Raw genomic sequence first — 56,775 nt, forward strand, 5'->3', positions numbered from 1 at the left:
CTTTTCGGGGTCAGATCAACAGTAGAGTATTTTTCTACTGTTTTCACTAATCATCACCGAATTTTTGTTAAAAATACGAAAAAAGTGGTGTGAATTGATCCACACCACTTTATCTCAATTAAGAAAGATCATTCAACAACAAACTGTGCGTATCATCTAAAGCCAGATTCATATAACGTTCATACTGTTTCAGAATATCAACGATTAACTCATCTTTACTCATATATTGCACATCATAGCCCTCTCTACCATCATTAAAAAAAGTGATCGGTTCATAAATATTATGCTGTTCAATATGCGGTAAACTGTCATCCTCAATCAATAGATTGGATAATGAACGCTTTTCGCTGGCAACACCATATAAAAAGTTATGAATGTTGTCATTTTTAATCACTAATGCAATACGTAATTGTGAATATGACTTGATTTTCACATTTAAACCATAATTTTTTAATTCAGACTCCACTTCGGTAAATGCCGGAATAACAATTTTATCAAAAAAGGATTTAATATCAGCACGTTGTGGTTGACTCATTATTTTATTTAAGCGGTCTCGCCAGTTTTTACCACTCCAAACTGAACTGCCGTGTGCAAATTTTTTCGAGAAATACTGGCTGTCCACCATCAATCCTCGCCATAATCCTAAGCAAAGGAATAGCATAATTAAAGTAAATGGCAATGCAATAATTAATGTCATTGTCTGTAATGCTGCCAAACCACCTGAACGAAGTAATGCAATAGCTAACGACGCCAACAACACTGCCCAGAACACGCTTTGCCATGCTGGTGCTTTATCTTTCCCTTGTGAAGCAATATTATTAATCACATAAATACCTGAATCTGCCGAAGTGATAAAGAACAATGCAATAATCAGCATTGCAATTAATGAAGCAATTATCGAACCAGGTAGCTGTTCAAAAAAAGCAAACAAAAGCGCTTCGGTATTATCACTCAATGCAGAAAGTGCACCTTGCGACTGCTGATCTGCCCAAATTGCAGTATCACCAAAAATAGTCATCCATAATGCATTAAACAAAGACGGAACAAATAACACTCCTAAAATAAACTCTCGAATTGAACGTCCCTTAGAAATTTTGGCAATAAATAGCCCAACAAAAGGTGCCCAAGAAACCCACCACGCCCAATACAACACTGTCCAACCATTAAACCACGATTTTTTCTCTGGCTTATTAGCAAAAGTTCTAAAACTTAACTCAATGAAATTACTAAGATAATTCCCTATATTTTCTGAAAAATTGCTGAACAGATAAATCGTTGGTCCGGCAATTAACACGAAAATCATTAATAAAATTGCCATCCCTAAGTTAATCTCGCTTAAACGTCGCACACCTTTTGCTACACCAGTGATAGCTGAAATTGCTGCCAATGTCATCACTACAATAATAATTACAGAAAGGGTAGTTAAGCTGCGATCATCCATCCATCCAACTGCGTGTAATCCAGCATCAAGCTGCATTGCTCCATATCCCAATGTTGTTGTCACCCCGAAAACTGTACTACATAGTGCAATAATATCAATCAAATGCCCCCAAAAACCGGACACTCGATGTTTCAGTATAGGATAAAATCCGGAGCGGATTGTTAATGGCAATTTATAACGAAAACTAAAATAAGCCAACGTTAAGCCAATTACTGCATAAATTGCCCAAGCATGAATTCCCCAGTGGAAAAAGGACAGTAACAGTGCATTTTCCACTTTTTCCGTATGTGAGGCATTTTCAGTTAATGGCGCAACATAGTGCGAAATCGGTTCGGCTACACCAAAATACATCAAACCGATCCCCATTCCGGCAGCAAATAACATTGCCATCCAAGATATAAAGGGATATTCAGGTTCTTCATTTTCAGTGCCTAATTTTATATCTCCTAAACTACTGGCACAAAGCAATAATAAAAACAGAATAAATATTGAAACAGCAACGACATAAAACCAGCTAAAGTTATCAAAAATATTATTTTTTATATCATTCAGCAACTTTTGTGTCGTTTCTGGCACAATAATTCCTAATCCAGTCACTAACAAAATAAATAATAGACTAGGTAAAAAAATTGGTGCTTTAAATGTACTCGTTGACTTTAAATAATGCAGTAAACGCAAAATAAATTCTCCTCATTGATTGTATGATCAGCAATATTGCTAACATTTGATGAGCGAATTCCAATAAACAATTTGAAATTCTAAAAAGATAGAAAATAGTAGAAAATTCAACTACTTTTATTAGATAGAAATATCAAAATTCCCAATAAAATATGCTTAAAGCTCAAAAATACTAACTTATTATGCTAAAAAAATCAAATTTATGGTTTTTAATGCTATTTAAAAAATAAAAATAGCATTAAAAACTAACCTATATTATGGTTTATAACCTATGTCTTCTTGAGATGGATTTGATGCTGCTTCTCTAGCTAACACATCGCAACGCTCATTTTCCGGATGACCGGCATGTCCTTTTACCCATTGCCATTCGATTTGATGTGGTGCAATAGCTTGATCCAATGCAATCCATAAATCTTGATTTTTAACCGGCTGTTTTTGTGCGGTTTTCCACTGATTTTTTTTCCATTTCTGGATCCATTCCGTAATGCCTTTACGCAAATATTGACTATCGCTATAAAGTGTTACGGCACAGGGTTCTTTCAATAAATTCAAGGCGGTAATCGCAGCCAACAGCTCCATTCTATTATTCGTTGTCAGTTTATACCCTTGCGACACTTCTTTCTGGTGTCGTTTATAGCGTAACACAATCCCAATTCCCCCAGCTCCGGGATTTCCTAGACAAGAACCGTCTGTAAAAATGTCGATTTTTTTTAGCATATTAAAACAAGTGTTGTTAAAATGAAGCCCAATTATAGAGAGTTAATCTGAAAAAGAAAAATCACTATGCAAATGGATGAAAACAGAATTGTAGTACTCGATACCGAAACTACTGGAATGAGCGGAACCAGCGAACCGCAAATCGGTCATCGTATTATTGAAATCGGTGCAGTTGAGCTAATTAATAGACGTTATACTGGGCGTAATTTTCACGTTTACCTGCAACCAGATCAACAGGTCGATCCAGAAGCGGTTGCTGTTCACGGAATTACTGACGAATTTTTAGCGGATAAACCTCGTTTTAAAGAGATCGCACAAGAATTTATTGATTTTATTAAAGGTGCTGAACTGGTCATTCATAATGCTCCGTTCGACGTGGCATTTATGAATCAAGAATTTGCATTGCAAGGACAAACGTTAACTACGAATGATCTGTGCAAGGTAACTGATTCACTAAAAGTCGCACGCCAACTTTATCCCGGAAAGAAAAACTCCTTAGATGCATTATGTAGTCGTTTAGGAATTGATAACAGTAAGCGTACTCTGCACGGAGCTTTACTGGATGCTGAAATTCTGGCAGATGTCTATTTAGCAATGACTGGTGGCCAAGGTAGTTTACAATTGGATACTGAACTGGTTGTAGCAACTCAACAACAAGAAGTTCAACAACAAATCCAATATAGAAACACACCACGAAAATTATTTGTGCTAAAACCTTCCACAGAAGAAATTCAAGCACACCAAGAATATATTGCATTAATTAATAAAAAAAGTGGTGATCAATGCCTTTGGCAACAAAATTTGGAGCAAGATCCACATAAACTGAATTAACCACAATCTTACTCTGCGCTTGCATTCTATGCAGGCGCTGATTACAATTCACCCCTTTGTATTTATACCCTTTGTGGTATAACCTGACCTGAGATCAGAAAGAGAATTAAAAAATGACAAAAACTTATGCAAAACCTGAGCTGCTCTCTCCTGCCGGCTCATTAAAAAATATGCGTTACGCCTTTGCTTATGGTGCTGATGCAGTTTATGCAGGGCAACCTCGTTACAGTTTACGTGTTCGCAACAACGAATTTAACCACGCTAATCTAAAAATCGGTATTGATGAAGCTCACGCCTTAGGCAAAAAATTCTATGTTGTTGTCAATATCGCACCGCATAACTCAAAATTAAAAACGTTTATTAAAGATCTAACCCCTGTGATTGAAATGCAACCGGATGCATTAATTATGTCCGATCCCGGTTTGATTATGATGGTTCGTGAGCATTTTCCACATATGCCAATTCATCTTTCGGTGCAAGCTAATGCCGTTAACTGGGCCAGTGTAAAATTTTGGCATCAAATGGGGTTAACGCGCGTTATCCTTTCGCGTGAACTTTCTCTTGATGAAATTGCCGAAATTCGCAAGCAAGTACCAGATATCGAAATCGAGGTTTTTGTACACGGCGCACTTTGTATGGCTTATTCCGGTCGCTGTTTACTTTCTGGATATATCAATAAAAGAGATCCGAACCAAGGCACCTGCACCAATGCTTGCCGTTGGGAATACCAAGTAAAAGAGGGGCAAGAAGATGAAATCGGTAATATTGTCGATCCTAATAAAGTTATTCCAATAAAAAATGTTGCACCAACATTAGGTGAAGGTGCAACAACCGATAAAGTTTTTCTATTAACTGAAAGTAAACGTCCAGACGAACAGATGCAAGCATTTGAAGACGAACACGGCACTTATATTATGAATTCTAAAGATTTACGTGCTGTGCAACACGTTGAAACATTAACGCAGATGGGCGTACATTCTTTAAAAATTGAAGGAAGAACAAAATCTTTCTATTATTGCGCTAGAACCGCTCAGGTTTATCGTAAAGCAATTGACGATGCAGCTGCCGGAAAGCCTTTTGACGAAAGCCTAATAACAACCCTAGAATCATTAGCTCACCGTGGTTACACCGAAGGTTTCTTACGTCGTCATACTCACGATGAATATCAAAATTATGACTATGGCTACTCTGTTTCCTATCAACAACAGTTCGTTGGTGAATTTACCGGTGTTCATAAAAATGGAATGGCAGAAATTGCTGTGAAAAATAAATTCCTACTCGGAGATGAAGTTGAAATGATGACACCGAAAGGGAACATTGTTTTCACTATTAATCAGATGTTTAACCGCAAAGGTGAATCGGTTGAAGCGGCTTTAGGAGACGGACATTATATATTTATTCCCATACCAGCAGATATCTGTTTAGATTATGCATTATTGATGCGAAATTTAACTAATACAAATACAAGAGATCCACACGGCGAGAAAAAAAGTTAAAAAAGTTAAAAAAATATTAAAAATGTTATTGCAATATAAAATGTAACGCTATATAATCTTGTCCGTACCCTAAAATATGACTCCAAATGTTTGCCCCTTTATTTTTCCCGAATAAAGGGGATTTTTTTATTTGTAGTATTTCTATTTTTAAATCATATAGATATAGAAAAGCAATGCCATTTTTTACAGTATAATTACTGTATGATTGTACAGTATTGAATACTATAATATTGTCTGTTTAATGATCCAAAATGATCACTAAAGAAATGAATTGCACCAAAAAATTTCTTTAAATGTTACAAGATTTAACGAATTTAACATGAAAAATAACTAAATTGAGCTTGTTTGACTCTATCAATTTTTATTGAACTTTTTATAACGCTAAAGAACGCCATTATGTAAATTGATGCTTGGTTCTGCCTATCTGAAATCAATATTTTTTAGCCGTATTTGATCAATAGCTTTTTCTATAACGAAAGTATTAAATATCGATATCGAAAATAAAGACACCATTTTGGCTATTTTTTATCAAAAAAACTTTAATTTTTAAAAAAATATTGTAAAAAATTCAAAAGAGTGTATAATAACGCACATCTGACGCGGGGTGGAGCAGCTTGGTAGCTCGTCGGGCTCATAACCCGAAGGTCGTTGGTTCAAATCCAGCCCCCGCAACCAATCCCAATTTTTCCTCAAAAATTTTATAGTAATTTTTTAATCTTTCTTGTAGAGATATGTATAAATTTCTCTTTTTTGAGACTACATTTCATCTATTTCGATCGTACTAATTTCATATATTGCCTTATTTGAAAAAGAGTTTAACATTCCATCATCTGCAATACCTACTCTCACAGATGCTGCTATTTTACAAAAGCGTTTGTTAAGTCGTAGTCCTCTAGCTCTACAAAAAGCAGATATTGAAAAAATATATCAAGCCTCCTTTAATGGTGAAAAATTATGCTAATAAGAAGTACAGTAGGGGAAAACCTACTGTACTTGCCATTTGGTTAATTTACTCCTCTCCCCCAACAAAAACTCAATCACTGCTTTTACTCGTTTTAATTGTTGATGTTTAGGAAAATAATAGAGATAAAAAGCAGGAAATGATCGCCAATAAGGTTCTAATATCGGAATTAATTCCTGTTGTAGGTTTAACTGTTGATAACGTAAGTCAAAGATTCTGCCAATTCCCATTCCTTGTATAATTGCATCCATCATTATTTCAGTGTCATTAAAAATTAATTGTGATTCAAGTGCAATTTGCCGTTCTTCACCATCTATACTTAGTGTTAATGGGTTTAAACGATTATGCGTCATAAACCGATGTCCGATAAATCGGTGATTTTTGATATCCGCTATGGATTGAGGCACACCATATTTTTGCGCATATTCTTTGCTGAAAAATAAACCTTCCCGCATTGGTGTCGTAAGTTGATGGGCAATCATTCCCTCCTCAATGCTATGTCCGAATCGTATGCCTAAATCGAAATGGTGATCCACAATATCAACCATCGCATTATTAATAGACAATTCAAGTTGAATATTGGGATATTTCCGACAAAATTGTGCATAGATCGGCTGGATAGCAATATAAAAAGCAACTTGCGGTAATGTAATTTTTACTGTTCCTGATGGTGGATTAGCGGCATTACTCAAACTTTCAAAAGCATCTTCAATCACATAAACAGCATCTTTCGTTTGTTTAATCAATTTTTCACCAGCTTCTGTTAATACTAATTTTCTTGTAGTACGTAAAATAAGCGGAAATCCCATTTCTTGCTCTAAGGATTGCAATGATTTACTCACTGCCGCTGCACTAATTTCTAACTTTTTAGCAGCAGCTGAAATACTGCCACTTTGCACAATAGTGTGTAAAAATAGAAGTTGTTGATAATAATTTTTCTGCATATTTTAAACTAATAGTTAAAAGTATTTTAAAGAATACTAGACTACTCTTTAATAAAATAGCTGTCTATAATAAAGTTGTTTTTTAAATAACAGACAGATTAAGGAGTTAATATGAAAATTGCTGTAATTGGAGCAACTGGATTAATTGGTAAAGCGGTAACTGCTGAATTAGTTGCTCGTGGTCATCAAGTAATAGGAATTTCTCGTCACGCCGATTCACTACCGAAAGCGGATAACTTTACCGCTATACAATTAGATGTCAATTCCACACAATTAGCTGAGCAACTTATTAATGTTGATGCGGTGATCAGTGCTTTCAACGGCGGTTGGGAAAATCCGAATTTAGTCGCTGATTATAACAAAGGAATGCAATCTATTTTGCAAGCAGCACAACAAGCAGCTGTGCCTTATTTATTAATTGTTGGCGGTGCTGGCTGTCTTTATGTGTCATCTGAGTTGCAACTTATTGATACTAAAGAGTTTCCTAAAGCTATCTATCCTATTGCCAATGCTATTGGTCAATTATTGATTCAATTAAAACAAAATAAACAATTGAACTGGGCATTTGTATCACCAGCGGCAATGTTTGCCGTCAATCCGGTCAAATTTGAGGCGACAGGGCATTATCGTATCGGTGGAAATCACGTTCTGTTGGATAAAAATGGGCAACCTGCTGATATTAGTCTGCCTGATTTAGCAGCAGCGCTTGCAGATGATGCAGAACAAAAAGCGCATTTACATCAACATTTCACCGTTGCTGAATAAACTGAAAATCTATTTATAACGAAAAGCCGCTCAAAAGAGCGGCTTTAACGTTTAACTATCGAGTAAATACTTAATTTAATACTCTTCTGGATTGTGTATAGGTTCTTAACCAATAATCTTCATTCAAAGAACTAATAGTAACGCCCTGACTTGTACTGGAATGGATAAAAAGATCATCGCCTAAATAAATTCCAACGTGACGATTTTTTCTAAAGAAAACTAAATCACCTTGTTTTAATTGACCTTTTTGAATTTTATAACCTAAAGATTTTTGTTCTGAAGTGCTTCTTGGTAAGCTAATATGAAACTTTTCTGCAAATGCCGTTTGTACAAACGCAGAACAATCAATACCATCTTTTCCTGTTCCCCCAAGTTTATAACGAACACCAATCCATTCCTGATAGAAATTATTTAATTTTTTATTGATGATAACGCGTTCTTTCGCGTTGGTTTTGAGGATTAAAGCTTGGATAGGATCATCGTCTTCGGAAAATGTAGAAGCTGACTGCGTGCCGGGATGACTACTACACGCAGCTAACAGTAAAAAACAGACTGATACCAGAATTCGATAAAACATAACTCAAAAATAAGTAAAAATAATCAAAACTCAAAAATTGGCATCAATCCTACCGAAAAACAACACGTATGACCAGTTATTTTTAATAGAAAAGGCTGTTTTTGTGAAAAGCTTCAAATTTTCTGGCTATTTTTTAACGTTTTTCTAACGAACGCAGCCAAGAAATTTCATCTTTCCAGATTTCCGGATGAATGGTTTCCAGTATAAGCGGAATATTATCAAAACGTTGATCAGGCATAATATATTCAAAAACAGCAGTGCCAATTGTGCCTGACTGCAAACTGTCGTGACGATCCACTCGGCTTCCTAAAGGCGTTTTTGAACCATTTAAATGCATCCCTCGCAAATATTGAAAACCGACAACCTCCGAAAATTGTTGGAACGTCTTTTCACACGCATCTAGCGTTGATAAATCATATCCCGCAGAAAAAGTATGACAAGTATCCAAGCAAACCCCAACCCGATTTTTATCTTCCACATTTTCAATAATGGTAGCCAAATGTTCAAAACGCCAGCCTAAATTTGAACCTTGACCGGCAGTATTTTCAATTACGGCAACAACATTCGGTACAGTTTCAACAGCAATATTAATTGATTCTGCAATACGTTTTAGACAATCTTGTTCATCAATTTGTTGCAGATAGCTTCCTGGATGAAAATTTAATAGAGTTAAACCTAGCTGATTACAACGTTGCATTTCATCAATAAAGGCTGTTCTTGATTTTGCTAAGCCTTCTGCTGTTGGATGACCTAAATTAATCAAATAACTATCGTGAGGTAAAATTTGTGCTGACGAAAAGTGATATTTTTCACACCATTGCTTAAATTTATTGATATTTTCTTGTTTTAATGGTGCAACTTTCCATTGCCGCTGATTTTTTGTAAATAACGCAAAAGCATTTGCACCGATTTCAACCGCGCGTAATACCGCATTTTCAACGCCTCCCGATGCACTGACGTGCGCTCCGATATATTTCATTTAAACTCCTAAATTCATTATCTTTCCGCAGGAATTATAGTAAACTTACGCCCTTTATACAGTTTTAATTCATAATTTCTCTAATAGTTAGGACAAATATGGACGAACAGGTCGAAATTAATCATTTTTCTATTTTATGCCGTTTATTCGGTAATTTTTTTCAACGTCAACCGCAAGATCCGATTCTTGCGCCGGCATTGCAATGGTTACAACAAGGAGGCGTTAAAACCATTTGGGATTTAGCCGCTGATCCACAAACCGACACGGCACTGACGCAATTAACATCAGGTTGGACACTAGAACAATTAAGCCAAGATTATCAACATTTGCAACAATCTGTCGATTTTAAACTCTCTGCTTACGGTGTTGATGTTGAACAATTTAAAGCATTTCGGCAAGAACGTGCAATGCCTGACGTTGCTGACAGTGATCATATTGCATTGCCATTATTGACAGCTGCTTGGATTGAGGATCAAATTGGTTCGCTTGAGGCACAGCAACAACTGTTCCAAACTTTTTTATTGCCAACTATCGGGCGTTTTCTTGGACAGATTGAAGCTCACGCACAAACCGCATTTTATCGCAGTCTGGCACAATTATGCCGCGATTTATTGGCAGCTATGGCAGATGAGATTGAAGAAGAGGAACAATAATCTAAAAAAACAGTGTACGAATTATTTCGCACACTGTTTTTCATATCTACTTGAAATTAATGCTGTTTTTTCACAGAAAATTTACCAACAATAATTGTCAATAACAACATTAACAATACCGGGATTAACCAAGTCAAACCTTCTTGATAAAACGGTAAATAGCTTAACAATTTTTCTACGCCTTGTGGCAACAAGCCCATATTTTTCAAGCTATCACACAAACTGAACAGTGTTGTTAGTGCGATAGTGGCATTATAACTCCAGCTCACTACCGGCAGTTTTTTCCGCACAATCTGTAATACCACTAGCATAATTGCTACCGGATAAATCAATAATAGTGCCGGAATTGTTACTCGCAATAGTGTGTCCAGACCGGTTTCAGAAATAATAATGGTCGCGATCGTGAACAACACCACAAAAAACGGATAATTTAAACGTGGATGAAAACGAGAAAAATAATCTGCGCAAGCACTGGTTACACCAACCAATGTGGTTAAATTGGCTAACATCACAATGCCGCTCATAATCCACAAGCCGGTGGCACCGAATAACTCATTGATATAACGTGAGAAAATTTGTCCGCCATTGGTAGAGGTTGATGCCACCATATCTCCGGTTGCGCCTAGGTAGAATAAACAGAGATATAAACCGCTCAATAACACCACCGAAGTGACACCGGCTGCTAATGTATAACGCACAATGGTTCTTCCGTTCGTTACATTATTGACAGCAAACGCACGAGCAACAATACCACCGAACGCCATTGCGGAAAGCACGTCCATTGTTTGATAACCGCCAATCATACCGGTAACTAAAGCTGAACCTTCGGCATAATTACTGGAAGGTGCAATAATTTCCGATAAAGGATCGGACACGACACCAATACCGACAATAATCAATAACACCAATAAAATCGGTGCCATAAATTTACCGATGGTCGAAATCATTGTACTGCGCCCAAGCATAAAACTCATTCCGATAATATTAAACACTAATGCGAATAAAATATGAGAATGCTCACCGTTATAAATATTTAAAGGCTGCCACGCCATTTCATAAGCAACATTCGTCACACGAGGCATCGCAAATGTTGAACCAATGATTAGATAGAGAATTGACCAGAATACAACACCTACCCACGGTGGCAGATCAGTGGATAATGCCTCACCGCGCCCACGCACCGTTACCACAATCAAGGTAATAAACGGCATAAAAACGCCGGTTAAAATAAAACCTAACGCAGCCCACAACCAACTTGAACCGGCATGATAACCCTCCATCGGTGGAAAGATAATATTCCCTGCACCCAAAAACAGCGAAAAAATCATCATACCCAGAATTAAAATATCTTTTTTAGATAACATATACTTTCCCTTAGGTATTAATTTTAAAGCAGGAAGTTTATACGGATTGGATGGCAAATTGAAGTAAAAAATATAATTTTATGGATTTTTATGCTGATAAATTAGATGGAATCTAATATTTTTAGCAAATCCTACTGGATTTTTTAAAAGAAAATACGGTATTACCCTAAAGCAATACCGCATTTATTGGACGTTTATTGATACATTTTTTCAATCAAAGCGTGATAACGTTGCAAAATCACTTTACGACGCAGTTTTAGCGTTGGGGTAATCTCGCCCAATTCAATCGAAAAGGCTTTTGGCAATAACGTAAATTTTTTAATTTTTTCAAATCCCTGCAACTCTTTTTGCAGTTCATTAATCCGTTTTTCAAACATTTCAACAATCGCAGTATTTTTAATCAAATCTAACCGATTTTGATACTGAATGTTGAGTTTTTTAGCATACTCTTCCAAGGTATCGAAACAAGGCACCACCAAAGCGGACACATATTTTCTGGCATCGGCAATCACGGCAATCTGTTCAATTAATTTATCTTGCAACAATTTGCCCTCCACTGCTTGGGGAGCAATATATTTTCCAGTTGAAGTTTTCATTAAATCTTTTATGCGATCGGTCATAAACAAATTACCTTCAGCATCAACATAACCAGCATCACCTGTTTTTAAGAAGCCATCTTCGGTAAAACATTTTGCGGTTTCTTCCGGATTTTTAAAATACCCTTTCATTACACCCCCGCCTTTCACCAAAATTTCATTTTCATCACCAATTTTTACTGTTGTGCCTGGCATAATTTGTCCAATTGAATTTGATTCAAAGCCAAAATCAGGCCAACAAGAAACCGTTGCTGTAGTTTCTGTCATTCCGTAACCCAATTTAATATTAACGCCAATGCAGTGAAAAAATAGACCGATTTCAGGTTCTAATTTTGCCCCACCACAAGGCATCATTCGGATATGCCCACCAAGCACCCTTTGCAATTTACTGAATACTAAGCGATCTGCAAGCTGATATAATGGCTTTAACCAAAACGGAAACGGTTGTTGTTTCTGCTGATAGCGCAATGCCAATTTGCCAATCCGCAACGCATTATAAAAAATCTGTTGGCGTAACCACGATGCCTGTTTCACTTTATCAAAGACCGTTGCATAAATTTTTTCATAAAAACGAGGTACTGCACACATTAGTGTCGGTTTCACTATGGACAGCGCTTCTCTTATTTTATGTGGATCATCCAGATAAACATTCACCGCACCTTGCGACAACACATAAGCCACCCACGCACGTTCAAAAATATGAGATAACGGTAAAAAAGATAAAGAAATATCACTACCATCAATTTTCATTAATGTTTGTTGATGGGTGGTCAATTGATGTGCCAAATTATTGTAATCTAACATTACACCTTTCGGTTCACCAGTTGTACCTGAAGTATAAATCAAGGTAAAAAGATCTTTCATTGATTTCTGTGTCAATCTTTGCACTAATTGCTCACGTGATTCATCGCTAGCAGTTGCAATAAAATCTTGCCAGCTAATCCCCATTTCCACATCACGTAAATCAAGTGGTTGTATGGCAATAATTTTTTCTAATTTTGGGCAATACGGTGCAATAGAAAGTGCTACATCATACTCTTTTTGATTCCCAACAAACAGCACTTTCATTTCGGAATGATTAATGATGAATTTCGTTTGAATTTCATTATTGGTTGCAAAAATCGGCACAGTTACTGCTCTAATCTGCAAAATTGCAATATCTGCGATTGTCCATTGTGGCATATTTTGAGCAAAAATACCGATTTTATCCTGAACACCTATACCTAATGTCAATAATGCTCGGGAGAGCTGTTCACTTTGCTGGTGAAAACTTTGCCACGAAATATCTTGTAATTTATGTTGATGATCGAAATAGCGTAATGCTGTACGTTGAGAAAGTTTTTCACTTTGTTGACGAATTATATCGACAAAATGGGAAAGCGTTTGAGTATAATTTTGCATTATAAAAATAACCTTCTTTATTTCAGCTAACAACTGTTCGCAAATATACTCATTCTATTAAAAAAAATCCAGTGATTTTATCTCTATAAATACAATCGCCCACTGTTTTTAGCAGTGGGCGATATTTTTTGTGATCTAGCTCACACCTATACCTTAAAACAAGCGACTAAATGCTGTTTGTCTCCTAACAATCTTGGTTTAGTTAAGGTACATTCCGTATCTGCTATCGGGCAACGAGTACGGAAAACACAACCTGAAGGTGGATTAATAGGTGAAGGCAAATCACCTTCCAACAACTGAATTTGCTTATCTTTTTCCAAATCTGGATCAGGAATTGGCACCGCTGACATTAATGCTTTAGTGTATGGATGTTTGGTTTGATGATAAACACGATCATAGGTTCCCAACTCCACCGCATTGCCTAAATACATTACTAACACACGATCTGAGATATGCTTTACCACCGCCAAATCGTGAGCAATAAAAATAAGTGATAACCCCATCTCTTTTTGTAGTGACTTCAACAAATTCACTACTTGTGCCTGAATGGATACATCAAGTGCCGATACCGGCTCATCACAGATGATCAATTTTGGCTCAATAATTAATGCCCTTGCAATACCAATACGTTGACATTGCCCACCAGAGAATTCGTGTGGATAGCGATTAATTAAATTTGGTAATAATCCCACCTTAAGCATCATTGCTTGTACACGGGATTTCACTTCTTCTGCTGATAATTCAGGAAAATAAATTTTTAACGGCTCTGCAATAATATTGCCAATAGTCATTCGAGGATTCAATGATGCTAATGGATCTTGGAAAATCATCTGAATATCTTTGCGAGTGGCGTGCCATTCTTTTTCAGATTGACTACTCAGATCTGTTCCTAGCCATAAGATATTACCGCCAGCGGATTTTACCAAACCGATAATTGCTCTTGCTAATGTCGATTTTCCACAGCCTGATTCCCCTACTACACCTAATGTTTCACCTTCATACAATTTAAATGAAACGTGATTAACTGCATGTAATGTCTGTTTTTTCTTAAAAAAGAAACCTTCACTGCTCTGTACTTGGAAATGCACACTCAGATCTCTAACTTCCAACAATAAATTACTCATTATGCTTTTCCTCTTAATATCATTTCCTGAGCATTAACAAAACAGGCACGCAAACGATTATTACCAAACGCTGTCAATTGTGGAGTGTTGCTACATTGTTCACTAGCAAATTGACAGCGTGGAGAAAATGGACAACCAGTTGGCAGATGTAATAAATTCGGAGGATTTCCCGGAATAGTAGTTAACTGCTCTTCTTCAGTATCCAAGCGTGGCACAGCATTAATAAGCCCGATAGAATAAGGATGTGTCGGCTGATAAAAAATCTCTTTTGCTGTACCATATTCCATTGTTCTACCAGCATACATTACTAATACTTGATCGCAACTCCCTGCTACTACGCCTAAATCGTGAGTAATCATAATAATTGCGGTATTAAACTCTCGTTTTAAATCATTCAATAAAGTCATAATCTGTGCTTGAACAGTCACATCGAGTGCTGTCGTCGGTTCATCCGCAATCAATAATTTCGGACGGCATAACAATGCCATCGCAATCATAACACGCTGACGCATCCCACCAGAAAATTCGTGTGGATACATATTCATACGTTTTCTAGCTTCTGGCATTTTCACCGCATCCAGCATCTTCACTGATTCATCAAAAGCCTGTTTCCGATCATATCCTTTATGTAAAATCAGCACTTCCATTAACTGTTCACCAATTTTCATATAAGGATTTAATGAAGTCATTGGATCTTGAAAGATCATTGCAATTTGTTCTGCACGCAAACGATTTAATTGCGACTCAGACAATCCTAAAATCTCTTCACCATTAAATCGCGCAGAACCAGCAGTATAACCGTTATCCGCTAATAATCCCATCAAAGCAAATGCCGTTTGCGATTTGCCTGAACCGGATTCACCGACAATGCCTAAGGTTTCACCGGCATTTAAAGTAAAAGTTAAATTATTCACTGCGGTAACATCGCCATCCGGCGTTTTAAATGTTACACGCAAATCTTGAACATCAAGGAGAGGTTGTTTTTCAATTGTCATATTTTTCTCGCCTTATCGATCTTTAGGATCAAGCGCATCACGCAAGCCATCACCAATAAAATTAAAACAAAACAGCGTAATTACTAAAAAAATGGCTGGGAAAATTAATAACCAAGGCGCTGCCTCCATTGATTTAGAACCATCATTTAACAATGCCCCCCAACTACTCAACGGCTCTTGTGTTCCCAATCCTAAGAAACTTAAGAACGATTCGAATAAAATCATTCCCGGCACCAATAAAGAAGCATAAACTACAACAACGCCCAAAACATTTGGCACAATATGTCGCCACACAATCTGCCGAGAAGACACACCGCAAACAATAGCTGCTTCAATAAATTCTTTACGTTTCAAACTAAGCGTCTGACCGCGCACAATACGAGCCATATCAAGCCAAGATACCATCCCAATGGCCACGAAGATCAACAAAATATTCTGACCAAAGAAAGTGACTAACAAAATCACAAAGAACATAAACGGAAATGAATAAAGAATCTCCAAAATACGCATCAACACCGCATCGGTTTTACCACCAATATAACCGGCAGTTGCGCCGTAAAGCGTGCCAACTAACACAGCAATAAACGCACCGGCGATCCCGACCAATAAAGAAATACGTCCACCAATAGCCAAACGTACCAATAGATCACGACCAGAAGAGTCTGTACCAAAATAGTGCATAGATTCAAAATCCGGCGGATTTGTCATCATTGCCCAATCCGTATCCTCATAACTGAACGGCATCAACATTGGAGCAAAAATCACAAATAGCATAATGAAGAATAGAATGATTAGACTCGCTACTGCGGCTTTATTACGAAAAAAGCGGCGACGTGCGTCTTGCCACAAACTACGACCATCGACTGTTTCCAACTGTTCGCCTAATTTTTCCATTAACGCTTGGTTTTCTTTTGTTTTTAACATTTTTACAACTCCATTAATAGCGAATTTTCGGATCAATCACAGCATATAAAATATCCACAATCGCATTAAAAACAATAGTCAATGTACCAACTAAAATCGTTAAACTTAATACCAACGAATAATCACGATTTAATGCGCCATTTACAAAAAGCTGCCCGATTCCCGGCAATACAAAAATACTTTCAATCACCATAGAACCAGTAATAATACCGACAAATGCTGGCCCCATATAAGAAATCACTGGTAATAACGCCGGACGCAATGCGTGTTTCAATACAATACGACTCATTGGCAAACCTTTTGCTTTTGCAGTACGAATAAAATTTGAATGCAATACTTCAATCATTGAACTACGCATAATACGTGCAATACTGGCAATATAAGACAAAGATAACGCTACCATCGGCATCAACATATAAATAAATTGCCCATTATTCCAACCACCGGATGGAAGCAGTTTCAAGGTAATTGAGAAAATTAGCACTAATAACGGTGCGACAACAAAACTCGGCACAACTACCCCTGTCATCGCAAATGTCATTATCAAATAATCCAGCCACTTATTCTGCTTCAATGCTGCGATCACTCCAGCAGAAATACCAAATACTAAAGCTAAAATAAAAGCAGAAAAACCTAATTTGAGTGAAACAGGAAACGCCTGCGCTACTAATTGATTCACAGTATAATCTTTATATTTAAATGACGGCCCAAAATCACCGTGAGCCAAATTTTTTAAATAAAGACCATATTGCACCATTAACGGTTCATTGAGATGATATTTTGCTTCAATATTTGCGATAACTTCCGGCGGATAATTTTTTTCACTGGAAAAAGGGCTGCCAGGGGCAAGACGCATCATAAAGAAAGAAACAGTAATAAGGACAAACAGCGTAGGAATCGCCTCTAAAATTCGGCGAAAAATTAATTTAAGCATACACAAATCCCACAATAAAATGGCGAAAAGCCAACTACAAAACCCCGTTCCATCGATAAATGGAACGGGCAATATAAAAATTAATGTTTAATAATATAAACGTCTTTCAAATAGTAATTTTGCCCTGGATGTGCATCAGCAAAGCCTTTCACCCAAGGTTTGATTAAGCGTGGTTGGACGTAATGATAAACTGGCACCATTGCAGTATCTGCATCTAATTGCGCTTCTGCTTTGGCATATACATCTGCTCGTTCTTCATCAGTTTGTGTTTTAAAAGCAGAAGCGATCAAATCATCATACGCCTTGCTTTTATAGAAAGCTGTATTATTTGCACTGTTTGAAAGATAATAATTCAAGAATGTACTTGCTTCATTATAATCCGCACACCAACCTGCTCTTGCCATTTGGTAATTACCCTGATGACGTGAATCAAGATATGTTTTCCATTCCTGATTTTCTAAATTGATATTTACGATACCTTGCAAATTTTTCTTCCAAATAGATTGTGCCGCAATGGCTAATTTTTTGTGATTATCAGAAGTGTTGTAAAGCAAATTGAAAGTCAATGGATGAGATTTGTCATAACCTGCTTCTTTAAGTAATTTGATTGCTTCTTGATTACGTTTGTTTTGATCCCAGCTCGCCCATTCTGGATTTTTCATTTTTTCTGCCCCATTAATAAATGGCGGCGTAAAAATATATGCTGGAGTTTGCCCCTGCTGTAAAATTTTATCAGTAATAATATTTCTATCTAACGCCAACGATAATGCTCTACGAACTTTATCATTATCAAACGGTGCTTTTGCAGTATTGACTTCATAAAGATAAGTACAAAGTAATGGTGAAATATGTAATTCATCCGGCAACTCTTTCTTTAATTTAGCAAATAATTCAATTGGAATTTCTTTACCGGTCATATCTTCATCACCTGCACGATAACGAGAAATATCTGTTGCAGATGATTCAATTGGTAATAACGTTATTTTTGTCAAAACAGTATTTGCATTATCCCAATAATGTGGATTACGCTCTAGCACTGCTTTTTCATTAACCACTTGTGATTTCAAAACAAAAGCACCGTTGCCTACTAAATTTTCTGGCGCTGTCCATTTTTCTCCAAATTTTTCCACTACTTTCGGATTCACAGGTGACAATACATAATGTTCAACCAATTTATCTACATAAGGAACGGATTCTGTTAAATGCAACACTAACGTATGATCATCTTTCGCTTCTACTCCTAGATCAGTTAACGGAGCCTTACCTGCAATCACTTTTTCCGCATTTGCCAATTTTAAGAAATCCAAATAACTGGAATATGGTGATGCAGTTTTAGGATCAGCCAAACGTTGCCACGCATAAACAAAATCACCGGCTACGACCGGATCACCATTAGACCATTTTGCTTCCGGACGAAGATGAAATGTCCATGTTTTAAAATCTGCACTATGTTCCCAAGAAGTAGCTACTCCAGGAATAATATGACCTTTTGCATCAGAAATAACCAAGGTTTCATAAAGTTGACGTGAATAATTCCCTTCAACATCACCTTCCATTTTCTGTGGATCTAACGTTGCCGGATTAGCACTAATATTCCAAACCAATTCTTGTTTATCTGCCAGTTGAGTACCTGCTGGCACATTTGCCGCTATTACACTTGTTGTTACACCAAATCCAAGTGCTACCATCAGTAATGATTTTTTAAATGAATTCTGCATCTTAATACTCCTTACTTATTAATCATTCTTCTATTTTTTATAGAATTACTGTCATTAATAAATTAATTACCATCATTTGTAAATAACACGCTTATATTTTACTTGATTATTCAGCATTTTTTTGATTTTAACGCTAGCTTCAACATATATTTTGTACAAAATCTTAAAATATACACCTTTCTTAGCGTTGATTTAAATTAAGAAGCTTTATATGCATAATCTAATCTCCTTTAGTCAATGCTCTTCTACCGAATGTAGAATCATCTCATTGTTAACACAAATTAAACATTATTAAAACAAAACACTCACCTAAAAAGTCATAAATTCTCTCTTTTTTTTAAAAATGTGATCCATATTAGCTTTTGTCAGATAGAAAGTGCTAAGCTATAACACAATAGTTGTTCTTTATAGAAACGGAGTGAAACCTATGACAAATCACGCAAATAGCCATATTGATTTTGAAAATACTGTAGCGGATGTAATCCGTTTAACTCAATACAGTCACGGTGCTGGTTGTGGCTGCAAAATTTCACCTAAAGTTTTAGAGACAATCCTTCATACCGAAGCAGAGAAATTTATTGATCCACATCTTTTGGTAGGTAATGAAAGCAAAGATGATGCCGCAGTTTATGATATTGGCAATGGAATGGGCATTATCAGCACCACCGACTTTTTTATGCCGATTGTGGATGATCCTTTCACTTTCGGACGTATTGCCGCCACTAATGCCATCAGCGATATTTTCGCAATGGGAGGCAAACCGATTATGGCAATCGCTATTTTAGGCTTTCCAATTAAGCTATTACCGCCAGAAATTGCCAGACGCATTGTTGAAGGGGGGCGCCAAGCCTGTAAAGAAGCCGGCATTGCACTTGCCGGTGGACATTCTATTGACTCGCCTGAACCAATTTTCGGTTTAGCGGTAACCGGTATTATTCCAATCGATAAAGTGAAGAAAAACAATTCCGCTAAAGCCGGATGTGAGCTTTTTTTGACCAAACCATTGGGCATCGGCGTACTTACTACTGCAGAGAAAAAAGGAAAATTAAAAGCAGAACATCGCGGTTTAGCCGCAGAAGTAATGTGTAGAATGAATAAAATCGGAGCAAAATTCTCAGAGCTGGAAGGTGTAACCGCAATGACAGATGTAACCGGTTTCGGACTGCTCGGACATTTAATCGAAATCTGTGAAGGTTCCGGTGTTGCTGCCGAGGTGAATGTATCACAACTCAAAACTCTGGACGGTGTTTATGATTATATTGAGAAAGGTTGCATTCCTGGTGGAACAGAACGAAACTTTGATAGTTACGGTCATAAAGTTAGCCCAATCAATGAAACTCAGAAGGCTGTGCTATGTGATCCACAAACTTCAGGTGGATTACTGGTCGCAGTGACTCCTGAAGCAAAATCAGCATTATTTGATATTGCTATACAAGAGAATATCTCTTTGATTCCTGTTGGAAAACTGTTAGAAAAAAATGATAATTCACAAATTTTTGTAACTGTTAAAGAGTAATTCAATCTTCTCTTTTAAAATATTTTGAAAAGTAAGCCGGCAAAATAAACCGGCTTACTTTTTCTGATTTCGTTATGACTTAACGTATTCTATTCAACATACCCGAAAACGTTTTTTTATGCTAGAATCTTCAACCGTTTTTATTCAATGAATTGGAGAGAATATGAAAGTTTTAGAAGGTCAAATAGCCTCACCAAATGCGAAAATCGCCGTGGTTATCGCACGTTTTAATAGTTTTATTAACGATAGCTTATTGGAAGGTGCATTAGATGCGTTAACTCGCGTTGGTCAAGTAAAAGATGAAAATATCACTGTAGTAAAAGCACCCGGTGCTTATGAATTGCCGTTAGTTGCTCGTCGTTTGGCCGCAAGCAAAAAATTTGATGCGATTGTTGCTTTAGGTACAGTTATTCGTGGCGGCACTGCACACTTTGAATACGTTGCTGGGGAAGCAAGTAGCGGTTTAGGACAAGTTGCTATGCAAGCTGAAATCCCTGTTGCTTTCGGTGTTTTGACCACTGAAAATATCGAGCAAGCAATTGAACGTGCCGGTACGAAAGCAGGAAACAAAGGGGCTGAAGCTGCTTTGGTAGCTTTGGAAATGGTTAATTTATTAGCACAGATTTCCGAATAATGAAAACTGAAAAAAAACCAAGTAAACGTCGTCGTGCTCGTGAATGTACTGTTCAAGCACTTTATTCCTGGTTTATATCGAAAAACAGCCCGGAAAGCATTGAGTTGGATTTAATTACCAATGATGAAACCAAAGGTGCGGATCTCACTTATTTTCGCAAACTTTTTAATGGTACTGTCAACAATCTCGATAATCTAGAACAAGAATATGAGCCTTTTTTAGATCGTAAAATTGAGGAATTAGGGACAATCGAACGCGCTATTTTAGACTGTGCGACATTTGAACTTAAATATATTGATGATATTCCTTACAAAGTGGTCATCAATGAAGCTATTGAAGTTACAAAAACATTCGGTGCGGCAGATAGCCATAAATATGTTAATAGTATTTTGGATAAATTAGCACCAAAGTTTGGAATAAAATAATCAATGTCAATTTTCCCTTGTGTTCTCCACAAGGGATTTTTTTCTGAAAGGATTTCTTTATGCCTCACAATGGCGAATTTGATATTATTCGACGTTATTTTTCTGCTTCTACTCGTCAGCCTCGACGCGATGTACTGTTATCCGTTGGTGATGATTGTGCTATCACTGAAATTAAACCTAATCGCCGTTTAGCACTGACTACCGATACTCTGGTTGAAGGAACCCATTTTCTACCATCTATCTCAGCAGCCGATCTCGCTTATAAAGCAGTAGCTGTCAATTTAAGTGATTTAGCGGCAATGGGTGCAGAACCTGCGTGGATTAGTTTGGCATTGACTCTACCCAAAATTGATGAGCAGTGGCTAGGTGAGTTCAGTCAAAGCTTGTTTCAAATTCTTGATCACTATAATGTTGATTTAATTGGTGGCGATACCACTAAAGGAACACTCTCTTTAACTATCACCGCACACGGCTTAGTGGCGAAAGATAAAATATTATGTCGACACACTGCCAAACCCGGTGATTGGATTTACGTTTCGGGTACACTCGGCGATAGTGCCGCCGGTTTGCAGCTGTTATTACAACAGTCAAAAATTGAAAATGATGATCAACGCTACTTATTACAACGCCATCTACGCCCAACTCCTCGTGTTCTGATGGGAATGGAATTGGCTGGTATCGCAAATGCTGCGATTGATCTCTCTGATGGATTAATTTCCGATCTACAACATATTCTAGAACGAAGCAAATGTGGAGCTGTTATTGAATTAGATAAACTTCCTCTTTCCAATCCTTTATTAAATCAATTTTCATTAGAACAGGCACAAAAATTTGCACTTGCCGGTGGTGAAGATTATGAGCTTTGTTTCACAGTTACAGAAGCAATGCGAGCAAAAATGGAACACACTTTACGTTATCTCGATGTAGAATATCACTGCATTGGTCAAATTCGTGCCAATCAACAGTTACAATTTACCCAACATTCTCAACCAGTAGAGGTTACAGTGACTCATGGCTTTGATCACTTCAAATAAAACTAATCACGATGCACTCCAAAGAATCAAATTAACAAATCCGATTCACCTATTGGCGCTTGGTTTCGGTTCTGGGCTAATCTTTCCAGCTCCTGGCACTTGGGGTTCATTGGTTGGGCTATTAATAGGATGGTTACTTCTACAATGGATAGCTATTCCTTTCTTTGTTATTTTTACCTTGAGTGCTTTTTTTATCGGCTGTTATTTATGTGAAAAAACAGCGCACGATATGAAAGTGCACGATCACAGTTCTATCGTATGGGATGAAATTGTCGCCATCTGGCTGGTACTCACCGCTTTGCCAAATCACGCTTGGCAATGGTGCTTAACTGCTTTTGTGCTATTCCGTTTCTTTGATATTATCAAGCCTTATCCAATTCGCTATTTTGACCGCAAACTGCAAACCGGCTTCGGTATTATGTTTGATGATCTACTGGCGGCATTGTATGCAATTATTGTTATTTTCTTAATCAGATCACTGATCTAAAGGACTGCACTATGTTATGGAATATTATGATTGTACATTTATTGGGCTTGATGAGTCCCGGTCCGGATTTCTTCTATGTCAGCAAAACCGCTGCCGGTAATTCGAGCCGTAATGCATTTTGTGCAGTCATCGGCATTACGATGGGTGTAGCGTTTTGGGCAACTTCTGCTTTGCTGGGCTTAGCCATTCTGTTTGCTACCAGTCCGTTATGGCACGGCATTGTGGTCTTGTTGGGCGGAAGTTACCTTGCTTATATCGGTTATAAAATGCTGAATGTTCGTAACAATGTGGTGTTTGAAAATGATAAAAAAGCACAACAACTACAAACAACCTCAATTAAGCAGGAAATTCTGAAAGGATTGCTGGTCAATCTTTCCAACGCAAAAGTAGTGATCTATTTTAGTAGCGTATTATCGATTTACCTTGCTAATGTCAATGGCATTGAGCATATCATTCTAGTATTAACCGCTATCTTAATAGAAACATTTCTCTATTTTTCTATTATTGCCTTGTTGTTTTCTCGACCGGCGGCAAAACGTTTTTACAGCAAATACAGTCGTTGGTTGGATAATGGTGCCGGTGTAGTTTTTATCGCTTTTGGACTTTATCTCACTTACGCCGGCATCGGTTATTTATTTCAATAATTCCTGCAAGTTTTTCTTCATTGCGTGGATTTGTAACTCATAAAGTGCTTTACTCTCCTGCTCATCTATCATATACATAATGGTTTGTGACAAGGTCATTTTCATCTTACGAGAATAACGAGAAAGACGTAACCAGACTGCATAATCCAGATCAATTGATTTCTTTTTAGTACTCTGTTTTTCTGCATTAAAGAAACGTTTCCGTTTAGCACGAATCGCCTGATCCAATTTCACAACTAAATCAGGTGACATATGTTCACTAATCCACTGTTGAACCTCTTCGGTTTGATGCTGTAACCGCACTAACTGCTGAATTTTATCTTCAGCCAAGCTTTTCTCAAGATAACGTGTAATATTGACACCTTCACGAGCCTTACGCATTAAATAAAGCCATTTCCAATGCGTTTCTTGATTTTCCAATTTCTGGTAGCGCATAAAACCTCACATTTTTATTATAAAACAATAATTTAAAATGAAATCACTGTTTAATTGGTGACAAGGTAACTGTCAAATTATAGGATTTTTTATTTACTTTTACTACTGAATAAACACTAATCCAAGCCAATTAATTTATCACGCAAAATGCCCAACCACTCTCTTAAAACTAAACCGGATTGATAAAAACTAACTGGTTGCGGGATAAATTTTAATAATCCACTACCAGAAGCTCGCTGACTCAAGGTCGGTGCTGGAAGTACTTCAAACCCTTGACGTTGGAATGCAGCAACAGCACGGCGCATATGCCATTCATTCGTGACCAGAATCACACGATGAATTTGCTTACCTTGCTCGGTTTGAGCAAACAATTTACGCAGATAAATCGCATTTTGTTCCGTAGTATTAGATTTAATATCTAACCAAGTCGGCTCTATTTGGAAGAACCGTTGTAATTCACTACCCATCACTTTTGCTTCATTATCAACCCCACCACTAATCGCTATCGGTAAACCTGTCATTTGATGCAAATAAACCGCAAAACGCATTCTTTCCAATGGTAAGGCCGCCGTAGTCGAATAAGACTCTGGATAGTCGCTATAGCGCAATCCGCCACCAAGCACTACTATCGCCTGTCCTTGATGATAAAGTTCAATATTCGGTTTATCCAACGCAATCGTCTTGATCAAAAAATTGGAAAAGAAAGGCGTACTAATGAAATAGGCAAATAATAATGCCACTGCCAGCAATGATTTTGCAGTACGTTGAAAACGGGTAAAAAGAAGAATCAACGCGACTAAGCCTAATAAAATCAAATTAAAAGGTGGCAAAATTGCCGCTTCCACCACCTTTTTTAAAATGACCTCAAACATCTTGCTGTTCCTGTCGCTTTGCCTGTTGTCGCAATTGCTCTGCTACCAAACGGATAGCTTCACCGCTATTTACACCTTGTTGCATTAATTGCTGAATTTTTTCAACCGCCTGTTGCTGTTGTTCGTGTGTTAAATTAAGCATATCCAACATCATTTTTCCTGCTTTAAAAAAAGAGATTTTTTCCTTGATGTAACAGTTTCGCCACAATATGGGCAATACTTTCTTCTGCTTGCTTACCTAATTTTTGTACTAGCGATTTTTTTGTACTATATTTAATTGCTAACACATCTTTTTCTTCGATTGCTGCCAAAATGAGATCATCACTAGTTTTTACTTCATCAATTAATGCCAAATCCAATGCCTGTTGCCCGAACCAATGCTCACCGGTCGCCACCTTATCAATTTCCACTTGAGGGCGATGTTGCACAACAAATTGTTTAAATAAATCGTGAGTTTCCTGTAACTCTTGCTGGAATTTCTGCTTTCCTTTTTCAGTATTCTCACCCAATATCGTAACAGTTCGTTTATATTCTCCCGCTGTCATCACATCAACATCAACATCGTGTTTTTTCAATAAACGATGAATATTTGGTACTTGAGCAACAACCCCAATAGAACCAATAATTGCAAAAGGTGCCGCTACAATTTTATCCGCCACACACGCCATCATATAACCGCCACTAGCAGCAACTTTATCCACAGCAATAGTTAAAGGGATATTTTTATTACGTAATCGCTGTAATTGTGAAGCCGCAAAGCCGTAACCGTGAACAACTCCACCGGGGCTTTCCAAACGTAATAACACTTCATCTTTTTCAGGTCTAGCAACAGCTAACACTGCATTAATCTCCTCTCTCAATGAATTAGCAGCATTAGCCTGAATATCCCCTTTAAAATCAACAACATAAATACAAGATTTCTGCTGTTGCAACCATTGTTGTTCATCCTGTTCACTACTATTTTTCTCAGCTTCTTTTGCTATTTTTTTCGCCTGTTTCGCTTTTACTTTGTCCTGTTTTTTACGATTTTTTGCTAACTGTTTTATCTGCTGTTCTTGCAATCTACATTCTTTTAACAACTGCTGTTGCTGTTGGTATTGTTCGTTTAAATGCGTGATCTGCAATTCTCCTTTACTATGGTTTTTCTGTTTCATTGTAACAATAATGCCAAAAACAACGGCAATCACTGCCACCAAAGTAATCAATTCTAAAATGAACACACTATAATTCGTTAAAATATCCGTCCACATATTTGCTCCTTTTTTCATTTTCGGACGCTGTTAAAAGCGGTTTATCATACTTGATTTTCTCTATTTATTCATCAATATCTCTGTTTTCTATGCTCCTCCTTTCTTATATTTTTCTTTTTAATATGAATTTAATTCATATTTATTCTGAAAATTATGAGATTGACTCAAAAATAAAATCTTTCTATTTTAACGTCTAGACGGCTAAACAAGAAAAGGAGTACAAATTATGAGCTATGCCAAAGAGATTGATGTTTTAAATAGAAGTATTGCAGATTTAAATGGTGATATTAATGTTTCTTTTGAGTTTTTCCCGCCCAAAAATGAAAAAATGGAAACCTTATTATGGGATTCAATCCAACGCTTAAAATCCTTAAAACCTAAATTCGTTTCTGTCACTTACGGTGCAAATTCCGGAGAACGGGAACGCACACATAGCGTAGTTAAAGCCATTAAACAACAAACAGGCATTGAAGCCGCCCCACACCTAACCGGTATTGATGCCTCTCCGGAGCAGCTAAAAGCGATAGCCAAAGATTATTGGGATAGCGGTATTCGCAATATTGTGGCATTACGTGGTGACGAGCCACCCGGATACGATAAAAAACCATTTTATGCCAAAGATTTAGTTAAACTACTCAAAGAAGTGGCTGATTTTGATATTTCAGTCGCTGCCTATCCGGAAGTGCATCCGGAAGCTAAATCGGCGCAAGCGGATCTGATTTTTTTGAAACAGAAAGTGGAAGCCGGTGCCAGTCGTGCGATTACACAATTTTTTTTCGATATTGACAGTTATCTTCGTTTTCGTGACCGTTGTGTTACTGTTGGCATAGATGTGGAAATTGTACCGGGAATTTTGCCAGTTTCTAATTTCGTACAATTACAAAAAATGGCAAAAGTCACCAACGTTAAAATTCCAAGCTGGATGTTTAAACTTTATGACGGTTTAGAAAAAGACCAAACGACGCGCAATTTAATCGGTGCCAGCATTGCCATTGATATGGTAAAAATTCTGTCTAAAGAAGGCGTGAAAGATTTCCATTTTTATACATTAAATCGTTCGGAATTAACTTATGCTATTTGCCACACATTGGGCATTAGACCCAGTTTAGTAGCATAATTAAGAAGGGGGTAACAATGTTACCCCTTCCTTTTCTTATTAGTTATGACAGAATGAGTTTTAAATAATCACACTCTCTTTTAAAGACACAGTCAAATTGAAGACTAAATGTTCTTTATGGCTATCTTTGCTGTCCGCACAGAAATAGCCTTCCCGCTCAAATTGATAGGCTTTTTCTGGTTCAGCAGCTATTAAATTCTGCTCTACAAAACCGTGTTTTACGACCAATGAATTAGGGTTAAAGACTTGATAAATATCCTCTGCTGCACTCGGATTAGAAATAGTAAACAAACGATCATACAAGCGAAATTCCGCCGGATGATTTTTTGTAGCGGAAACCCAATGGATCACGCCCTTAACTTTACGCCCTTCCGGATTTTTACCCAATGTTTCAGGATCATAACTACAATAAACAGTAACGATATTACCTTCCTCATCTTTTTCTACTCGTTCCGCTTTAATCACATAAGCATTGCGCAAACGCACCTCTTTCCCTAATACAAGGCGTTTATACTGTTTATTGGCCTCTTCTCTGAAATCTGCCTGATCGATATAAATTTCTTTAGTCAGCGCAATCGTTCTTGTGCCTAGCTCCTCACGATTCGGATGATTCGGCACAGTTAATAACTCTTCGCCCTCAAAATTTTCAATCACCACACGTAACGGATTAATCACCGCCATCGCACGAGGAGCATTCACATTAAGATCTTCACGAATACAAGCCTCTAATGCACTGTATTCAACCACATTATCTTGTTTAGTCACACCAATACGGCGGCAAAATTCACGAATAGACTCTGGGGTATAGCCACGACGACGTAAACCGGAAATTGTTGGCATACGCGGATCATTCCAACCGTCAACAATTTCTTCATTAACCAACTGCAACAGTTTACGTTTTGAGGTCAATGTGCCTTCTAAATTTAAACGCGAAAATTCATACTGATGCGGCAATGGACGCTCAATCGAAATATTTTCCAACACCCAATCATATAAACGGCGATTATCTTGGAATTCCAAGGTACAAAGTGAATGAGTGATACGTTCAATCGCATCGGAAATGCAATGGGTAAAATCATACATCGGATAAATGCACCATTTATCACCGGTTTGATGGTGGTGGGCAAATTTAATACGATATAAAACCGGATCACGCATTACCATAAATGGCGAAGCCATATCAATTTTCGCACGTAGCGAAGCTGTTCCTTCCGCAAATTCACCATTTTTCATCTTTTCAAATAATGCTAAATTTTCTTCTACGGAACGATCGCGATAAGGGCTGTTTTTACCCGGCTCGGTCAGAGTGCCGCGATATTCACGCATTTGTTCCGGTGTAAGCTCATCCACATATGCCAAGCCTTTTTTAATCAACTCAATCGCATAACCATAAAGCTGATCAAAATAATCAGACGCATAGCGTGGTTTACCCTCCCATTTAAAACCAAGCCATTCAACATCACGTTTAATTGAATCAACATAGCTCACGTCTTCTTTCACGGGATTGGTATCATCGAAACGTAAGTTACAAAGACCGTGATAATCTTCTGCAATGCCAAAATTAAGGCAGATTGATTTTGCGTGCCCGATGTGCAAATAACCATTCGGTTCCGGTGGGAAACGGGTATGAACGGATTGATGTTTTCCTTGCGCTAAATCTTCATCAATAATGTGACGAATAAAATTGGTTGGTTTTATCTCTGTCGTTTCTGAATGACTCATAATTTCCTCAGGTTGAATGTTCTGCAAAATAATCTTTGCATTTTACACGCTTTAACGCATAACACCAAATTGAAGCGGTGAATACACTAATTTTAAGCTAACTTTTCATTTCTATATTTACGCCCGATTCAGCAAAGTGAATTATTTTTCCCCCTTGTCTTTTTAAGCGAAAAGGCATTACAACAAGTAAAAAATAATATTTGTTTAGCGGATTATCTTTCTATAAAATGAATGAATGTTCATTTAGTGATAGAAAATCCTTGTTTGTTTAAAGGATCAAATATATGACGTTTACGAAAAAGCGTATTTTAGGCATTACCGTTGCACTGATTATTTTAGCAGCGCTCTATTATTTCAATCTGCAATCTCAACCAAAGACAACCTATCTGACAGAAACAGCTAAATACAGCGATATTCAACAAACCGTTGTAGCAACAGGGACTGTTCGCAGTTCCAATCGGGTGGAAGTGGGTGCGCGCGTGTCCGGCAAAGTGGAAAAGATTTTAGTTAAACTTGGGCAAAAAGTGAAAAAAGGTGAATTAATCGCCGAACTGGATTCAATTACACAGGAAAACACACTAAACAGTGCGCAAGCTCAATTAGCGGCTTATAAGGCACAATTAGTGGCGGCACAGACAGCTTATCGAGTTGCTAATTCCAATTTTCAAAGGATTGTTAAACTTTATAAACGTAAAGCCAGTTCTCTAGATGATTATGAAAACGCACAAAATAATTTAGATAGTGCGAAAGCGAATGTTGAACAGATTCAGGCGCAAATTAAACAATCAGAAATTGAAGTTAATACAGCAACAACCAATCTGAATTACACTAAGATCACTTCTCCAATTGATGGCATTGTTATATCTATTCCAGTTTCTGTCGGGCAAACCGTTAATGCTAATCAAACTACTCCGACCATTATTCAGGTTGCGGATCTAGATACAATGTTGATTAAACCTGAAATTTCAGAAGGAGATATTACTAAAATTAAACCTGGTATGAAGGTGCAATTTACCACGCTTGCTGAGCCTGATGAAATTTATCAGGCAAAAATAGATTCCGTTGATCCGGCGATGACTACGCTAACTGATAATGAATATAGCGAATCTGTCAGCGATACTAACGCTATCTATTACTATGCCAATATGTTAGTGCCTAATCCTGAACATAAACTACAAATTGGAATGACTACACAAAATACTATTATCACTGCACAAAAACAGCACGTTTTAGTCGTGCCAACCTTGGCTATTCAAAGAAAAAATGGTCAAAGCAGTGTGCAAATTTTAGATGGCGATAATGTCATAGAAAAAATTGTCCAAATTGGTCTGCACGATGAAATTAATACAGAAATTCTCTCCGGATTGAATGAGGGCGACAAGGTTATTATTTCACAGTCCTCTGCTAATGAAGCAGCTAGCGTCAAAGTAAGAACACCACGAATGATGTAGAGGTTTTTATGCAACACATTATTGAAATTAAAAACCTCAATAAATTCTTCGGCGAAGGTGAAAACCGAGTTCATATTTTGAAAAATATCAATCTTGAAATTGAACAAGGCGATTTTATTGCTATCATTGGTGCTTCCGGTTCAGGAAAATCCACATTAATGAACATTATCGGCTGTTTAGATACTGCCACCAGCGGTTCTTATCAAATCACCGGAAAAGAAACAGCAAAATTGTCAACAGACCAACTCTCTGAATTACGTCAGCAACGTTTCGGCTTCATTTTTCAGCGTTACAATCTGCTCTCCACCTTGAGCGCACAGGAGAATGTGGCGCTGCCTGCGGTATATACAGGGATGGCAAAAGCGCAGCGCTTACAACGTGCCGCACAGCTATTAGAAAAATTAGGATTAGGCAATAAAATTGATAATAAACCCAACCAGCTTTCCGGCGGACAGCAACAACGTGTCAGTATTGCCAGAGCATTAATGAACGGCGGCGATATTATTTTGGCTGACGAACCGACCGGCGCCTTGGACTCAAAAAGCGGCGAAACGGTGATGCAGATTCTGCAACAACTGCATCAAGAAGGACACACCATTATTTTGGTCACGCACGATAAACATATTGCCCAATTTGCTAATCGTATTATTGAAATTAAAGATGGCGAAATTATTCAGGATCATCGCCAATCGTTGCAAATCACTGTGCGTGAAATTACGCAAACTACCACAAATCGAGGTTGGCAATTTTATCGCGATCAATTTTTTGAAGCATTAAATATGTCAATCAATGCGATTGTTGCACATAAACTACGTTCACTGCTCACTATGTTGGGCATTATCATCGGTATTACTTCTGTTGTCTGTGTAGTTGCACTCGGTAACGGCTCACAACAAAAAGTATTGCAAAATATCAACTCGCTCGGTACCAATACAATGGATATTTATAACGGCACCGGTTTTGGTGATCGGAGAGCGGAAAGTATGCAGAATCTTACCGTCAATGACAGTGAAGCTCTGATGCGTCAACCTTATATTGAAAGCGTTACGCCAAACAGTTCTGTTAGTGGTACACTCACTTATCGAAACAATGCTTTTACCGCTCAAGTGCGTGGTGTCAGCGAACAATATTTTAATGTTAAAGGAATACAGACCATTACAGGGTATCTTTTCAATGCTGAACAAGTCAAACAAAATCAATCCGTAGCTGTGATTGATCAAAATACGCAAAAACGCATTTTTCAGGATCGCAATCCGCTCGGGCAAATTATTATGATCAATAAAAAACCGTTAAAAGTGATTGGCATTGTCGATATTCAAAATGTGATGGGCGTTAATCGAGAAAGTCTAAATATTTGGATTCCTTATACTACTGCAATGAACAAAATTTCAGGTGAGAAAAAAATTAGCTCCATTACAGTCAAAGTCAATCAAGGCATCAGCACTGCCGCAGCAGAAAAAAATGTCACGGCACTGTTGTTAAGTCGTCACGGTAAAAAAGACTTTTTTATTTTAAATACCGACTCCATCAAACAGACCATTGAAAGCACCACCAATACAATGAAATTGTTAATCTCCTCAATTGCGTTGATTTCATTAATTGTCGGTGGCATCGGTGTGATGAATATTATGTTGGTTTCTGTTACCGAACGCACGAAAGAGATTGGCGTCAGAATGGCAATCGGCGCCAAACAACAGAATATCCTACAACAATTTTTAATCGAAGCCGTTTTAGTCTGTTTGGTCGGTGGGATTATCGGGATTATTTTATCCGGTTTAATCGGCTTTTTATTTAATCGTTTTATGAGCGAGTTTACGATGCTTTTTTCCACTTTTTCGATTGTTGTAGCAGTCCTTTGTTCAACATTAATCGGTATCATATTCGGTTATATACCAGCAAAAAATGCTGCAAAATTAAACCCAATTACAGCATTATCTCAAGACTAAATCGCTTATAGCTTGAGATAATTTCAGAGGTGATTACTGGTCGAAAATGCTATGAATTGCTATAATTTTTTACAACGTTTTAGACATAAGGATAACTATGAAAACATTTAATAAAATCACTATTGCACTACTGCTTTCAACCGCATTGGTCGGCTGTGCCAATTTAGATGATTCTTTGAAAGCCAGTGAACAAAATTTCCAACAATATATTGATGCAACCTCACAATTTAACGTGAATGAAGAGTGGTGGAAACTATACAATGATCCGCAACTGAATCAATTAGTTGATACTGCATTAAAAAATAATTTGGATTTAGCAAAAAGTGCCATTGCCGTTAATATTGCTCTTTATAAAGCCAATTTACTTGGCGCTGATCTAGTGCCAACATTCAGCGGCGGTAGTGAATCTCAAGCAAGAAAAGATATTAAAAGCGGAGGAAATTCCGTTATTACTCATACTGGCAATTTAAATATTAGCTATACGCTTGATCTATGGCGTAAATTGGCTGATTCCGCCGATGCTGCGGAATGGGAACATAAAGCAACCGTTGAAGATCTTGCTGCCGCTCGTCTTGCTTTAATTAATAGTGTGATTAACACCTATTACAGTTTGGCGTATTTAAATGATGCAATTAAAGCAACAGAAGATTCTGTACGTTATTACAACGAAATTGATAATGTAGTACAGAATAAACAGCGTTATGGTGTTATTGACGGCTTAAGCAGTGCACAAGCCAAACAAGCAGTGTTGATGGCTCGCAACACTTTATTAGAACTACAAGCCCAACAAAAAACTGCACAGCAAACAATGCATAATCTGCTCAACTTAAAACCAACCGATCCATTACATATTCAGTTGCCAGATCTGCTTTCAGTGAAATTGCCGGGCGTAAATCTAAATGTGCCTGTTTCTGTCATTGCTAACCGTCCGGATGTACGTGCAGCAGAATATCGTTTACAAAGCGCATTTAAAGATGCTAAAGCAATGCAAAAAAGCTGGTTCCCACAAATTTCACTTGCTGGTTCATTACAAGTGCAAGGCAATAAAGTCAGCAATGCTACTGATACTCAATATGGTGTCGGTACATTAGGCATCACACTGCCGTTCCTCTCTTGGCAAACCGTAAAATGGAACGTCAAAATTTCAGAAGCAAATTATGAAGTAGCACGTTTAGGCTTTGAACAAAGTATCACCAACGCACTGAATGAGATTGATGCACTATATTTTACATACCAACAATCCCAACGTAGTTATAACAACTTACAGGATAAATATAACTACGATAAACGTATCAGCCAATATTACCGTGATCGCTACAATGCCGGCGTTTCCGAGTTGAAAGATTGGCTAACTGCAGCCAATACCGAAAAATCCTCGCAAATTTCTATTTTGAATCAAAAATATCAGTTAATTCAAAATGAAACTGCGGTATATCAAGCAATGGCTGGTTACTATATGAAAAAATAGTGATGTACATTAAAATCAAATAAACAAAAAGATACACTGTGGATTTATCAGTGTATCTTTTTTATTGTACGACTAGATAAATATGTTTATTCAACAATTGGTACAATTTTTGTTGCGTGTGAACCTTTATCACCGTGAACCGCTTCAAACTGTACTTTTTGCCCAGCTTTTAACGAACGATATCCGTCCATTTCTATCACAGAATAGTGAGCAAAAATATCACCCTCGTGACCTTCAACAGAAATAAAACCGAACCCCTTTGCATTGTTAAACCACTTAACTACACCGATTTCCATAATAACCTCGAATAATGGATTTTGACTTAATTAAAATATACAACGGCAGGATCGCCCTGTACTGATTACATATTTATCCAACTTTATTCATAAATCAAATACATAATCTTCAAAATTAGCGGAAGATCACATAAATTTAGCAAATTTGTTCAAAAAGAGACTAATCACTATTAATTAGTCTCTTAATTTCGGGTTTTCTGAAAGGAAATGATTCACTATAATCATCAACTATTACATCCATTTTAGTAACTAATTCATAATATGAACGATTTTTCCTTTTTTATTTATGACTATGAAAGTTTCGGCGTAGACCCTGCCAGAGATCGACCGGCGCAATTTGCCGGCATTCGCACCGATAAAGATTTCAATATTATCGGCGAACCGATTGTTTTATATTGCAAACAGACCAACGATTATCTGCCGCACCCGGCGGCAGTAGCACTCACCGGCATTACACCGCAACTCTGTAATCAACAAGGCATTAGCGAACCTGAATTCGCTGCTAAAATTTTAGAAGAGTTTAGTCAGCCGAACACCTGCATTATGGGATACAACAATATTCGTTTCGATGATGAAATGACGCGTTACACTTTTTACCGTAATTTCATTGATCCTTATGCATATAGTTATAGTCAAGGCAATTCTCGTTGGGATTTGCTAGACGTAATTCGTGCCACCTATGCACTTCGCCCTGAAGGCATTAATTGGGTCTATGATGATGAAGGAATGCCGAGTTTCCGCTTGGAATTATTAACGAAAGCCAACAATATAGAACATAGTCACGCCCACGATGCAATGTCCGATGTTTATGCCACCATTGAAATGGCAAAACTGATTAAGCAGCAACAACCAAAACTGTTTGATTACTTTTTTACCCATAGATCAAAAAAGGAAATCGAGGAACTCATCGATTATGTCAATATGACGCCTTTAGTTCACGTTTCCGGAATGTTGGGCAATTATCGTAGTAATATCAGCTGGATGGTGCCATTGGCTCCACACCCGACCAATAAAAATGCGGTGATTTTTTGTGATTTGGCAGCGGATATTGATGATCTGCTTACCTTGAGCGTTGAAGAATTAAAGCAGAATCTTTATACCAAAAAAGCAGAGTTGGAATTACAAGGCAAAAAATCAGTGCCATTAAAATTAGTGCATTGCAATAAATGTCCAATCTTAGCGCCGGCAAAAACATTGCGTCCGCAAGATGCTGAACGGGTAGGTATCGATCGACAACAATGTTTAACTAATCTGGCTAAACTGCAAGCAATGCCGGAAATCCGCGAAAAAGTTCATCAAATATTTTTAGAAGAGTACGACAATGATTATGATGATGTGGAAACCGCACTGTACAAAGGTTTTTTCTCATATTCAGATAAAAATAATTTGGCTATTTTACGCACATTATCGCCGGAACAGCTGGCAAATCACAGTTTAACCTTTCAAGATAAACGCATTCCTGAATTGTTATTCCGCTATCGCGCCAGACATTTCTATAAGACCTTATCTCGTGCCGAACAGATCAAATGGCAAAAATATTGTCACGCTAAATTGGATGCAAGCAGTGCCGAATTTATTGCTGAATTTGAAATGCTTTCCGCACAATATGCCAATGATGAAAGCAAGCTGCTGTTATTGCAAAATTTATATGAATATAGCCTAAAACTGTCGGATTAATGCTCACAACGCTTCCGATCTATACAAAAAAATCTGCACCTTAATCAGTTGGCTGTCAGTGCCAGCTTTTTAAGATGCAGATCCTAAATCCACTGTGGATTTATCGTTATTTTTTCGCCAGTTTGGCAATTTCGATAATTACTTTCGTTGCCTGCAGCATTTCATTTAAACTTGCCAACTCGTGTTTGCTATGAAAATTATATCCTCCGGTAAACAAATTCGGGCAAGCAATGCCGTTTTCAGACAACCAGGCACCATCCGTACCGCCACGAATCACTTTATGTTTCGGTGTAATGCCACAATTTCTCATTGCGGTGTCAGCCATCTCAACACTTTGTGGCACTTTCGCCACCATACTCTGCATATTATGGTAACTATCAGTAATCTCAATCTGCATTCGATCAGACAACTGATACTGCTCAATAAAATGTTGAACCTGTTTTTGCAATAACCGCTTACGTTCCGCAAAACCTTGTGCGCTAAAATCACGAATTAAATATTTCATCTCACAATATTCAATATCGCCATTAATCGTATCCAAATGGAAGAACCCTTGTCGCCCATCAGTTTTTTCCGGCACTTCGTTCTCAGGTAACTGTTGGTGAAAACGACATGCCAATGATAGCGCATTAATTAATTTATCTTTGGCAGAACCTAAATGTATTGACTCACCTTTTATGCTGATGATTGCTGTTGCTGCATTAAAATTCTCATATTCCAACTCACCTATTCCGCCACCATCAACCGTATAAGCCCAATCACAGTCAAAACGTGAAATAGGAAAGTGCTGCATCCCAACACCAATTTCTTCATCGGGTGTGAAAGCAACCCGAATATTAACTCTAGGCAAACGATAGCTGATGATCATCGATAACGCCGTCATAATTTCCGCAATTCCGGCTTTATTATCCGCACCCAATAAAGTTGTACCATCAGTAACAATTAAAGTATGCCCTACTAATTTTTGCAAAAAAGGAAAATGTACCGGGCTGATAAATTCTTCACCCAAACCTAATGCAATATCACCGCCCCGATATTCATTAATCACTTCCGGTTTAATATCTTTGCCTTTAGTGCCGGGATAAGTATCCAAATGGGAAATAAAACCGATCGTGGTACGATTATTCGGAATATTGGAAGGCAACAATGCAGTAACGATGCCGGCAGGTGACATTTCCACTTGAGCCAAGCCCAAACCTTTCAACTCTTCCATTAAGTATTGAGCCAGCAACCATTGTCCTCGACTGCTCGGTGAATGTTTAACTCCCTCTTTGGATTGGGTATCAAAACTGACATAATGCAAAAAGCGATCCAACAATCCTTGGCGTAATTTTTCTTCTGAGTACATCTTAGCCCCCGTATTTCTAAAAAATCATCGAAAATTCAGGCGTAAAATGCTATCACATCCGTAGCTTCGCCATATGATGTAAATCAACAACATTTACGAATTAATCAATCTATTTACAGGAAAACTTTTAATTTTTTAAAAATTTTTAGCTTATAGGCTTTCAATTATGAGTTGATCACTATATCATTGCCAATTTCTTATAGATGTAATTCTCGTGGGTATTGAATAGTTTTTTGACTTAGGAGGAAAAACAAAGATAGTGGAAAATTCAGTTCAACAACAAAAGCCGATTATTGAGCTTCAATCACTCACTAAATCCTATGATGGTAAAACAATCATTAAAGATATTAACCTCACCATCAATAATGGTGAATTCCTAACAATTTTAGGTCCTTCCGGTTGTGGTAAAACCACAATTTTACGTTTAATTGCCGGTTTCGAAGAGGCGAATAGCGGTCGCATAATCCTTGATGGTAAAGACATTACCGATATTCCTGCGGAGCAGCGCAACATCAATACCGTATTCCAAAGCTACGCATTATTTCCACATATGACAATTTTTGAAAATGTGGCGTTTGGCCTACGTATGCAAAAAGTGCCAAACGAAGAAATTAAACCACGTGTTCTTGAAGCACTAAAAATGGTGCAATTAGCTGATTTTGCCGATCGTAAACCAGCTCAACTCTCCGGTGGTCAACAACAACGTGTTGCGATCGCACGTGCGGTAGTAAATAAACCGAAAGTATTATTGTTGGATGAGTCACTTTCTGCTTTGGATTACAAACTGCGTCAACAAATGCAGAATGAATTAAAAGCGCTACAACGTAAACTTGGCATTACCTTTATTTTCGTTACACACGATCAGGAAGAAGCATTAACAATGTCGGATCGTATCATCGTGTTACGTCAAGGTAATATCGAGCAAGACGGCACACCACGAGAAATTTACGAAGAGCCGAAAAATTTATTTGTGGCAAAATTTATTGGTGAAATCAATATTTTTGATGCCACCGTACTGCAACGCATTGATGAAAAACGAGTACAAGCCAACGTTGAAGGCCGTATCTGTGAAATTTATGTTACTCGCCCCGTTTCAGTCGGACAAAAATTAAAAGTATTGCTTCGTCCGGAAGATATTCGCATCGAAGAGGTACACGATAAGCAATCGCACGAAGGGTTAATCGGTTATGTACGCGAACGTAACTATAAAGGGATGACGTTAGAGTCAACCGTTGAACTTGAAGGCGGTAATCGTGTATTGGTCAGCGAATTTTTCAATGAAGATGATCCGGATGTCGATCATTCTCTCAATCAGAAAGTCGCTATAACTTGGGTTGAAAGCTGGGAAGTGGTACTTGATGATGAAGATGACAACGCGTAAATTTCAAACTTTTACTGTCACTATTATCTTTGCGTGGCTAATCTTTTTTGTATTAATACCGAATCTGTTGGTGTTGATCACAAGTTTTTTAACTCGTGACAGCAGTAATTTGGTTGAATTTACCTTTTCTTTAGACAGTTATAAACGCTTAATTGAACCGCTCTATGCGCAGGTGTTGTGGAACTCGCTCTATATGTCCGGTGTTGCCACTATCATTTGTTTATTAATCGGCTATCCTTTTGCCTTTATGATTGCCAAAATGAAGCCGGTATTTCGTCCGATTATGCTGTTTTTAGTGATTTTGCCCTTCTGGACAAACTCACTCATCCGTATTTATGGGATGAAAATTTTCCTTGGCGTTAAAGGGGTTTTAAATAATACACTGCTTTGGCTCGGTATTATTGATACCCCAATCCGTATTTTAAATACGGAAGTCGCCGTTATTATCGGTTTGGTCTATATTTTATTGCCGTTTATGATTCTGCCTTTGTACTCCTCTATTGAGAAGTTGGATTATCGTTTACTGGAAGCGGCAAAAGATTTAGGTGCCAACGCATTCCAACGTTTTATTAAAATCATCCTACCGTTAACAATGCCGGGCATTATTGCCGGTTGTCTGTTAGTGCTGTTACCGGCGATGGGAATGTTCTATGTTGCCGACCTTCTCGGTGGTGCGAAAGTGTTGCTTGTCGGTAATGTCATTAAGAGCGAATTCTTAATCTCACGTAACTGGCCGTTCGGTTCATCAATCAGTATTGCATTAACCATTCTTATGGCATTGTTATTGTTCGTCTATTACCGTGCAGGTAAATTATTTAACAAGAAATCGGAGTTGGAATAATGAAACGTTCATTGCGGAATATTTTCTTATTTTTGGTTTATGCTTATTTGTATATTCCAATCATTATTTTAGTGGTCAATTCCTTCAATTTAGATCGTTATGGCCTAACTTGGAAAGGTTTCAGTTTAAATTGGTATGAACGTTTAGCCAATAATAATACTCTATTGGATGCAGCATTCCACTCAGTCACCATCGCCTTTTTCGCTGCGACCGGTGCAACATTGGTAGGTTTATTAACCGCAATTGCACTTTATCGCTACCAATTCAAAGGTAAAAAATTTGTCGGTGGGATGTTGTTCATTGTTATGATGTCACCAGATATTGTTATGGCAGTGTCACTTTTAGCCCTCTTTATGCTGGTCGGTATTTCGTTAGGATTTTGGTCATTATTATTTGCCCATATCACTTTCTGCCTACCTTACGTGGTGGTTGCCGTTTTCTCCCGTTTAAAAGGGTTTGATATAAAAATGCTGGAAGCGGCACGTGATTTAGGCGCAAGTGAAATGACCATTTTGCGTAAAATTATTGTGCCTTTAGCGTTGCCTGCGATCGTTTCAAGTTGGTTGCTCAGTTTTACCATTTCACTTGACGATGTTGTGGTTTCATCTTTCGTCACAGGCGTTAGCTATGAAGTGCTGCCGTTACGCATTTTCTCATTGGTTAAAACCGGTGTCACTCCGGAAGTGAACGCATTGGCGACCATTATGATTATCGTATCTTTGACCTTAGTAGTACTAAGTCAAATTATTTCAAGAAAAAGTAAGACATAATTTATTACTGATTAATTACTTATCTTCAAAATAAACTCCCATAAATTGAACTACAACTTATGGGAGTTTAATATTTTGGATAAAGGTAACAAGCAATATCAAGGATATTATCATCATTCAAATATTTTTATGAAAATCACTTTAATTTATATTGCATCATCAAGCATTTGTAGAGTGTATCGTTACTAGGTTTATTCGCTGGGCTGCACGGCATACATCGCCAGTGTGCCTTTTTCGTTGGCAATGGAGGTGTCGATATTGTGCTTGCCCACTTGGTTAAATTCGGCGTGCTACCCTTGTGCGATACCCAGTTCAAAGAAGTTCATCACGGGGGCTGCCTGCACATTGAGGCTGTCGGCAAGGGCGAGGGTGGTTAGGATTTTTTTCATTGTTGTTCCTATATTTGTTGTGGTTGTGGGTGTTTTGTTTAATAACTATCAATATGTAACGCCGTAGGATTGTTGTTTACTTTCAACATCATACGGCATTACTTTGCTGTGGGGATTGAGCGATTTAGTGGGCTGCCATGTGTGAAAATGCGTTCAAAATCACCACGCCCACGAGAATAAACGCAATGCCGAGCAGCCCCATTGCGTCTGCTTTTGTGCCGAAAAACAGCATACTCACGATGGCGGTCAGCACCAAGCCCACGCCTGCCCATACCGCATAAGCTGTGCCAAGTGGCAAGGTTTTGAGGGCGAGGCTGAGAAAATAAAACGCCAAGCCAAAGCCGACCACCACGCCAGCTGAGGGCAATAATTTGCTAAAGCCCTCGCTTAATTTCAACATTGTTGAACCAAACACTTCCGACACAATCGCCAAAGCCAGCCATAACCACGCCATTTTTTACCTCTTATATTTTCTGAAAAGCGGTATTATAGCCTTTTTGCATTTGCTATTATAGACTTGTTTTTTCAGCGAATTTGTATGCAAAGTCATTCATATTGAACGAAATATCTTTATTAAAAAACGCGTATTTTTCTGACCGCACTTTATTTAATGCCGTCTGAAAAAATTAGGTGAACGCACTCACCTGATTAAGCTAAAACGATTGCTTACCGAGGCTATGTAGCCGACCAAATAGTAAATTCGCTGATGTTGGTGTCATTAAAATAGGGGAAAATCCCCTTTATTAATTAAATACAACGGGCTGTGGTTACTTTAATATGGCTAATACACGTTCAACGTGTTCTGACGTTCGAGCATCAACTTTTTCTATTTCTTGTCCTGTGTGAGCAAGATAGCCTATACCATAAGTGCATACGTTGGGCAATTTTACCATTTGAGCTGAATAGACCATTACATCATAAGGAAAAAGAAATTCATCAATGGTACGTTTAGTATAGCCATTTGGTTGATAAATGCTTTCATCGCCTGCGGTGTTTACGGAAAGAAATAGTTTTTTGCCTTTACGTTTTCCACCAAAATAGCTCTCATCTAGTTCTATTTCTCCATCAAAGATTTCGTTAGCTTGCCAAATGGTAGCGGATTGCTTTTCTAACTTTTCTATAAAACAATGCTGCTGAACGAGCTGCTACTTCTAACACAAAAAACTCAAGAAGCTTTTTCTGTATAGATTTCTTTAATTTACAATGAGTTATCTTCATTTTTGTAGGTTAGCATACTAGCTAATCTACGTCAGCCCCTTATTTAAACTTGTTAAGCCTAGTTTCTTTGCTTGACTGATAGCTACATCTTTTCGTTGTTCTGGCTCTAAATATTCAAAATGTAATTTAAAGTCAAAACGGCATAAAGCAGCAAGATCGAGATTATCTATTAAATTCGTTGAAACAATGAGTAAACCTTCAAATTTTTTAATTTGAGTCAGCATTTCATTTACTTGGCTATGTTCTCAACTATATTATCCGCTTTTTTGAGTAAATAAAAAGTTTCGATTTCGTCAAAAATCAACACCATATTATTCTCTTTCGCCTATTGAGATAAGCCTTGCCAAGCGAGCATTTGATTAAACATTGTTAATGCTTTATCTGCAAAATCTGCCGCATTCTCTGTAGCAACACATTGATTATATTTAAAGTACGGTTTATACAGCAGGTGATAAATCAGAATTTTGAGCAAAATATTGAATATAATCAGCAGAACGTTTATCTCCTACTAGCTATGTAATCAGTTATTCTTTATGTTTACTCGGTAACATCGGTATTCCAATACACTATATCAAAACGGCGTAAATAGGCATTATCAATGCAAGTCACTGAGTTAGATATCCAAATCATTGGAATGGTATTATTTTCTAAAAAGTCATTGACCCAGGCTTTATATTCTTGAGCAACAGAATGGTCAATTAAGGAGCTTGAGAAAACATCTTCCACTTCATCAAAAATAATAATGGCTTTTTTTCCTGCCAGCAATTTTTGTGCTAAACGGCAGTTTTCTAAACGTGTTTTACCACTTAACATACCACTATCTTCATCTTAGCTTACCATTGTATAAGCGGGTAGATTTAATGTTTCAGCTAATAGCACTGCAAATTCGGTTTTACCCGTTCCTGGCACACCATAAAGCAACATATTTACCCCTCTTTTCTTGCGTTTTATGGCAAATTCAAGGTAATTTAGCATCATTTCACTATTTTTAGTGATATAATCATAATGGCTAAGTTTTAATGTAGAAGGTAATGTGGCAAGGTCATTCGCTTGATTAAGAATTCTTCAATAATGGGTAAAATGACAAATCGCCAAAATCTAAAGCCTCTCTCCAACCTAAGTAATCGTGAAGTTGCTCAGAATAACGATGGGATCCAATCAAACCATAACTCATTAATTTGCTTCGCTTTGTGAGTGCCAATGTTACCTCTTTCTGAGAATGATTGATCAAGTTTGCTAAAATTGACGCAGCCTAGCTTAAATCGACATTAGACAGATATTCCAGCAAATCACGCAAATTTCGTTCTGTCCGTAAATGAAATGCAAATTTCATAATCATTTTTTCACAAGCAGTTAATTCAAGAAGTTCTGTACGTTTAGCTAAATTACATCTGTTTCCGTTTCTTGTGGCAAGCCAAGAGCATATGCCACATCGTCATCATCATAACCATTATTACGAAAAAATTCTGAAACGAATTTATACCCAAACATCGTTTTTAGCATAATTTTTTCAGAATAAAGCGAAAAGGTTGCAGGGTTTAATTGATATTTACTCATAAAACATTCCTTGTAGTGATTTCACACGAAAAATTATATTTATAAGTGAGACAATTAGTGTCGCAAAAAACATCTATATTTTAAATATATATCAACTTTTAACCTTCCTAAAACCAGATAAAAGAGATTTTTAGTTATGCAACCACTTACATTTAGCAGATAAAAACGATTATTCATCTAATAACCGCTTCCAAATTTCAACTGTTTCAGGTTTCGGTGTACCTTTCTCCATTCCCAATTGAATAGCAATATGTTGCAATTGTTTTGCAAGTTCTGGCTGTCCACATAAATTAAGGCTTACGATAATACGAGAGATTTTTTTGTCCTCGTGTCCAATATCCCTAATCCAATAATGTCGATTTTTTACTTCTTCGCTAATTTTGAGTTCACCGTTTTCCAAATATAATCCCCAATAACCGATAATATGTTTAAAGGTTGTGAAAAACTTCTCTTGAATATTGGGATCATTGCGGAAAAACGCCGTATCCTGTGGCTGAAATGCGGGTGCGAGATTATTCCATTTTGATGGTTTTTCTACGGGAAACAACCACGCAATCCAAAAATAGCCTTGATTTAATATAATTTTTTCAAGATTCCACGTTTCTTCTAAGCTCAGATTAAACTGACTTGTTTTTCGTTTGCCTTGATAAAATTCAATAATAGGGTGCTGATTCATAATAAATACCTATAATATTATTATTTAATCCACTTATCATTTTCGAACATTTCAACATCTTATTGCATCCGAACCCCTGATTTCGCAGGGGTTTCCACTTTAGCTAATACTATTATTTATTTTCTTCAGGATTTAAAATTTTTCCCATATCTTCATTATGTTTTTTAATTTCTTCACTACCCCAAGTATCATAAGAAAGCATTAGTGCTTGCTTAGGGCTAATACATTTTAAACTTCCACTTTCATACCGCTTTCTTTTTTCCGATGGAACTTCATCATTTAATGATGAATTTTGATAATGTGAAATCAGACATAGATTACCAAGGCTATTTAAAAGGCGATTTTTATTCTCTTCAGTTTCATTCCTAGGAAGTAAACTATCCCTTTTACTTTGAGCTAAATAATGTTCAATAGAGTTGCGAGATAATGAAAATACAAAATCACTTTTTTTCAAAAATTTATTATCCTTACCAAGATTATCCCAATCTTTCCATAACAGATAATCTACATAGTTAAAGATATAATGTGGTATAGCCAGTCCACCTTTCTTCAATAATTCCTGTCTATTATCATCTTTATAATATTCATAAGCCAATTGCTCTAGAATCTCTATATATTTATTAGAACTTAAACCATATGTATTTTTTAATTCATCAGATTGATTTAGTTTTTCTAAAACATCAAACAACCAGTTTTTATAGATCTTTTGTCTAAATGAAGTATGAAACATTGACAATAGCTGTACTATTTGAGTATGATTCTCAGGTAAGTCATCTGTACCATCATTATTGGGATCTTCGAAAGTAGTTCCAAAGGTATTCACTTCATTAAAGGAATCATTTTTATATCTTTTTATACCATTTAAAATCCAACGGTCTTCTTCCTCTTTTGATTTTATAATATATCTATCAAAGATGAGCCTAATTCTTAGTAAGCAAACTATAAACTCCTTTATCTTCTCTGGAGTGCTGTCTATTAAAGAAAATCTTTTAGGGTTATTAAACTCACTAAGAAGATATTTATCATTTAATGGAATATCTTTTTTAGAAAAGATTCTATATGCAACCATTAAAAAATTTGGAAAATCAATAATAGATTTAAAATTTCCATCTTCATAATTGCTTTTATCTTGATTAGATTTATTATTGTCAGTATTTTTCAATAAATTTAAAACGCTCTCATTATTGGATTCACCATTAGTATTTTGAATTTCATTCAAGGTGCTTTTCATTGAATCGAAACTTTCTGGTATTTTATTTACTAGCTCACCAAAAAATGCGTCTGAAGTTCTTATATTTTTATTATTATCCTTTGAATAAGGAAATCGTTTAATCGCATATACAGACATATCTGAGCAGGCATCCCAAATTAAGGCAAATAGTTTTTTATCCTCATTAAGGAGTTTCTCCATTAATCTAGCTTTTAATACTTCATGCTTCTCTAACTGCTCACCTCGATTATTCATAATCTCAAAATAGTGATTAAGATCTGTATCCTCTGGCACTTCAGTTCTTAAAATCACCACTTTATCTAGTAAAAAATCAAAAAACTCAAAATTATCTTCCTTATTTTTTGCCCTAAAAATATCTAAGATAAATTTATACCCTATTTCTATACTATTTCCATATTCATTATTTTTGCCTAAATTATTTAGGCTTTGATTTGATTCATCACGATACTCAAAATTCAAATTAATATTTGAATCCTTATTTAAAACATTTGGATCATTATTAAAATAACTTAATAACAATTTCAATGTTGTTAGCCGTTGCTGCCCATCAATAACCTCATAACTATCCTTTCGTTTTGCAACGACTAAGCTACCAATATAATAATTATTTTCCTTATTTTTTGATTGTGCTTCTGAAATATCTTCAATCAACAATTCAATTTCATCTCTTCCCCAAGCATAATTACGTTGGTAAATTGGAATAATGTATTTATCACCATTGCATAACTCACTTACTGTTAATGTTTTCACTTGATTATTTTCCATTTTATTCCCCCAAATCAAATTTAAGTAATGTGAATAAACCTGTATGATTATTTAAATCAAATTTTTGTTCATATTTATCAATAATAAATTCTAAAAACTCACTTGGATTATCTACTCTTATAAGATGAGAAAATAGGCTATTCTCACTATATACTTGATTTTCTATTGTTCGATAAAAAACTCTTCCTTGCATTAAACGAATGCGATAACACCATCTAAAACATTTCTCTATTGCTTTAACGAGATGCTTTTGACCAAATTTATCATAGTAAAGCATCACTAGACATTGAAATAAGTTTTTAATATACCTATCGCCTACGCGATTAGCACCAGGATAGCTATTAATAAAATGTAATAATCCATATTCTTTCAAAGAGTTTAATCGTTCACCTTCTTGCAAAGAATCTAATTTCTCTTTAAAAATTTTAAGATCATTTAAAAATCCAGTCTTTTTATCAAATAAAAATATATAGTTTTGTCTATAATGTTCAATATATCTGAAAAACAATTCGCCATTAATCATAGGTTGGGTGGATTGAAAATTCAACTGACTGAATCGGGGATCTATTTTCGTAGGAAACTCCTGATATAGCTTATATAAATTAAAATTCGCTAACTGCTGATTAATATAAGGATAATTATCACCAATATTAGCCCCTTTAAAGGTATCTAATTCTTTGTTGGTAAAAGATTCAGCCTGTTGATACTTATACCAGCGACGTAATCGAAACAGTGTCTTACTAATAACGTGTTCTAAATCAGCAACCTCTGAATCTACTGCCTTTTCCCAATTTTCTACACATTGATAAACGGTTTGCTTATCTGCATCTAGCTCTCTTAAATGATATGCCTTAAGTAAATCATAGGGTGCAAGGGATTTACCTCTTGCATTTTGAGCATCAAAAAACTGGAATGCTTCATCAATATTTTCTAATTCAATATAAACCAATTCACATATATCTAAAATATAGTTGGAAAATGCCTTCTTATCTTTTACTCTATCTTGAATAAACTGCTCGGTTGCATTTTTATTTTTTATTAAGTTATCAGCACTAATGCTATGAGGAAGTTTTTCATTTAATAATGGTAAGGAATAGCCTGATAATGGTAAGGAATAGCCTGATAATGGTGAGGAGCTATCTTTATTCAATAAATATAAAATTAATGACAAACTAATTAACCGTTGTTGTCCATCTACAATATTAGATTTATTTTCAGTTTTATCTTCATGTATAACTATCGCTCCAACTCGATAAACTTTTTTATCTTCTTCAAAATTAGAATAAAGATCATTTAACAGTTGGACAATGTTTTTTTCCGTCCATTTATAGGGTCTCTGATAGTTTGGAATAGATAATTTCATATCCTTCACTATTTCTTTAATTTTTTTTATTTTTGCAATTTCTTTAGTCATTCTATTTTCCTGCTTTCTAAAATTTGAAATACAACATATTGTAACAAAATTTCATCAGATTTAATCTGCTTGCAATAACTCATCAATCGCTCTCAACGCCTCTAATCCTCCCATTTTCAAGCTCAAAAAGTGCATTTTTGGCACACCTGCATCAATCGGGTTAATACGAATTAAACCACCTTTTTTCTGCTTGGCGATACGTTCGGAAAAATGGCGAACTGTCGGTACGGCTTTTCCTGCACCGATTTCAATGACTATTGGACGCTGGGCTTTACCTAGCCATTCATTAAGTCGTATATGTTTAGCAAGTTGATAGTTTTCACAATAAGTATAGTCATTAAACATCATTACATTTTGCCGTGCTAAGCCTCCGCAATTGGGGCAAGTTGGTGCTTCACTCACGACCATACATTGTTCGTCATCCGTAATAGGCTTGTAGCCATAAGACCACCAAGATTGGTTTTGACAATTATTCATACATTGCAAGCGATCTAACGTGCCGTGGCACTCGTAAATTCGACTTTCATTAAACCCTGCTTTACGAAAATGCCCGTCCACATTACTGGTAAATACAAAATAACCATATTGCTTATTTTCTGCCCAGCGTTTTAAAATGGTATAACCTTCGTGAGGTTCGGCTTGACGATATTGATTTAAGCGATGAGCAAAAAACCATTTAGCAAGTTCAGGACGTTGTTCATAGGCAAGTGGTGTTGCAATATCTATAAATTGCAAATTAAATTTTTTAAGGGGGGGGGGGGGGTAAGCATTCCAAAATCCTCCAACACTTCTAAAATCTGGCAGACCACTATCAACAGACATTCCAGCCCCTGCAGTAATTAGAATGCCATCAGCTTGGCGGATAAGTTCAACCGCATAATTTAGATCGTTATTCATCGCTTCCTCCTTTGTTTTTTATCATTTTAGCTAGAGAAGCGACAAATTATGTCGTTAAATTATAAAAATTCGCACAAAATGACAGAAAAATCATCATAAGTGCGGTACTTTTTTACTATTTTTCTGCAAGTTTGAAAACGTTCAATGCTATTAGGATATTTTTGCCAAATTTGTTTAACCTGTATCGGCGTAATGTAATTGTGTAAACCATCTGAGCAAAGTAATATGCTTTCGCCTTTTGCTAGTTGAAATGTTGCAATATGAATACGGAAATCTGCCTCATCAAAATTAGCACTAATACAATCAGATAAACCTTGATACATTGCCGCATATTCCGTTTGCTCATCAGCCAAACCTTGAGCCTGCATTTCAGCAAGAATAGTATGATCAAAACTGAGTTGTTGCCACTCGCCATTTATCGTGATTTTATAGGCTCGGCTATCGCCTGTATTGACTATTTTACCACTTCCATCTGCATATAATTCACAGCCAACAAAGGTACTACTTGTTCCAAAATAAGATTGTGCATATCGTTCACTTAACTTATTTTGAATATCCCTTAGCCAAGCTGAACTAAGCGATTGGCATTGACTTAATTGTTCCATTAAAAATCGGCTAGCGAGTTGAGGTTTTGGGCTATTAGAAACGCCATCGGCGATGCCAAAAATTACGCTATCCTCATATAAAATAACATTTTCAGCATTTTTTAGCTTCCATTGGTAAACGTTCACCCCATTGAATAAGGCATCTTGGTTGTGTTTTTTATCATTACCAGCTTGCTGGCAGAATGTAAGTTGAAATGGCATAAAGTTCTCCTAATTGGCTATTTGCAAGGAGTTTTATTCAAATTATATAGCGTGTAAACTATGTTAATGGCTCTCGCTCAATATCCCAAATATCTTCTCCAAATTTTAAAAGCCACCACTCCAGCATATCATTTTCAGGCAGGGTTGCACGAAAACGGTAATGTTTATCGCTTTCTTCTAAAATTTGTTGATCGTAAGAAAGAGGTGTTTCCGTTAAATGAAATCCTGCCCATTTTGCAATAGAAAAAGTCAAGCGAATTTTGCGAACATTTTGATAACTTGTAAAACCTAAATATCCCTCATCTTGATAAACCTGTAAGTTGAAATCTTTCGGTCGTTCAAAGCTAAATGTAGAAATGTCTGCTTTACAAATACGATGCATTGCCAACATTCGAGTATCAGAAAATCCATCAAAACGACAAATGAGGTAAATGCTCGCACCTTGCTGTGCAATTGCCAAAGGCATAACAGTTGCAAAGTATCGTTTACCACTTGAATTTTGATATTCAATCTTTAATAGCTTGTTCTGATACAAAGCCTGGCTAACAGCCGAAAAAATATCATCTTCTATTTTGGCAGGAATTAACGGTAAACTTGCCGGTGTGATGCAAACTTTATCAAGCCATTGATGTGTAGGCTTCTCTTTGTCATTTGGGTAAGTACCTGAAACCATTCTATCAGCTTGCTCGAAAAAAGGTTTCATTGAGGACATAATATTTGCAGGTAACAGATATTTAAGTTGTTTTTCTGCAAGTTTGAGTAATAGTGATTGTTGCTCATTTAAAACGGGTAGCGCAAATCCAGCTGAACGCTCTTTCCAATAATAGGTATAAGGCTTGCTATCGTTGTTACATTCTAAATCGTCAAAATGTAAGCAAAGTGCTTGTAGCGTTCTCTGAATACTACGTAAATCACGATTAAAGCCTAAATCTTTCAGTTTTTCGTGAATCGTTTTCGCCTCTATGCTCGCTGGCAGCCTAGGAATAATCCTTAAAATTTCTAGTTGCAAGAACGTAGCATCAATATCTTTTGATCGAGTTGTCATAATTTTCCACAATTCCCTCTAGCTTCAATTATAAAATTATAGCAAAAGCAAGTGAATAAAGTGCGGTGAAAAATGACCGCACTTTTTTCCTTGCTTCCACATCACGACTGTTTTAATCTAACGCTTGAAAAAACATCATCTTAACAACATCATAACAAAAGGAGTTTAATATGGGACACATCTCAACACTTCATTACACAGGCGATTTACACAACGATATGGTGCATTTGCAAAGTGGCGATAAAATTTCCACTGATGCCCCTGTGGATAATAATGGCAAGGGTGAAGCATTTTCGCCAACAGATTTGCTCGCTGTTTCCCTCGCTACTTGTGCAATGACAATTATGGGTATTAAGGCGAAAGCGTTGGATCTTGATTTACGCGGTACTCGAGTTGAAATTGAAAAAGAAATGGCATTAAATCCTCGTCGGGTGGCTCGCGTTAGCTTGGATTTTTATTTATCCCAAGAGCTAGATGAAAACAGTCGCCGTGTTTTAGAAGAAGCTGCACACACCTGCCCTGTGGCAAAAAGTTTAAGTGCAGAATTAATGCAAGAGTTCCGTTTTCATTACCTCTAAAACATCTTGTTTGTGAAAAAATACGGTTAGTTTAGACGTATTTTTTTGCTTATTTTAACTTTTCTTTATACAGAAGAAATAAAAATAAGGACAGGTCTAAGCTTGTCCTTATTGATAAATAAAGTTGAAGAAATCTTAATGCCTAATTTCGCTTTTTGCATATAGCGTTTTCTCTTCGCAAAAATCGATAAAACGACTAATGCTATATAAACGGCCAATATGCTACCCGTTTGTTAAGCCGAAGCTTAACTTGCCGTCAGCGATCATAACTAGCCCAATTTCACCAAAGCATCACCGATTAAATAGGTAAATGTACTTTTCAAGCTCTCAACAATAGCAACGCTTTAGCCTACCTTGCCAGAGTAACTAAATAATTTGTTCCTGCAAGCCTTCGGCGTTGATCCATCTTGGGCTAAAGGCGGTAACTTGATAATCCGCTAAACCGTTATGGTAAAACACATCTTCTGACAAAATCGCTTGCAAGGTCTCTTCGCTGCTCACTTGGGCGAGGATTAAGCCGCCTTTGTGGTTATCGTAAGGTCCAAACAGCAAGAAGTTGCCCTCCTCGGTGTATTGTTTCAGCCACGCACGGTGTCCGTCTAATAAAGCGTTCACCGCATCGCTGGGTGCTAATAAAATTTGTACTAAAAACATACCGCACTTCCTTATTTTTGCAACTGTGCCGCTAAACGCTCGGCGTGTGCCACCGCTTTGGCTTGCACTTCAGCGATTTGCTCAGGCGTGCTGACGTTGGGAATGGTCATCATTCCGTTGGAATACACAGGCGGTTGCCATTCCATTTGGCACAAAAAGGCAAGCTGTTGAAACGCAGGCAAAAATTGTTCAACAGTATGACGCATCGCCCCCTCTGGCTGATATTGCTCCGCCGCCGCGCCCGTGGTGAACGACATCACCAGCTTTTTGCCTTTCACTTTATCGCCAGTCGAACCATGTGCGAAGCCATACACAAACACCTCGTCCACCCATTTTTTCAACAAGGCAGGGTAACTGTACCAATAAAACGGGAATTGCAACACAATGGTATCCGCTTGCATTAAACGGTTTTGCTCCGCCGCCACATCAATACGGAAATCAGGATATTGGCTATCCAAATGCACAAATTCTGCCGTTGGCAAAAGGGTTTTTAACTGGTTCAAAATGGTTTGATTTGCCACCGATTGGGTTAAATTGGGGTGGCTGGAGATGATGAGAATAGACATTGTTTTTTCCTTTATTTAAAGGAATAGGTTGCACAGTATAGACAAGAATAATTGCATTGAATAGACTAATAATAACTAAAACAGAATTAGGGGAAATCGAAGAATGAACAGCACCACCTACCACCAACTACAAATTTTCCACGCCATTGCCCAAGAGGGGAGTATTAATGCGGCGGCGAGGAAACTGGGAATTACCAGCCCTTCCGTAAGCCAAGCCTTGAAGCTGTTGGAGCAATCAATGGATATGCCGTTGTTTTGGCGTAGCACAAGGCGGGTTCAGCTCACGGAGGCTGGAGCGAGGTTGCTCACACAAACCGAGCCGTTAATGCGGGAATTGGATAGCCGTTTGGAACAGTTTCTTGGCGAGGAACACGCGCCATCGGGTTTGGTGCGGATTACCCTTTCCCGCTTTGCTTACCGATTGATTTTGCAAGATCATTTGGCGGAGTTTCATCGCCGTTATCCGCATATTTGCTTGGACATTTCCGTGTATGACGGCACGGTGGATTTGGTGGCACAAGGCTTTGATTTAGGCATTCGCTTTGGCGACAAAATCGATGAAAATATGGTGGCACGCCAGCTTCTGCCTGCCTTTCAAGAGGGGCTATATGTTTCAGACGGCTATCTGAAACAATACGGTATGCCGAGCCGTGAAAATCTGCACCAACACCGTTTAATCGGCTACCGTTTCATCACCACAGGACAAATTTTGCCCTTGATTTTGGAACGAAACGGCGAAAGCCAAAGCATCGAAATGCCCACGCCGATGATTTGTAACGACATCGACACCATCGCAGACGGCGTGCGTGCGGGCTTAGGCATTGGGCGTTTATTCACCCCGATTTATCAACAACTAACCGATAAAGCTGACTTTATCCCCGTGTTGCAAGACTATTGGCGAACCTATCCGCCTGTGTATGTGTATTACCCACAAGCCAGCCAAAAAATAAAGCGTGTGGCGGCGGTGATTAACTTTTTACTGGAAAAATTTCTATAAGAAAAAACCTGTGATCGCTCACAGGTTTCTGTTATTGACTTCAATTAGGCAAAAACTTGCTCTGAACATTTCACTTGTTGCATTCTGTTGAATAAAGAAACCAGCAATAGTGTAATCGCCAGAATAATAGCACCGACCCACGCAGTATCCAATAATCCGAGCTTCGCCACTACTTGACCACCAATACCTGAACCAATAGTAATACCCAAATTAAAGGCGGCAATGTTCAAACCAGAAGCTACATCCACTGACTGTGGAGCATCAATTTTTGCCTGTTCGACCACTAATAATTGCAGTGGTGAGACATTAGCAAAACTGGTTAAACCCAATAATATTGTACTAATTAACACCACCCACGCACTTTGTGCGGTGAAATAAAAAGAGAACAACACCAACATTTGTACACTAAAAATATATTTTAGCGAACGAACCGTACCCAGCTTATCTGCCAATTTACCACCCAATGTATTGCCCAGTGCAACTGCAATACCGTAACCAACCAAAATCAAACTGACATCATTGCCGTTAAAACCAGCTAATTGTTGTAACATCGGTGATAAAAAAGTGAATAGCACGAAAGTTCCACCGTAACCTAATGCGGTCATCGCATAAACCAGCAGTAACTGAGGTGAACGAATCACATCCAATTGTTGGATCAATTTCACTGGTTTAGGTTGCTGTAAATTTTTCGGCACAAATAATAATGCACCGATAAAGGCGATCACCCCCAAAGACATCACCGCTAAAAAGGTAGTTTGCCAACCGAAATGTTGCCCGATATAGGCATCCAATGGCACACCGGTTACCAACGCCACAGTAAGTCCAGTAAACATCATTGCAATTGCAGCAGCAGCTTTCTCTTTTATCACTAATTGTGTCGCAATGGTTGAGCCAATTGAGAAAAATACACCGTGTGCCAACCCCGTCACAATTCTTGCACCAATCAGTGTAGAAAAATTGGTTGCCTGCCACGCCAATAGATTTCCCACCACGAAAATGGCCATTAAAAACAGAAGTACATTACGACGTTGCCAACGTGCTGTCATTGCAGTGAGCAAAGGCGCACTAATGGCAACGGACAACGCATACAAACTAACTAATAAGCCGGCAGACGGTACGCTGATAGCTAAACTTTGTGCAATGGTCGGCACTAATCCAACAATCACAAATTCGGTTGTTCCGATAGCAAAAGCCCCAATCATTAGGGCAAATAAAGCAACTGGCATTAAATTCCTCTCTTAATTTAAAAACGATTGTGTTATGTATTGAATGAAAGAGCAGAAATTCCACGCTTTCACAGGCAAAAGCAAATATTAATCGTCCCACTCAGCAGCTAAGCCTTCAGGGCTAACTTCACGACTGCCGCGGTCTAATGCATTGATCATTTCAATTTCTTGATCGCTGAGTTTGAGTTCTAACGCTTTTAAGTTGGAAATTAAATTTTCTCGTTTGGTTGAAGACGGAATCACCGCAAAACCGCGCGCCAATGCCCACGCTAACGCCACTTGTGCAGTAGTCGCATTATGTGCTTGTGCAATTTGTGTTAAAACCGGATCGTTCAACACTTTGCCATAAGCTAACGTCATATAAGAGGTGATTTTTATGCCTTGCTCTTGCAAAAAGCTCACCAATTTCGGATTTTGCAGATAAGGGCTTAACTCAATTTGATTGGTGGCAATATTTTCCTTGCCGACAACCGCCATCGCCTTCTTAGTCAATTCAATATTAAAATTAGAAATCCCGATTTGACGCGTTAATCCTGCTTTTTTCGCCTCAAGCAGCGCATTCATATATTCCGGCAACGCTACATCATTATTCGGTGCCGGCCAGTGAATCAAGGTTAAATCCACCACATCAGTACGCAATTTTCGCAAACTCTCTTTTAGGCTATCTTCCAATTTATTGGCACTGTAATTATCTACCCAGATTTTTGTAGTTAAAAAGAATTGATCACGATTTACACCACTTTCTGCAATTGCCTGCCCAATTTCCGCCTCATTACCATAAATTTGTGCAGTATCAATTGCACGATAACCAACATCCAACGCATTTTTCACCGAATCAATCACGACCTGACCTTGTAAACGGAAAGTCCCTACCCCGAAATTTGGAATTGTCATTTTTTTTCTCCTTCATCTTAATGGTTTAATTTCTGTTTCGTTGATGGCGCGCATTATAGGGAAGTGATTACTTTAGAAAAATAGGGGAATTTGCAAATAATATTTGCAAATTTTGCAAAAATAATCTTGTATTCACTCAATCATTCAGATAATCTCAACCGCACTGTCCCTTTCACTCGGAACAATGAATGTGAAACTAAATCTTGAAGCACTAAATATTTTTGTACAAATTGTGGAAAAGAAGTCGATCAGCGCCGCAGCACAAAGTCTGAACTTGCCGGTGTCTGCCGTGAGTCGTAGCCTGTCAAAACTGGAAAGCGATTTAGAAACGACACTGCTGCTCCGGTGATGCGGCACGTTTTGATTCCGGCGATGGCAGAATTTTTACAACGCTATTCTCGAATTCAATTAGAACTGAACAGCAATGACAGCCTGATCGATTTATTGGAAGAACGCACTGATGTGGCAATTCGGGTCGGAGAATTACAAGATTCCTCAATGCACGCTCGGTTGCTTGGTAAAAGTGCCATCCGTATTTTGGCGACACCGCAATATTTGGCAAAACAAGGGAAAATTGATAGCGTACATCAGTTATTGCAACATCGCCTGTTGGGGTTCAGCCAACCGGCGCACCTTAACCAATGGCCATTGTTAGACAATTCTGGTCATTTACTCACGATTACGCCTAGCGTGATCGCTTCCAGTGGAGAAAGTTTATTGGCACTGGCGCTTAATCACGTCGGCGTGGTCTGTTTATCCGATATGATGACTGAACAAGCACGAAAAAATGGCGAACTAGTAGAAATTTTGCCAGATCTGCGACAAAAAATCTTACAACCAATTTATGCCGTTTATTATCGTCATCACCAACTTACCGCTCGAATCGCTCTATTGATCGATTTTTTAAGTGAATATTTGCCGCAACAACCGTGGTGTGAAAAGTAAGAAGAAAAGATACAAATTTCCAAGTTGGTAAGGCTTTTAACAATGATCTAGACAAAAAGCTAGATCTTTGATCTAACAACCGTATCAATATAAAAGAAGATACCTGAATGTTAAAATCCTTTTCCCCAGTATGGGCTTAAGATGGTAAGCCTTGAGCAACTTGTTCCAAAAGAGCAGCTTGCATTCAGAATTAGGCAAGATTCTAATTACTTAGGCATTTTGACTAAAAAAGCAACACGCGTAGCCATCCGCCCCCTTCAATGCGTGAAAATTACGCAAAAAAAACATAAGCTTGGATACAATGCTGGACTTCATTTCTGTCTTTGACTATAATCTTTGCCGTCTTACCCACTGCCCCCATAGCTCAGTCGGTCAGAGCAGTCGACTCATAATCGATTGGTCACAGGTTCAAGTCCTGTTGGGGGCACCAATTTAGCGCTATGCTTTCCATTGTTTCCAATGAATTAACTATTAAAACTAAATAATAAAATTCTACTTGTTCTAT

General features: G+C 37.4%; 55 protein-coding genes, 2 tRNA genes and 2 pseudogenes. 24 read left to right on the forward strand and 35 right to left on the reverse strand.

The window, feature by feature from the left end; genetic code table 11:
- Positions 1-118: 118 nt before the first annotated feature.
- Positions 119-2,119 carry a BCCT family transporter gene (locus tag QV04_RS07000; RefSeq protein ID WP_065230970.1) on the reverse strand — a complete coding sequence of 667 codons (2,001 nt, stop codon included), beginning with the start codon at positions 2,117-2,119 and terminating at the stop codon, positions 119-121.
- A gap of 255 nt (positions 2,120-2,374) precedes the next feature.
- The gene (rnhA, locus tag QV04_RS07005) at positions 2,375-2,836 is read right to left on the reverse strand and encodes a ribonuclease HI (RefSeq protein WP_039170818.1); all 462 of its coding nucleotides are present in this window, start codon (positions 2,834-2,836) and stop codon (positions 2,375-2,377) included.
- 66 nt (positions 2,837-2,902) lie between these two features.
- Between rnhA and dnaQ the strand changes: the two genes are divergently transcribed.
- The 3 genes from dnaQ to QV04_RS07020 all read left to right on the forward strand — a co-directional run bounded on the left by dnaQ (position 2,903) and on the right by QV04_RS07020 (position 5,838).
- On the forward strand, positions 2,903-3,667 hold the full coding sequence (gene dnaQ / locus QV04_RS07010; RefSeq protein ID WP_197494811.1) for a DNA polymerase III subunit epsilon: 765 nt from the start codon (positions 2,903-2,905) through the stop codon (positions 3,665-3,667).
- Between the two features lie 113 nt (positions 3,668-3,780).
- The gene (gene yegQ, locus QV04_RS07015) at positions 3,781-5,163 is read left to right on the forward strand and encodes a tRNA 5-hydroxyuridine modification protein YegQ (RefSeq protein ID WP_065230971.1); all 1,383 of its coding nucleotides are present in this window, start codon (positions 3,781-3,783) and stop codon (positions 5,161-5,163) included.
- Between the two features lie 598 nt (positions 5,164-5,761).
- Positions 5,762-5,838 (forward strand) — tRNA-Met (locus QV04_RS07020).
- Between the two features lie 309 nt (positions 5,839-6,147).
- Here QV04_RS07020 and QV04_RS07025 read toward each other — a convergent pair.
- Entirely contained in the window at positions 6,148-7,068 is a 921-nt protein-coding gene (locus QV04_RS07025) for a LysR family transcriptional regulator (protein ID WP_065230972.1), read from the reverse strand.
- Positions 7,069-7,179: 111 nt separating this feature from the next.
- Between QV04_RS07025 and QV04_RS07030 the strand changes: the two genes are divergently transcribed.
- Complete coding sequence (locus tag QV04_RS07030; RefSeq protein WP_065233342.1) at positions 7,180-7,833, forward strand: NAD(P)-dependent oxidoreductase; 654 nt, start codon at positions 7,180-7,182, stop codon at positions 7,831-7,833.
- A 70-nt stretch (positions 7,834-7,903) separates the two neighbouring features.
- Here the strand turns inward: QV04_RS07030 and QV04_RS07035 are convergent, their stop codons facing one another.
- Positions 7,904-8,410 carry an NlpC/P60 family protein gene (locus QV04_RS07035; protein WP_013744942.1) on the reverse strand — a complete coding sequence of 169 codons (507 nt, stop codon included), beginning with the start codon at positions 8,408-8,410 and terminating at the stop codon, positions 7,904-7,906.
- Positions 8,411-8,543: 133 nt separating this feature from the next.
- The gene (gene nfo / locus QV04_RS07040) at positions 8,544-9,389 is read right to left on the reverse strand and encodes a deoxyribonuclease IV (protein WP_065231013.1); all 846 of its coding nucleotides are present in this window, start codon (positions 9,387-9,389) and stop codon (positions 8,544-8,546) included.
- A 98-nt stretch (positions 9,390-9,487) separates the two neighbouring features.
- On the opposite strand from nfo, the gene QV04_RS07045 reads away from it, so the two are divergent.
- Positions 9,488-10,042 carry a TorD/DmsD family molecular chaperone gene (locus QV04_RS07045; protein ID WP_065231014.1) on the forward strand — a complete coding sequence of 185 codons (555 nt, stop codon included), beginning with the start codon at positions 9,488-9,490 and terminating at the stop codon, positions 10,040-10,042.
- Positions 10,043-10,098: 56 nt separating this feature from the next.
- On the opposite strand, the gene brnQ is transcribed toward QV04_RS07045, so the two are convergent.
- From brnQ to QV04_RS07080, 7 genes are all read right to left on the reverse strand, one after another.
- Positions 10,099-11,406, reverse strand: coding sequence for a branched-chain amino acid transport system II carrier protein (gene brnQ / locus QV04_RS07050; protein ID WP_065231015.1), 1,308 nt, complete (start codon positions 11,404-11,406; stop codon positions 10,099-10,101).
- A 194-nt stretch (positions 11,407-11,600) separates the two neighbouring features.
- Positions 11,601-13,403: an AMP-dependent synthetase/ligase gene (locus QV04_RS07055; RefSeq protein ID WP_065231016.1), complete on the reverse strand. Its 1,803-nt coding sequence runs from the start codon at positions 13,401-13,403 to the stop codon at positions 11,601-11,603.
- 146 nt (positions 13,404-13,549) lie between these two features.
- Entirely contained in the window at positions 13,550-14,527 is a 978-nt protein-coding gene (gene oppF / locus QV04_RS07060; protein WP_039170847.1) for a murein tripeptide/oligopeptide ABC transporter ATP binding protein OppF, read from the reverse strand.
- Positions 14,527-15,522 carry an ABC transporter ATP-binding protein gene (locus QV04_RS07065; RefSeq protein ID WP_039170850.1) on the reverse strand — a complete coding sequence of 332 codons (996 nt, stop codon included), beginning with the start codon at positions 15,520-15,522 and terminating at the stop codon, positions 14,527-14,529. The genes oppF and QV04_RS07065 overlap by 1 nt, the downstream gene beginning before the upstream one ends.
- A 12-nt stretch (positions 15,523-15,534) precedes the next feature.
- A complete protein-coding gene (oppC, locus tag QV04_RS07070; RefSeq protein ID WP_039081168.1) occupies positions 15,535-16,446 on the reverse strand; it encodes an oligopeptide ABC transporter permease OppC in 912 nt (303 codons plus the stop codon).
- Between the two features lie 13 nt (positions 16,447-16,459).
- Entirely contained in the window at positions 16,460-17,380 is a 921-nt protein-coding gene (oppB, locus tag QV04_RS07075) for an oligopeptide ABC transporter permease OppB (RefSeq protein WP_039170853.1), read from the reverse strand.
- Between the two features lie 80 nt (positions 17,381-17,460).
- The gene (locus QV04_RS07080; protein WP_065231017.1) at positions 17,461-19,098 is read right to left on the reverse strand and encodes an ABC transporter substrate-binding protein; all 1,638 of its coding nucleotides are present in this window, start codon (positions 19,096-19,098) and stop codon (positions 17,461-17,463) included.
- Positions 19,099-19,525: 427 nt separating this feature from the next.
- Here QV04_RS07080 and selD point away from each other — a divergent pair, with 427 nt between their 5' ends.
- From selD to QV04_RS07110, 6 genes are all read left to right on the forward strand, one after another.
- Positions 19,526-20,614: a selenide, water dikinase SelD gene (gene selD, locus QV04_RS07085; RefSeq protein ID WP_065233343.1), complete on the forward strand. Its 1,089-nt coding sequence runs from the start codon at positions 19,526-19,528 to the stop codon at positions 20,612-20,614.
- A gap of 163 nt (positions 20,615-20,777) precedes the next feature.
- A complete protein-coding gene (ribE, locus tag QV04_RS07090) occupies positions 20,778-21,248 on the forward strand; it encodes a 6,7-dimethyl-8-ribityllumazine synthase (protein WP_013744954.1) in 471 nt (156 codons plus the stop codon).
- Positions 21,248-21,673, forward strand: coding sequence for a transcription antitermination factor NusB (nusB, locus tag QV04_RS07095; protein ID WP_039170861.1), 426 nt, complete (start codon positions 21,248-21,250; stop codon positions 21,671-21,673). Before ribE ends, nusB begins: the two co-directional genes overlap by 1 nt.
- Positions 21,674-21,732: 59 nt before the next feature.
- Positions 21,733-22,707 (forward strand): thiamine-phosphate kinase, encoded by a 975-nt coding sequence (thiL, locus tag QV04_RS07100; RefSeq protein ID WP_065231018.1) that lies wholly within the window; start codon positions 21,733-21,735, stop codon positions 22,705-22,707.
- Complete coding sequence (locus QV04_RS07105; RefSeq protein WP_052122856.1) at positions 22,685-23,194, forward strand: phosphatidylglycerophosphatase A; 510 nt, start codon at positions 22,685-22,687, stop codon at positions 23,192-23,194. The genes thiL and QV04_RS07105 overlap by 23 nt, the downstream gene beginning before the upstream one ends.
- Before the next feature lie 11 nt (positions 23,195-23,205).
- Positions 23,206-23,838 (forward strand): LysE family transporter, encoded by a 633-nt coding sequence (locus QV04_RS07110; RefSeq protein WP_065231019.1) that lies wholly within the window; start codon positions 23,206-23,208, stop codon positions 23,836-23,838.
- On the opposite strand, the gene matP is transcribed toward QV04_RS07110, so the two are convergent.
- From matP to sohB, 4 genes are all read right to left on the reverse strand, one after another.
- Positions 23,827-24,273, reverse strand: a complete 447-nt coding sequence (gene matP, locus QV04_RS07115) for a macrodomain Ter protein MatP (RefSeq protein ID WP_021461928.1) — start codon at positions 24,271-24,273, stop codon at positions 23,827-23,829. The genes QV04_RS07110 and matP overlap by 12 nt on opposite strands.
- A gap of 116 nt (positions 24,274-24,389) precedes the next feature.
- Positions 24,390-25,145 carry a YdcF family protein gene (locus tag QV04_RS07120; protein WP_065231020.1) on the reverse strand — a complete coding sequence of 252 codons (756 nt, stop codon included), beginning with the start codon at positions 25,143-25,145 and terminating at the stop codon, positions 24,390-24,392.
- Positions 25,138-25,296, reverse strand: coding sequence for a YoaH family protein (locus QV04_RS11320; protein ID WP_080733659.1), 159 nt, complete (start codon positions 25,294-25,296; stop codon positions 25,138-25,140). The genes QV04_RS07120 and QV04_RS11320 overlap by 8 nt, the downstream gene beginning before the upstream one ends.
- A 13-nt stretch (positions 25,297-25,309) precedes the next feature.
- Positions 25,310-26,395 (reverse strand): protease SohB, encoded by a 1,086-nt coding sequence (gene sohB, locus QV04_RS07125; protein ID WP_065231021.1) that lies wholly within the window; start codon positions 26,393-26,395, stop codon positions 25,310-25,312.
- Positions 26,396-26,621: 226 nt separating this feature from the next.
- On the opposite strand from sohB, the gene metF reads away from it, so the two are divergent.
- Positions 26,622-27,512: a methylenetetrahydrofolate reductase gene (metF, locus tag QV04_RS07130; protein ID WP_039170878.1), complete on the forward strand. Its 891-nt coding sequence runs from the start codon at positions 26,622-26,624 to the stop codon at positions 27,510-27,512.
- 60 nt (positions 27,513-27,572) lie between these two features.
- Here the strand turns inward: metF and glnS are convergent, their stop codons facing one another.
- Positions 27,573-29,234, reverse strand: coding sequence for a glutamine--tRNA ligase (glnS, locus tag QV04_RS07135; protein ID WP_065231022.1), 1,662 nt, complete (start codon positions 29,232-29,234; stop codon positions 27,573-27,575).
- Positions 29,235-29,518: 284 nt separating this feature from the next.
- Between glnS and QV04_RS07140 the strand changes: the two genes are divergently transcribed.
- The 3 genes from QV04_RS07140 to tdeA all read left to right on the forward strand — a co-directional run bounded on the left by QV04_RS07140 (position 29,519) and on the right by tdeA (position 34,099).
- Positions 29,519-30,685 carry an efflux RND transporter periplasmic adaptor subunit gene (locus tag QV04_RS07140; RefSeq protein WP_065231023.1) on the forward strand — a complete coding sequence of 389 codons (1,167 nt, stop codon included), beginning with the start codon at positions 29,519-29,521 and terminating at the stop codon, positions 30,683-30,685.
- A gap of 8 nt (positions 30,686-30,693) precedes the next feature.
- Positions 30,694-32,631, forward strand: a complete 1,938-nt coding sequence (locus tag QV04_RS07145; protein ID WP_065231024.1) for a MacB family efflux pump subunit — start codon at positions 30,694-30,696, stop codon at positions 32,629-32,631.
- A 97-nt stretch (positions 32,632-32,728) separates the two neighbouring features.
- Positions 32,729-34,099 carry a toxin/drug exporter TdeA gene (gene tdeA, locus QV04_RS07150; RefSeq protein WP_065231025.1) on the forward strand — a complete coding sequence of 457 codons (1,371 nt, stop codon included), beginning with the start codon at positions 32,729-32,731 and terminating at the stop codon, positions 34,097-34,099.
- 86 nt (positions 34,100-34,185) lie between these two features.
- Here the strand turns inward: tdeA and cspD are convergent, their stop codons facing one another.
- Positions 34,186-34,395: a cold shock domain-containing protein CspD gene (gene cspD, locus QV04_RS07155; RefSeq protein ID WP_013744968.1), complete on the reverse strand. Its 210-nt coding sequence runs from the start codon at positions 34,393-34,395 to the stop codon at positions 34,186-34,188.
- Positions 34,396-34,656: 261 nt separating this feature from the next.
- On the opposite strand from cspD, the gene sbcB reads away from it, so the two are divergent.
- The gene (gene sbcB / locus QV04_RS07160) at positions 34,657-36,072 is read left to right on the forward strand and encodes an exodeoxyribonuclease I (protein WP_065231026.1); all 1,416 of its coding nucleotides are present in this window, start codon (positions 34,657-34,659) and stop codon (positions 36,070-36,072) included.
- A gap of 106 nt (positions 36,073-36,178) precedes the next feature.
- Here the strand turns inward: sbcB and pepT are convergent, their stop codons facing one another.
- Entirely contained in the window at positions 36,179-37,420 is a 1,242-nt protein-coding gene (pepT, locus tag QV04_RS07165) for a peptidase T (protein ID WP_065231027.1), read from the reverse strand.
- Positions 37,421-37,679: 259 nt separating this feature from the next.
- On the opposite strand from pepT, the gene potA reads away from it, so the two are divergent.
- Genes potA through potC form a run of 3 tightly spaced genes read left to right on the forward strand, consistent with a single transcriptional unit; the run spans position 37,680 to position 40,412 of the window.
- The gene (gene potA / locus QV04_RS07170; RefSeq protein WP_013744971.1) at positions 37,680-38,801 is read left to right on the forward strand and encodes a spermidine/putrescine ABC transporter ATP-binding protein PotA; all 1,122 of its coding nucleotides are present in this window, start codon (positions 37,680-37,682) and stop codon (positions 38,799-38,801) included.
- Positions 38,782-39,642, forward strand: a complete 861-nt coding sequence (gene potB / locus QV04_RS07175) for a spermidine/putrescine ABC transporter permease PotB (protein WP_039081185.1) — start codon at positions 38,782-38,784, stop codon at positions 39,640-39,642. The genes potA and potB overlap by 20 nt, the downstream gene beginning before the upstream one ends.
- Positions 39,642-40,412 (forward strand): spermidine/putrescine ABC transporter permease PotC, encoded by a 771-nt coding sequence (potC, locus tag QV04_RS07180; protein WP_013744973.1) that lies wholly within the window; start codon positions 39,642-39,644, stop codon positions 40,410-40,412. The genes potB and potC overlap by 1 nt, the downstream gene beginning before the upstream one ends.
- A gap of 513 nt (positions 40,413-40,925) precedes the next feature.
- Here the strand turns inward: potC and QV04_RS07185 are convergent.
- The 12 genes and pseudogenes from QV04_RS07185 to QV04_RS07225 form a co-directional block, all read right to left on the reverse strand.
- Entirely contained in the window at positions 40,926-41,255 is a 330-nt protein-coding gene (locus QV04_RS07185; RefSeq protein WP_039096736.1) for a DMT family transporter, read from the reverse strand.
- Between the two features lie 556 nt (positions 41,256-41,811).
- A pseudogene (locus QV04_RS11795) lies at positions 41,812-42,019 on the reverse strand (IS1595 family transposase); the annotation flags it as partial.
- A 26-nt stretch (positions 42,020-42,045) separates the two neighbouring features.
- Complete coding sequence (locus QV04_RS07190; RefSeq protein WP_039096738.1) at positions 42,046-42,243, reverse strand: hypothetical protein; 198 nt, start codon at positions 42,241-42,243, stop codon at positions 42,046-42,048.
- A gap of 313 nt (positions 42,244-42,556) precedes the next feature.
- Positions 42,557-42,997: pseudogene (locus QV04_RS11800) on the reverse strand (AAA family ATPase).
- A 76-nt stretch (positions 42,998-43,073) separates the two neighbouring features.
- Positions 43,074-43,220, reverse strand: a complete 147-nt coding sequence (locus tag QV04_RS11525) for a hypothetical protein (RefSeq protein WP_156539694.1) — start codon at positions 43,218-43,220, stop codon at positions 43,074-43,076.
- A 179-nt stretch (positions 43,221-43,399) separates the two neighbouring features.
- Positions 43,400-43,576 (reverse strand): hypothetical protein, encoded by a 177-nt coding sequence (locus QV04_RS11530; protein ID WP_155275445.1) that lies wholly within the window; start codon positions 43,574-43,576, stop codon positions 43,400-43,402.
- 169 nt (positions 43,577-43,745) lie between these two features.
- A complete protein-coding gene (locus tag QV04_RS07200; RefSeq protein WP_039086305.1) occupies positions 43,746-44,252 on the reverse strand; it encodes an opioid growth factor receptor-related protein in 507 nt (168 codons plus the stop codon).
- Positions 44,253-44,364: 112 nt separating this feature from the next.
- The gene (locus QV04_RS07205) at positions 44,365-46,248 is read right to left on the reverse strand and encodes a DUF262 domain-containing protein (protein ID WP_065231028.1); all 1,884 of its coding nucleotides are present in this window, start codon (positions 46,246-46,248) and stop codon (positions 44,365-44,367) included.
- 1 nt (position 46,249) lies between these two features.
- The gene (locus tag QV04_RS07210; protein ID WP_065231029.1) at positions 46,250-47,662 is read right to left on the reverse strand and encodes a DUF262 domain-containing protein; all 1,413 of its coding nucleotides are present in this window, start codon (positions 47,660-47,662) and stop codon (positions 46,250-46,252) included.
- Between the two features lie 60 nt (positions 47,663-47,722).
- A complete protein-coding gene (locus tag QV04_RS07215; RefSeq protein ID WP_065233344.1) occupies positions 47,723-48,559 on the reverse strand; it encodes an SIR2 family NAD-dependent protein deacylase in 837 nt (278 codons plus the stop codon).
- 59 nt (positions 48,560-48,618) lie between these two features.
- Positions 48,619-49,365 carry a PP2C family protein-serine/threonine phosphatase gene (locus QV04_RS07220; protein WP_039086310.1) on the reverse strand — a complete coding sequence of 249 codons (747 nt, stop codon included), beginning with the start codon at positions 49,363-49,365 and terminating at the stop codon, positions 48,619-48,621.
- Between the two features lie 58 nt (positions 49,366-49,423).
- Complete coding sequence (locus tag QV04_RS07225; RefSeq protein WP_065231030.1) at positions 49,424-50,410, reverse strand: helix-turn-helix transcriptional regulator; 987 nt, start codon at positions 50,408-50,410, stop codon at positions 49,424-49,426.
- Positions 50,411-50,580: 170 nt separating this feature from the next.
- Here QV04_RS07225 and QV04_RS07230 point away from each other — a divergent pair, with 170 nt between their 5' ends.
- Positions 50,581-50,988, forward strand: a complete 408-nt coding sequence (locus tag QV04_RS07230) for an OsmC family protein (protein ID WP_065231031.1) — start codon at positions 50,581-50,583, stop codon at positions 50,986-50,988.
- A 366-nt stretch (positions 50,989-51,354) separates the two neighbouring features.
- Here QV04_RS07230 and QV04_RS07235 read toward each other — a convergent pair whose 3' ends face one another.
- Together QV04_RS07235 and QV04_RS07240 are read right to left on the reverse strand one after the other, a co-directional pair.
- Positions 51,355-51,642, reverse strand: coding sequence for a YciI family protein (locus tag QV04_RS07235; protein WP_065231032.1), 288 nt, complete (start codon positions 51,640-51,642; stop codon positions 51,355-51,357).
- A gap of 11 nt (positions 51,643-51,653) precedes the next feature.
- A complete protein-coding gene (locus QV04_RS07240; RefSeq protein ID WP_065231033.1) occupies positions 51,654-52,208 on the reverse strand; it encodes an NAD(P)H-dependent oxidoreductase in 555 nt (184 codons plus the stop codon).
- Between the two features lie 103 nt (positions 52,209-52,311).
- On the opposite strand from QV04_RS07240, the gene QV04_RS07245 reads away from it, so the two are divergent.
- Positions 52,312-53,205 carry a LysR family transcriptional regulator gene (locus tag QV04_RS07245; protein WP_065231034.1) on the forward strand — a complete coding sequence of 298 codons (894 nt, stop codon included), beginning with the start codon at positions 52,312-52,314 and terminating at the stop codon, positions 53,203-53,205.
- A 44-nt stretch (positions 53,206-53,249) separates the two neighbouring features.
- Here the strand turns inward: QV04_RS07245 and QV04_RS07250 are convergent, their stop codons facing one another.
- Together QV04_RS07250 and dkgB are read right to left on the reverse strand one after the other, a co-directional pair.
- Positions 53,250-54,431 carry an MFS transporter gene (locus tag QV04_RS07250; RefSeq protein ID WP_065231035.1) on the reverse strand — a complete coding sequence of 394 codons (1,182 nt, stop codon included), beginning with the start codon at positions 54,429-54,431 and terminating at the stop codon, positions 53,250-53,252.
- Positions 54,432-54,518: 87 nt separating this feature from the next.
- A complete protein-coding gene (dkgB, locus tag QV04_RS07255) occupies positions 54,519-55,325 on the reverse strand; it encodes a 2,5-didehydrogluconate reductase DkgB (protein ID WP_065231036.1) in 807 nt (268 codons plus the stop codon).
- Between the two features lie 184 nt (positions 55,326-55,509).
- Between dkgB and QV04_RS11805 the strand changes: the two genes are divergently transcribed.
- The 3 genes from QV04_RS11805 (at position 55,510) to QV04_RS07270 (ending at position 56,700) form a co-directional block, all read left to right on the forward strand.
- Positions 55,510-55,674: a LysR family transcriptional regulator gene (locus QV04_RS11805; protein WP_231924159.1), complete on the forward strand. Its 165-nt coding sequence runs from the start codon at positions 55,510-55,512 to the stop codon at positions 55,672-55,674.
- Positions 55,674-56,270: a LysR substrate-binding domain-containing protein gene (locus QV04_RS07260; protein WP_231924160.1), complete on the forward strand. Its 597-nt coding sequence runs from the start codon at positions 55,674-55,676 to the stop codon at positions 56,268-56,270. Before QV04_RS11805 ends, QV04_RS07260 begins: the two co-directional genes overlap by 1 nt.
- Positions 56,271-56,623: 353 nt before the next feature.
- Positions 56,624-56,700, forward strand: a tRNA-Ile gene (locus tag QV04_RS07270).
- Positions 56,701-56,775 lie beyond the last annotated feature (75 nt).

It is taken from the genome of Gallibacterium genomosp. 1, from assembly GCF_001678575.1.
GTDB lineage: Bacteria > Pseudomonadota > Gammaproteobacteria > Enterobacterales > Pasteurellaceae > Gallibacterium.

Excerpts from the sequence above, each read along its gene's own strand:
- rnhA (WP_039170818.1), bottom strand. The coding sequence starts at position 2,836 with ATGCTAAAAAAAATCGACATTTTTACAGACGGTTCTTGTCTAGGAAAT.
- dnaQ (WP_197494811.1), top strand. The coding sequence starts at position 2,903 with ATGCAAATGGATGAAAACAGAATTGTAGTACTCGATACCGAAACTACT.
- yegQ (WP_065230971.1), top strand. The coding sequence starts at position 3,781 with ATGACAAAAACTTATGCAAAACCTGAGCTGCTCTCTCCTGCCGGCTCA.
- QV04_RS07025 (WP_065230972.1), bottom strand. The coding sequence starts at position 7,068 with ATGCAGAAAAATTATTATCAACAACTTCTATTTTTACACACTATTGTG.
- QV04_RS07030 (WP_065233342.1), top strand. The coding sequence starts at position 7,180 with ATGAAAATTGCTGTAATTGGAGCAACTGGATTAATTGGTAAAGCGGTA.
- QV04_RS07035 (WP_013744942.1), bottom strand. The coding sequence starts at position 8,410 with ATGTTTTATCGAATTCTGGTATCAGTCTGTTTTTTACTGTTAGCTGCG.
- nfo (WP_065231013.1), bottom strand. The coding sequence starts at position 9,389 with ATGAAATATATCGGAGCGCACGTCAGTGCATCGGGAGGCGTTGAAAAT.
- QV04_RS07045 (WP_065231014.1), top strand. The coding sequence starts at position 9,488 with ATGGACGAACAGGTCGAAATTAATCATTTTTCTATTTTATGCCGTTTA.
- brnQ (WP_065231015.1), bottom strand. The coding sequence starts at position 11,406 with ATGTTATCTAAAAAAGATATTTTAATTCTGGGTATGATGATTTTTTCG.
- QV04_RS07055 (WP_065231016.1), bottom strand. The coding sequence starts at position 13,403 with ATGCAAAATTATACTCAAACGCTTTCCCATTTTGTCGATATAATTCGT.
- oppF (WP_039170847.1), bottom strand. The coding sequence starts at position 14,527 with ATGAGTAATTTATTGTTGGAAGTTAGAGATCTGAGTGTGCATTTCCAA.
- QV04_RS07065 (WP_039170850.1), bottom strand. The coding sequence starts at position 15,522 with ATGACAATTGAAAAACAACCTCTCCTTGATGTTCAAGATTTGCGTGTA.
- oppC (WP_039081168.1), bottom strand. The coding sequence starts at position 16,446 with ATGTTAAAAACAAAAGAAAACCAAGCGTTAATGGAAAAATTAGGCGAA.
- oppB (WP_039170853.1), bottom strand. The coding sequence starts at position 17,380 with ATGCTTAAATTAATTTTTCGCCGAATTTTAGAGGCGATTCCTACGCTG.
- QV04_RS07080 (WP_065231017.1), bottom strand. The coding sequence starts at position 19,098 with ATGCAGAATTCATTTAAAAAATCATTACTGATGGTAGCACTTGGATTT.
- selD (WP_065233343.1), top strand. The coding sequence starts at position 19,526 with ATGACAAATCACGCAAATAGCCATATTGATTTTGAAAATACTGTAGCG.
- ribE (WP_013744954.1), top strand. The coding sequence starts at position 20,778 with ATGAAAGTTTTAGAAGGTCAAATAGCCTCACCAAATGCGAAAATCGCC.
- nusB (WP_039170861.1), top strand. The coding sequence starts at position 21,248 with ATGAAAACTGAAAAAAAACCAAGTAAACGTCGTCGTGCTCGTGAATGT.
- thiL (WP_065231018.1), top strand. The coding sequence starts at position 21,733 with ATGCCTCACAATGGCGAATTTGATATTATTCGACGTTATTTTTCTGCT.
- QV04_RS07105 (WP_052122856.1), top strand. The coding sequence starts at position 22,685 with ATGGCTTTGATCACTTCAAATAAAACTAATCACGATGCACTCCAAAGA.
- QV04_RS07110 (WP_065231019.1), top strand. The coding sequence starts at position 23,206 with ATGTTATGGAATATTATGATTGTACATTTATTGGGCTTGATGAGTCCC.
- matP (WP_021461928.1), bottom strand. The coding sequence starts at position 24,273 with ATGCGCTACCAGAAATTGGAAAATCAAGAAACGCATTGGAAATGGCTT.
- QV04_RS07120 (WP_065231020.1), bottom strand. The coding sequence starts at position 25,145 with ATGTTTGAGGTCATTTTAAAAAAGGTGGTGGAAGCGGCAATTTTGCCA.
- QV04_RS11320 (WP_080733659.1), bottom strand. The coding sequence starts at position 25,296 with ATGTTGGATATGCTTAATTTAACACACGAACAACAGCAACAGGCGGTT.
- sohB (WP_065231021.1), bottom strand. The coding sequence starts at position 26,395 with ATGTGGACGGATATTTTAACGAATTATAGTGTGTTCATTTTAGAATTG.
- metF (WP_039170878.1), top strand. The coding sequence starts at position 26,622 with ATGAGCTATGCCAAAGAGATTGATGTTTTAAATAGAAGTATTGCAGAT.
- glnS (WP_065231022.1), bottom strand. The coding sequence starts at position 29,234 with ATGAGTCATTCAGAAACGACAGAGATAAAACCAACCAATTTTATTCGT.
- QV04_RS07140 (WP_065231023.1), top strand. The coding sequence starts at position 29,519 with ATGACGTTTACGAAAAAGCGTATTTTAGGCATTACCGTTGCACTGATT.
- QV04_RS07145 (WP_065231024.1), top strand. The coding sequence starts at position 30,694 with ATGCAACACATTATTGAAATTAAAAACCTCAATAAATTCTTCGGCGAA.
- tdeA (WP_065231025.1), top strand. The coding sequence starts at position 32,729 with ATGAAAACATTTAATAAAATCACTATTGCACTACTGCTTTCAACCGCA.
- cspD (WP_013744968.1), bottom strand. The coding sequence starts at position 34,395 with ATGGAAATCGGTGTAGTTAAGTGGTTTAACAATGCAAAGGGGTTCGGT.
- sbcB (WP_065231026.1), top strand. The coding sequence starts at position 34,657 with ATGAACGATTTTTCCTTTTTTATTTATGACTATGAAAGTTTCGGCGTA.
- pepT (WP_065231027.1), bottom strand. The coding sequence starts at position 37,420 with ATGTACTCAGAAGAAAAATTACGCCAAGGATTGTTGGATCGCTTTTTG.
- potB (WP_039081185.1), top strand. The coding sequence starts at position 38,782 with ATGAAGATGACAACGCGTAAATTTCAAACTTTTACTGTCACTATTATC.
- potC (WP_013744973.1), top strand. The coding sequence starts at position 39,642 with ATGAAACGTTCATTGCGGAATATTTTCTTATTTTTGGTTTATGCTTAT.
- QV04_RS07185 (WP_039096736.1), bottom strand. The coding sequence starts at position 41,255 with ATGGCGTGGTTATGGCTGGCTTTGGCGATTGTGTCGGAAGTGTTTGGT.
- QV04_RS07190 (WP_039096738.1), bottom strand. The coding sequence starts at position 42,243 with ATGCTGACTCAAATTAAAAAATTTGAAGGTTTACTCATTGTTTCAACG.
- QV04_RS11530 (WP_155275445.1), bottom strand. The coding sequence starts at position 43,576 with ATGAGTAAATATCAATTAAACCCTGCAACCTTTTCGCTTTATTCTGAA.
- QV04_RS07200 (WP_039086305.1), bottom strand. The coding sequence starts at position 44,252 with ATGAATCAGCACCCTATTATTGAATTTTATCAAGGCAAACGAAAAACA.
- QV04_RS07205 (WP_065231028.1), bottom strand. The coding sequence starts at position 46,248 with ATGGAAAATAATCAAGTGAAAACATTAACAGTAAGTGAGTTATGCAAT.
- QV04_RS07210 (WP_065231029.1), bottom strand. The coding sequence starts at position 47,662 with ATGACTAAAGAAATTGCAAAAATAAAAAAAATTAAAGAAATAGTGAAG.
- QV04_RS07215 (WP_065233344.1), bottom strand. The coding sequence starts at position 48,559 with ATGAATAACGATCTAAATTATGCGGTTGAACTTATCCGCCAAGCTGAT.
- QV04_RS07220 (WP_039086310.1), bottom strand. The coding sequence starts at position 49,365 with ATGCCATTTCAACTTACATTCTGCCAGCAAGCTGGTAATGATAAAAAA.
- QV04_RS07225 (WP_065231030.1), bottom strand. The coding sequence starts at position 50,410 with ATGACAACTCGATCAAAAGATATTGATGCTACGTTCTTGCAACTAGAA.
- QV04_RS07230 (WP_065231031.1), top strand. The coding sequence starts at position 50,581 with ATGGGACACATCTCAACACTTCATTACACAGGCGATTTACACAACGAT.
- QV04_RS07235 (WP_065231032.1), bottom strand. The coding sequence starts at position 51,642 with ATGTTTTTAGTACAAATTTTATTAGCACCCAGCGATGCGGTGAACGCT.
- QV04_RS07240 (WP_065231033.1), bottom strand. The coding sequence starts at position 52,208 with ATGTCTATTCTCATCATCTCCAGCCACCCCAATTTAACCCAATCGGTG.
- QV04_RS07245 (WP_065231034.1), top strand. The coding sequence starts at position 52,312 with ATGAACAGCACCACCTACCACCAACTACAAATTTTCCACGCCATTGCC.
- QV04_RS07250 (WP_065231035.1), bottom strand. The coding sequence starts at position 54,431 with ATGCCAGTTGCTTTATTTGCCCTAATGATTGGGGCTTTTGCTATCGGA.
- dkgB (WP_065231036.1), bottom strand. The coding sequence starts at position 55,325 with ATGACAATTCCAAATTTCGGGGTAGGGACTTTCCGTTTACAAGGTCAG.
- QV04_RS11805 (WP_231924159.1), top strand. The coding sequence starts at position 55,510 with ATGAATGTGAAACTAAATCTTGAAGCACTAAATATTTTTGTACAAATT.
- QV04_RS07260 (WP_231924160.1), top strand. The coding sequence starts at position 55,674 with ATGCGGCACGTTTTGATTCCGGCGATGGCAGAATTTTTACAACGCTAT.